The organism is Phenylobacterium sp., from assembly GCF_031425575.1.
Classification (GTDB): Bacteria; Pseudomonadota; Alphaproteobacteria; order Caulobacterales; family Caulobacteraceae; genus Phenylobacterium.
This window is the reverse complement of sequence record NZ_JANPJP010000236.1, coordinates 1-52,028: the sequence shown is the minus strand read 5'-3', so window position 1 is coordinate 52,028 and position 52,028 is coordinate 1. Positions and strand designations below refer to the sequence as shown.

The 52,028-nt window shown below is 68.1% G+C and carries 47 protein-coding genes; 17 read left to right on the top strand and 30 right to left on the bottom strand.

Annotated elements, in window-relative coordinates; genetic code table 11:
• The 5 genes from RMO97_RS13340 to RMO97_RS13320 form a co-directional block, all read right to left on the bottom strand.
• Positions 1-659, bottom strand: a 659-nt coding sequence (locus RMO97_RS13340) for an ABC transporter ATP-binding protein (protein ID WP_310541543.1), incomplete at its 3' end; no start/stop codon positions are given.
• An 11-nt stretch (positions 660-670) separates the two neighbouring features.
• On the bottom strand, positions 671-1,546 hold the full coding sequence (gene ntrB / locus RMO97_RS13335; protein ID WP_310541542.1) for a nitrate ABC transporter permease: 876 nt from the start codon (positions 1,544-1,546) through the stop codon (positions 671-673).
• Between the two features lie 11 nt (positions 1,547-1,557).
• A complete protein-coding gene (locus RMO97_RS13330; protein WP_310541545.1) occupies positions 1,558-2,844 on the bottom strand; it encodes a CmpA/NrtA family ABC transporter substrate-binding protein in 1,287 nt (428 codons plus the stop codon).
• 7 nt (positions 2,845-2,851) lie between these two features.
• Complete coding sequence (locus RMO97_RS13325) at positions 2,852-4,219, bottom strand: alginate export family protein (protein WP_310541541.1); 1,368 nt, start codon at positions 4,217-4,219, stop codon at positions 2,852-2,854.
• A 424-nt stretch (positions 4,220-4,643) separates the two neighbouring features.
• Positions 4,644-5,522, bottom strand: coding sequence for an SDR family NAD(P)-dependent oxidoreductase (locus tag RMO97_RS13320; protein WP_310541540.1), 879 nt, complete (start codon positions 5,520-5,522; stop codon positions 4,644-4,646).
• A 439-nt stretch (positions 5,523-5,961) separates the two neighbouring features.
• Here RMO97_RS13320 and RMO97_RS13315 point away from each other — a divergent pair, with 439 nt between their 5' ends.
• The 4 genes from RMO97_RS13315 to RMO97_RS13300 all read left to right on the top strand — a co-directional run bounded on the left by RMO97_RS13315 (position 5,962) and on the right by RMO97_RS13300 (position 13,637).
• Positions 5,962-8,580 (top strand): TonB-dependent receptor, encoded by a 2,619-nt coding sequence (locus tag RMO97_RS13315; RefSeq protein ID WP_310541539.1) that lies wholly within the window; start codon positions 5,962-5,964, stop codon positions 8,578-8,580.
• A 454-nt stretch (positions 8,581-9,034) separates the two neighbouring features.
• Positions 9,035-10,519, top strand: a complete 1,485-nt coding sequence (locus tag RMO97_RS13310) for an MFS transporter (RefSeq protein WP_310541538.1) — start codon at positions 9,035-9,037, stop codon at positions 10,517-10,519.
• A 73-nt stretch (positions 10,520-10,592) separates the two neighbouring features.
• Complete coding sequence (locus RMO97_RS13305; protein WP_310541537.1) at positions 10,593-12,086, top strand: MFS transporter; 1,494 nt, start codon at positions 10,593-10,595, stop codon at positions 12,084-12,086.
• Positions 12,087-12,194: 108 nt separating this feature from the next.
• Positions 12,195-13,637 carry an MFS transporter gene (locus RMO97_RS13300; RefSeq protein ID WP_310541536.1) on the top strand — a complete coding sequence of 481 codons (1,443 nt, stop codon included), beginning with the start codon at positions 12,195-12,197 and terminating at the stop codon, positions 13,635-13,637.
• Positions 13,638-13,671: 34 nt separating this feature from the next.
• Here the strand turns inward: RMO97_RS13300 and RMO97_RS13295 are convergent, their stop codons facing one another.
• From RMO97_RS13295 to RMO97_RS13275, 5 genes are all read right to left on the bottom strand, one after another.
• On the bottom strand, positions 13,672-14,901 hold the full coding sequence (locus RMO97_RS13295; RefSeq protein WP_310541535.1) for a TetR/AcrR family transcriptional regulator: 1,230 nt from the start codon (positions 14,899-14,901) through the stop codon (positions 13,672-13,674).
• 136 nt (positions 14,902-15,037) lie between these two features.
• Complete coding sequence (locus RMO97_RS13290) at positions 15,038-15,394, bottom strand: YdbL family protein (RefSeq protein ID WP_310541534.1); 357 nt, start codon at positions 15,392-15,394, stop codon at positions 15,038-15,040.
• Positions 15,395-15,406: 12 nt separating this feature from the next.
• Positions 15,407-15,592, bottom strand: coding sequence for a YnbE family lipoprotein (locus RMO97_RS13285; protein ID WP_310541533.1), 186 nt, complete (start codon positions 15,590-15,592; stop codon positions 15,407-15,409).
• Positions 15,593-15,602: 10 nt separating this feature from the next.
• Positions 15,603-18,665 carry a YdbH domain-containing protein gene (locus tag RMO97_RS13280; protein ID WP_310541532.1) on the bottom strand — a complete coding sequence of 1,021 codons (3,063 nt, stop codon included), beginning with the start codon at positions 18,663-18,665 and terminating at the stop codon, positions 15,603-15,605.
• Between the two features lie 94 nt (positions 18,666-18,759).
• Complete coding sequence (locus tag RMO97_RS13275) at positions 18,760-19,536, bottom strand: SDR family oxidoreductase (RefSeq protein WP_310541531.1); 777 nt, start codon at positions 19,534-19,536, stop codon at positions 18,760-18,762.
• A 173-nt stretch (positions 19,537-19,709) separates the two neighbouring features.
• On the opposite strand from RMO97_RS13275, the gene RMO97_RS13270 reads away from it, so the two are divergent.
• From RMO97_RS13270 to RMO97_RS13260, 3 genes are all read left to right on the top strand, one after another.
• The gene (locus RMO97_RS13270) at positions 19,710-21,791 is read left to right on the top strand and encodes a 3-hydroxyacyl-CoA dehydrogenase NAD-binding domain-containing protein (protein WP_310541530.1); all 2,082 of its coding nucleotides are present in this window, start codon (positions 19,710-19,712) and stop codon (positions 21,789-21,791) included.
• A 162-nt stretch (positions 21,792-21,953) separates the two neighbouring features.
• Positions 21,954-23,156 (top strand): acetyl-CoA C-acyltransferase, encoded by a 1,203-nt coding sequence (locus tag RMO97_RS13265; RefSeq protein ID WP_310541529.1) that lies wholly within the window; start codon positions 21,954-21,956, stop codon positions 23,154-23,156.
• A 107-nt stretch (positions 23,157-23,263) separates the two neighbouring features.
• On the top strand, positions 23,264-24,325 hold the full coding sequence (locus tag RMO97_RS13260; RefSeq protein ID WP_310541528.1) for a GDSL-type esterase/lipase family protein: 1,062 nt from the start codon (positions 23,264-23,266) through the stop codon (positions 24,323-24,325).
• On the opposite strand, the gene RMO97_RS13255 is transcribed toward RMO97_RS13260, so the two are convergent.
• From RMO97_RS13255 to ybaK, 10 genes are all read right to left on the bottom strand, one after another.
• On the bottom strand, positions 24,322-24,750 hold the full coding sequence (locus tag RMO97_RS13255) for a D-arabinono-1,4-lactone oxidase (RefSeq protein WP_310541544.1): 429 nt from the start codon (positions 24,748-24,750) through the stop codon (positions 24,322-24,324). The genes RMO97_RS13260 and RMO97_RS13255 overlap by 4 nt on opposite strands.
• On the bottom strand, positions 24,751-25,716 hold the full coding sequence (locus RMO97_RS13250; RefSeq protein ID WP_310541527.1) for an FAD-binding protein: 966 nt from the start codon (positions 25,714-25,716) through the stop codon (positions 24,751-24,753).
• A complete protein-coding gene (locus RMO97_RS13245) occupies positions 25,713-26,060 on the bottom strand; it encodes a c-type cytochrome (protein WP_310541526.1) in 348 nt (115 codons plus the stop codon). The genes RMO97_RS13250 and RMO97_RS13245 overlap by 4 nt, the downstream gene beginning before the upstream one ends.
• 25 nt (positions 26,061-26,085) lie before the next feature.
• Positions 26,086-26,862 carry an alpha/beta hydrolase gene (locus tag RMO97_RS13240; RefSeq protein WP_310541525.1) on the bottom strand — a complete coding sequence of 259 codons (777 nt, stop codon included), beginning with the start codon at positions 26,860-26,862 and terminating at the stop codon, positions 26,086-26,088.
• Positions 26,863-26,873: 11 nt separating this feature from the next.
• Positions 26,874-28,145, bottom strand: a complete 1,272-nt coding sequence (locus tag RMO97_RS13235) for an LLM class flavin-dependent oxidoreductase (protein WP_310541524.1) — start codon at positions 28,143-28,145, stop codon at positions 26,874-26,876.
• A gap of 91 nt (positions 28,146-28,236) precedes the next feature.
• A complete protein-coding gene (locus RMO97_RS13230; protein ID WP_310541523.1) occupies positions 28,237-28,926 on the bottom strand; it encodes an SGNH/GDSL hydrolase family protein in 690 nt (229 codons plus the stop codon).
• Positions 28,927-28,953: 27 nt separating this feature from the next.
• Positions 28,954-29,745 carry a hypothetical protein gene (locus RMO97_RS13225; RefSeq protein ID WP_310541522.1) on the bottom strand — a complete coding sequence of 264 codons (792 nt, stop codon included), beginning with the start codon at positions 29,743-29,745 and terminating at the stop codon, positions 28,954-28,956.
• A 23-nt stretch (positions 29,746-29,768) separates the two neighbouring features.
• On the bottom strand, positions 29,769-31,229 hold the full coding sequence (locus RMO97_RS13220; RefSeq protein ID WP_310541521.1) for an autotransporter outer membrane beta-barrel domain-containing protein: 1,461 nt from the start codon (positions 31,227-31,229) through the stop codon (positions 29,769-29,771).
• Between the two features lie 134 nt (positions 31,230-31,363).
• Positions 31,364-33,064 (bottom strand): LuxR C-terminal-related transcriptional regulator, encoded by a 1,701-nt coding sequence (locus RMO97_RS13215; RefSeq protein ID WP_310541520.1) that lies wholly within the window; start codon positions 33,062-33,064, stop codon positions 31,364-31,366.
• A gap of 65 nt (positions 33,065-33,129) precedes the next feature.
• A complete protein-coding gene (gene ybaK, locus RMO97_RS13210; RefSeq protein ID WP_310541519.1) occupies positions 33,130-33,606 on the bottom strand; it encodes a Cys-tRNA(Pro) deacylase in 477 nt (158 codons plus the stop codon).
• A 50-nt stretch (positions 33,607-33,656) separates the two neighbouring features.
• Here ybaK and RMO97_RS13205 point away from each other — a divergent pair, with 50 nt between their 5' ends.
• On the top strand, positions 33,657-34,298 hold the full coding sequence (locus tag RMO97_RS13205) for a hypothetical protein (protein WP_310541518.1): 642 nt from the start codon (positions 33,657-33,659) through the stop codon (positions 34,296-34,298).
• 59 nt (positions 34,299-34,357) lie between these two features.
• Positions 34,358-35,050: a hypothetical protein gene (locus tag RMO97_RS13200; protein WP_310541517.1), complete on the top strand. Its 693-nt coding sequence runs from the start codon at positions 34,358-34,360 to the stop codon at positions 35,048-35,050.
• A gap of 56 nt (positions 35,051-35,106) precedes the next feature.
• Here the strand turns inward: RMO97_RS13200 and RMO97_RS13195 are convergent, their stop codons facing one another.
• Positions 35,107-37,896, bottom strand: a complete 2,790-nt coding sequence (locus tag RMO97_RS13195; RefSeq protein ID WP_310541516.1) for a PAS domain S-box protein — start codon at positions 37,894-37,896, stop codon at positions 35,107-35,109.
• A gap of 73 nt (positions 37,897-37,969) precedes the next feature.
• The gene (locus RMO97_RS13190) at positions 37,970-38,473 is read right to left on the bottom strand and encodes an RNase H family protein (protein ID WP_310541515.1); all 504 of its coding nucleotides are present in this window, start codon (positions 38,471-38,473) and stop codon (positions 37,970-37,972) included.
• An 81-nt stretch (positions 38,474-38,554) separates the two neighbouring features.
• On the opposite strand from RMO97_RS13190, the gene RMO97_RS13185 reads away from it, so the two are divergent.
• Positions 38,555-38,917 carry a hypothetical protein gene (locus RMO97_RS13185; protein WP_304782692.1) on the top strand — a complete coding sequence of 121 codons (363 nt, stop codon included), beginning with the start codon at positions 38,555-38,557 and terminating at the stop codon, positions 38,915-38,917.
• Positions 38,918-39,032: 115 nt separating this feature from the next.
• Here RMO97_RS13185 and RMO97_RS13180 read toward each other — a convergent pair whose 3' ends face one another.
• Together RMO97_RS13180 and RMO97_RS13175 are read right to left on the bottom strand one after the other, a co-directional pair.
• Complete coding sequence (locus RMO97_RS13180; RefSeq protein ID WP_310541514.1) at positions 39,033-41,234, bottom strand: ATP-binding protein; 2,202 nt, start codon at positions 41,232-41,234, stop codon at positions 39,033-39,035.
• A gap of 109 nt (positions 41,235-41,343) precedes the next feature.
• Positions 41,344-42,264 (bottom strand): LysR family transcriptional regulator, encoded by a 921-nt coding sequence (locus tag RMO97_RS13175; protein WP_310541513.1) that lies wholly within the window; start codon positions 42,262-42,264, stop codon positions 41,344-41,346.
• A 103-nt stretch (positions 42,265-42,367) separates the two neighbouring features.
• On the opposite strand from RMO97_RS13175, the gene RMO97_RS13170 reads away from it, so the two are divergent.
• The 4 genes from RMO97_RS13170 (at position 42,368) to RMO97_RS13155 (ending at position 44,275) form a co-directional block, all read left to right on the top strand.
• Positions 42,368-42,994: an FMN-dependent NADH-azoreductase gene (locus RMO97_RS13170; RefSeq protein ID WP_310541512.1), complete on the top strand. Its 627-nt coding sequence runs from the start codon at positions 42,368-42,370 to the stop codon at positions 42,992-42,994.
• Between the two features lie 91 nt (positions 42,995-43,085).
• Positions 43,086-43,226 carry a hypothetical protein gene (locus RMO97_RS13165; RefSeq protein ID WP_310541511.1) on the top strand — a complete coding sequence of 47 codons (141 nt, stop codon included), beginning with the start codon at positions 43,086-43,088 and terminating at the stop codon, positions 43,224-43,226.
• Positions 43,227-43,354: 128 nt separating this feature from the next.
• A complete protein-coding gene (locus tag RMO97_RS13160; protein ID WP_310541510.1) occupies positions 43,355-44,017 on the top strand; it encodes a ParA family protein in 663 nt (220 codons plus the stop codon).
• Positions 44,018-44,107: 90 nt separating this feature from the next.
• The gene (locus RMO97_RS13155) at positions 44,108-44,275 is read left to right on the top strand and encodes a hypothetical protein (protein ID WP_370690259.1); all 168 of its coding nucleotides are present in this window, start codon (positions 44,108-44,110) and stop codon (positions 44,273-44,275) included.
• Positions 44,276-44,287: 12 nt separating this feature from the next.
• Here RMO97_RS13155 and RMO97_RS13150 read toward each other — a convergent pair whose 3' ends face one another.
• The 5 genes from RMO97_RS13150 to RMO97_RS13130 form a co-directional block, all read right to left on the bottom strand.
• Positions 44,288-44,482, bottom strand: a complete 195-nt coding sequence (locus RMO97_RS13150; RefSeq protein WP_310541509.1) for a hypothetical protein — start codon at positions 44,480-44,482, stop codon at positions 44,288-44,290.
• Positions 44,483-44,526: 44 nt separating this feature from the next.
• Positions 44,527-45,444, bottom strand: coding sequence for a DUF6454 family protein (locus RMO97_RS13145; protein ID WP_310541508.1), 918 nt, complete (start codon positions 45,442-45,444; stop codon positions 44,527-44,529).
• On the bottom strand, positions 45,441-46,715 hold the full coding sequence (locus RMO97_RS13140; protein WP_310541507.1) for a serine hydrolase domain-containing protein: 1,275 nt from the start codon (positions 46,713-46,715) through the stop codon (positions 45,441-45,443). The genes RMO97_RS13145 and RMO97_RS13140 overlap by 4 nt, the downstream gene beginning before the upstream one ends.
• Positions 46,716-46,829: 114 nt before the next feature.
• On the bottom strand, positions 46,830-47,231 hold the full coding sequence (cueR, locus tag RMO97_RS13135; protein ID WP_310541506.1) for a Cu(I)-responsive transcriptional regulator: 402 nt from the start codon (positions 47,229-47,231) through the stop codon (positions 46,830-46,832).
• Between the two features lie 74 nt (positions 47,232-47,305).
• A complete protein-coding gene (locus RMO97_RS13130; RefSeq protein WP_310541505.1) occupies positions 47,306-49,831 on the bottom strand; it encodes a heavy metal translocating P-type ATPase in 2,526 nt (841 codons plus the stop codon).
• 255 nt (positions 49,832-50,086) lie between these two features.
• Between RMO97_RS13130 and RMO97_RS13125 the strand changes: the two genes are divergently transcribed.
• The 3 genes from RMO97_RS13125 (at position 50,087) to copD (ending at position 51,752) form a co-directional block, all read left to right on the top strand.
• Positions 50,087-50,284, top strand: coding sequence for a heavy-metal-associated domain-containing protein (locus tag RMO97_RS13125; RefSeq protein ID WP_310541504.1), 198 nt, complete (start codon positions 50,087-50,089; stop codon positions 50,282-50,284).
• A gap of 165 nt (positions 50,285-50,449) precedes the next feature.
• Positions 50,450-50,821 (top strand): copper homeostasis periplasmic binding protein CopC, encoded by a 372-nt coding sequence (copC, locus tag RMO97_RS13120; protein WP_310541503.1) that lies wholly within the window; start codon positions 50,450-50,452, stop codon positions 50,819-50,821.
• 1 nt (position 50,822) lies between these two features.
• Positions 50,823-51,752: a copper homeostasis membrane protein CopD gene (gene copD, locus RMO97_RS13115; protein ID WP_310541502.1), complete on the top strand. Its 930-nt coding sequence runs from the start codon at positions 50,823-50,825 to the stop codon at positions 51,750-51,752.
• Between the two features lie 4 nt (positions 51,753-51,756).
• Here the strand turns inward: copD and RMO97_RS13110 are convergent.
• A partial coding sequence (locus tag RMO97_RS13110) for a DUF411 domain-containing protein (RefSeq protein WP_310541501.1) occupies positions 51,757-52,028 on the bottom strand: 272 nt, incomplete at its 5' end.

The window sequence follows — 52,028 nt, the reverse complement described above, 5'->3', positions numbered from 1 at the left end:
CCGGCGCGGGGGCCGTTGGTCATCATCACGATGCGGTCTGAGAGCAGCACAGCCTCGTCGACATCGTGGGTGATCATCAGGACAGTGTTCTTCAGCGCCGTCTGAATCTCCATGACACTATCCTGCAGATGGGCGCGGGTCAGGGCGTCCAGGGCGCCGAAGGGTTCGTCCAGCAGCAACACCTTGGGCTGCATGGCCAGGGCCCGGGCGATGCCCACCCGCTGCTTCATGCCGCCGGAGATTTCCGAGGGGCGCTTGTCGCGGGCCGCGGTCATCTTGACCAGGTCGAGGTTATGCAGGGTCCAGTCGCGGCGCTCGGCGGCCGACTTCTTGCCGGCGAACACCTTGTCCACCGCCAGGCGGACGTTCTCCTGCACCGACAGCCAGGGCAGCAGGGAGTGGTTCTGGAACACCACCGCCCGCTCCGGCCCCGGCACCTCAACGGCTTCGCGATCGAGGATCACCGCGCCGGTGGTCACGGGAATCAGGCCGGCCACCACATTGAGCAGGGTGGATTTCCCGCAGCCGGAGTGGCCGATGATGGAGACGAACTCTCCCTGGTCGACCTGCAGGTTGATGTCGCGCAGCACCTCCGAACGGCTCGCGCCCTTCTCAAAGGTTACGCCGACGGCTTCGATGGAGAGATAGGCCTTGGCCATGGTCGGGCTCCTTAGCTCAGCGCGTTGCCGCGCGAGACGAGGCGGCCGGCGAAGGCCACGATGCGGTCGAGGAAGAAGCCGGTGAGACCGACCCAGGCCAGGGCCACGACGATGTCGGAGATGCGGGAGGCGTTGTACTGGTCCCAGATGAAGAACCCGACGCCGACGCCCCCCAGCAGCATCTCCGAGGCGACGATGGCCAGCCAGCTCATACCGACCCCGATGCGCAGGCCGGTGAAGATGTAGGGCGTGGTGGCCGGCAGCAGGATCTTGAAGAAGTACTCCACCGGCGACAGGCGCAGCACCCGGGCGACGTTGACGTAATCGTCGGGAATGTTCCGCACGCCGACGGCGGTGTTGATGATGATCGGCCAGATCGAGGTCACGAAGATCACGAACAGGGCCGAGGGGTTGGCCTCGTGGAAGGCGGCCAGCGAGATCGGCAGCCAGGCCAGGGGCGGCACGGTCCGCAGCACCTGGAAGATCGGATCCAGGCCCCGATGCGCCCAGCGGTTGGCCCCGATCAGCACCCCCAGCAACACCCCGCAGACCGCCGAGATGGAGAAGCCCAGGGCCACCCGCTGCAGGCTGGTGGCGATATGCCAGAAGAGGCCCTTGTCCACCCCGCCGCGGTCATAGAACGGGTCGACGATCAGCTCGCGGGATTCCAGCCAGATGCGCGACGGCGATGGCAGGCCGTCATAGGAGTCGCCGCACACCAACTGCCAGACCGTCATGATGACCAGCAGGGTGAAGGCCGGCGGCAGGACGGCGGCGGCCGTCGCCGAGGCCCGGCGGGTCAGCCCGGCGAAGGGCCGGAGCGACAGGTCGGGAAGGTCCACGGCGACCGGTTGCCTGGCGGTGAATTCAGGCTTGGGAAAACTCATCGGCGCGCCCCCTAGACCAGTTTCTTGATGGGCTGGCTGGCGAGATAGGCGGCCGGGTTGGCGGGGTCGAAGACCTTGCCGTCGAAGAAGCGCTCCACACCGCGGCTGTCGCCGGCCGGGGCCGGTTGGCCGATGGCCGCGGCGGCCGCCCGCCAGATGTCGGAGCGGTTGACCTTGTTCACCAGGGCCTTGGTGTTGGTGGCCTTGGGCAGGACCCCCCAGCGCACGTTCTCGGTGGCGAACCAAAGGTCGTGGGACTTGAAGGGGAAGCTGGCGTTGTCGGCCCAGAACTTCATGGTGTGAGGCGATTTGGCCACCTTGCGGCCGTCGCCATAGTCGATGGTCCCCTGCAACCTGGGCAGGATGTCGCCCATCGGCACGTTGATATACTGGCGGCCCGAGACGATAGAGCACATGGCCGGGCGGTTGCTCATCTTGTCGCACCAGAGCTGGGCCTCCAGCACCGCGGCGGTGAGCGCCTTGGCGGCGCGCGGATAGCGGTCCACCCAATCGGCGCGCATGCCGAGCGCCTTCTCCGGGTGGTTCATCCAGATCTCGCTGGTGGTGGTGGCGGTGTAGCCGATCCTCTGGTTCACAGTCTGGGCGTTCCAGGGCTCGCCGACGCAGAAGGCGTCCTGGGTGCCGGCCTTCAGGTTGGCCACCATCTGCGGGGGCGGGATGACGATGGTGGAGACGTCGGTCTCGGGATTGATGCCGGCCGCCGCCAGCCAGTAGCGGATCCACAGGTCGTGGGTCCCGCCCCGGAAGGTCATGGCGATCTTAGCCGGGTTCTTGGCGGCCTTGAGCTGGGCGAACTTGGCCTTGGTGCCGGCGGCGTTGAGGCCGACCTTCACGGCCTTGAGGTCGTTGCCAACGGAGATGGCCTGACCGTTGGTGTTCAACCGGGCCAGGATGTACATCGGCAGCGGCTTGCCCCCGGTCTGGACGCCCAGGGTGAACTGCAGGGGCATGGGCGACAGGATATGCGCCCCATCGATGCCGCCGCCCCCGGACCCCAGCACCAGGTTGTCGCGGGTGGCCGCCCAGGAAGCCTGTTTCACCACCTCCACATCCGGCAGGCCGTGCTTGGCGAACAGACCGCGTTCCTTGGCGATGATCAGGGGCGAGGCGTCGGTCAGGGCGATGAAGCCCATCCGCGCCTTGGCCACTTCGGGGCCTGCGCCGGCGGCGAAGGCGCCGGAAGGGAAGGCGGCCTTGGCGGCGGCCAGGGTGGCCGCCGCGGCGACGATGGCGTTGCGTCGGGTCAGGCCAGTGTCGGTCTTGTCGGTCATGATCAGGGTCCGCCTAGAGCTTGTATTCGAGGGTGAGCCAGGCCTTGGAGCGCGAGGCCGGGGACGCGAGGGTTCCGGCGGGCACGGTGGCCTCGCGCCGGAAGTCGGCATATTTCAGCGCGATCGACAGCTTGGCTGTGAGGGCGGCGGTGAGCTGCACATCCCACTCCGACCCCAGGTCCGCACCCGTCCGCTGGTCGTCGAAGTCGTGGTAGCGGACGATCAGGTCGGTGTTGAACAGGTAGGTCCGCCGGAAGCGCGGCTTGACGTTGAAGCTGACGTTCTTGTCCTCGATCCCGTCGGCGAAGCTCTTGTTGCCGCCCGGCGAGACGAAGGCGTCCGACCAGCCCTGGAAGGCGTGGACGGTGGCCAGCGGCGTGGTGAAGCCCCGCGCTCCGTTCCCCTCGAGAGACTCGTAGCCGAGCTTTACGGTGTAGATGTCGAAGGTTCCGGCGACGTCTGCGGCCACATAGTCGAGGTCGAAGTCTGCGGTGTTGCCGCGATACTCGCTCTGAACGGCGTAGGTGGCGTTGTAGGCGACCTGGTAGAGGCCGAGCCAGGCCTTGCCTGAGGCCTTGCCCCCCTTGGTGATGGACGAATTGATCGCCGAGTTTCCGAAATCCAGGGCGTAGACGAAGCCCTGCAGGCGCAGAGCCTCGGCCGGCGACCAGGTGACGTTCAGCAGGTGGCTGTCGCTGTCCCAGTCGCGCATCTCGCCCAGGATGCGGTTGATGTGGGTGACATAGGCGTATGTCCCCTTCACCCGGCCCAGGGCGAAGTCGGCCCGGACGCTGTCGAAGGTCTGCTCGTCCTGGCGCCAGCCGACATTGCCGACGAAGCGCTGGTCATCCAGCAGGATGCGCTGGCGGCCGGCGGTGATCTGCAGGGCGCCGTTCGGTGTCCAGGTGAGGTGGGCGCGGTTCAGCTCAGTGACGTCGGGATCGTTGATGATCGGATAGCGGGCCTTGTCGGCGCCGTTCAGGGGCAGGGTCGCGGCGCCCGGCACGTTGACGGCGAAGTGCTCGGGGCCGATCTGCCGGACGTCCTCGAACTCGATCAGGCCCTTGAAGCCCTTGAAGTCGGCGGTCTCCCAGCCGAGGCGGGTACGGACCGTGAAGGCCTGGCCGTCCTCCCGCAGCACCGGGGTCCGGGTTTGATCGACGCCCTCGTACCGGGCGCGCACCTCCAGCAGCAGTCGGCCCGCGGCGATCTGGTCGCTTAGGGTCAGCTCGGGCGCGGGTGGCGGCGCGGGCTCGGCGAGCGCCTCCGCCTCGGGGTCGAGGGCCAGCGCCGGATCAACCTCCTGAGCCTGGGCCAGCCCCGCCCAGAGAAGGGCTGCGACACCTGATCCCAGGGCGAGCCGTGTCTTGGTTCTTTTCATGCCTGCATCCCCCGCGGCCAAAAAAAAACGCCCGGCGAAGCCGCGGCGCGGCCTCTCCGGACGTCGTTGTCCCTTCCATCCGACGATCATCGCCGGCGGCCCTGTCGGGCCTGCGCGGAACCTCGTTGCCCCGCGTGTCGCCCCTAGGGAGAGGCCGGCGGCGCGGCGCGGCAATCGGAAACCGGCGCTATCTGAGACGATAGGCGCCAAGCGACGCCATATTGCACAGCAGCAAAGCAGCCAGGGGCGCCTCGTTGCTCGGAATTCGCGCGTTTTGACTCCTGGGCACGGCGGGAAACACCGTTCTGACGGGGCTCCAGGGCCGCTTTATGCCCCGCGACGGGGCGAGATCGACCCTCTCCCATCGATGAGACGGGTCGCGGAAGCCGGGATTCGACGGGTTTCTCGCTGCACCAGCGAAGGCTCAGCCCTGCTGAGCGTCCTCGGCCTCCGCCGCCTCGAAGGCTGCGCGGCGGGCCTCCATCTGGGCCATCCGCTCGGCGCGCATGGCGGGATCCCAGGCATTGCGAGGGCCCACATGCATGCCGCCGTCCACCAGCATGCTGACACCGGTGACAAAGGCGCTTTCGTCACTGACGAAGAACAGGCAGGCGTTGGCGATGTCTTCCGGGAGGCCCGGCTTGGCGATGGGCTGGGCGTCGGGGGCGGTCTGGGCCATGCCCTGCTTGATCATGGTGGCCATGCCGGCCGGCACCACCGCGCTGGGGGTGAAGATGTTGGTGAGGATCAGGCCAGGACAGATGGCGTTCACGCGCACCCCCTCGCGGGCCAGTTCGGCGGCCGCCACCTTGGTAAGGTGGATGACGCCGGCCTTGGCCACGGAATAGGCGATGGGCCCGGCGCCGGCCTGGGTTCCGGCGATCGAGGCGGTGTTGACGATCGCGCCGCCGCCGCGGGCCTTCATGTGCGGCAGGGCGTAGCGCATGCCCAGCGCCACCGAACGCAGCAGCAGGTTCTGACTGAGGTCCCAAGCCTCGCCGGTCATATCCTCCAGCCGGGCGGGCGAGCCGCCGGCCCCGGCGTTGTTGAACAGGATGTCCAGCCCGCCGAAGGTTTCGGCGCAGGCGGCCATCAGGCTTTCGATCTGGCTCTCCTGCATCACGTCGCAATGGCGATAAGCGACCTGACCCTCGAAGCGGGCCGCGAGCGCGGCGCCGGCGGTGTCGTCGATGTCGCCCACCATGACCCTGGCGCCCTGCGCCACGAAGAGCTCCACCGTCCCCAGGCCGATGCCGGAGCAGCCGCCGGTGATGACGGCGATCTTGTTCTTCAGGCGGTCCATAAGCGTCTCCCCACGGGGCCTGTCCGGCGACCCCTGGCGGGAAGAATGACGTCCCCCCCGGCCGCGCGCAAACCCATTCTTCGAAAAACTTCGGCGCGTGAATGGCTGTCTTCAGGCGGCTTCAGATTCCGGCCAGCTCAGATACCGACGATATATTTCGGGCGGCCAGGTCTCGGATCACAAGCTGAATCGCGGCGCATCCGGAGCCCGGCCCAACTGTACTCAACCCCAGTATTTTCAAGGCTTGCGCGATTGACTCTCCCGTCAGTCTCCGCACCCAAACTTCGAAACAATGCGCGAGTCAGGCGCGCAGACTCCCAAGCATCAGCTCCATTTGGCGTGAACGTCAGAGATTGACGGAACGGAATGCATACCTCAGGTTCGAAAATACGTCGCCATAGCGCCAGGCCGAAGAGCCATACGGGGAAGGATACCTAGGATGAATCGTAGATTCCATTTGCTGGCCGCCAGCGCGCTGGTCAGCGCCGCAGTCGCGGGCGGGGCTCATGCTCAAGGTTCGAGCGACGCGACCATGATCGAGGAACTGGTGATCACCGCCGAGAAACGCGAGCAGAGTCTGCAGGACGTGCCCGTGGCGGTTTCGGCCTTCACCTCCGAGAAGCGTGACCTGATCGGCATCAGCTCGGTGCAGGACATCACCAACTTCACCCCGGGCCTGGCCTATTCCGCAGGCACTGACCGGATCAGCCTGCGGGGCATCGGCCGCCTGACCAACAACCTGGCCTCCGAACCCGGCGTCGCCACCTATGTGGACGGGATCTACACCTCGTCGACCGTCGAAGTGGGCCGCTCGCCGCTGTTCGTCGATCGGGTCGAGATCCTGCGCGGCCCCCAGGGCACGCTCTACGGCCGCAACTCCATCGGCGGGGCGATCAACGCCATCTCCAAACGGCCCACCACCGACTTCTCAGGCGAGATCCGGGGCAGCTACGGCAACTACAACCGCCGGGTCCTTGAAGGCACGGTCTCGGGCCCCATCACCGAGGGCCTGCGTTTCCGGCTGGGCGCCTCGATGACCAAGCAGGACGAGGGCTGGTTCCACAATATCGCCGGCGGTCCCGACGAGGGCGACGTCCGCGACGAGAAGTATTTCGAAGGCCAGATCGAGGGCGACCTCGGCGAGAACGTCGACTTCTGGCTGAAGGTGGCGCGCAGCAGGTACGACAACCGCTCAGCCCCCGGCGGCCGCACCGGCGGCGGCCTGACCCCTCAGGACAGCGCCCTGATCACCCCGGGCAGCCTGTCGCCCGGCGCGGGCTACGGCTTCGCCTTCGGCCAGAACGTCGTGGCGCTTGGCCCGGCGCGCAATTCGGCCTTCGTGACCACCGGCGGCGACTTGAGGGCGTTCAGCACCAATGCTGAAACCTTCAACAAGCTCACCGACTACAGCGACCAGATCCAGACCAACGTCACCTTCCACATGGACGGGGCGGACCTGAAGTACATCGGCGGATTCCAGCACTACAAATACGCCCTGCAGAGCGACTTCGACGGCACCGCGATCCAGTCCTACACGATCCCGCTGAACCCCGGCCTGACCTCGCCCACCACCTGCACGCCCACCTTCGTGGCGCTCAACATCTGCCGTCCGCTGGTGGCGCGGCCCAATGTCGTCAGCCTGTATCAGGAGAACAAGGAGTGGTTCAGCCACGAGCTGAACCTGGCCTCCACCAATGACGGGCCGTTGCAATGGATCCTGGGCGCCTATCTCTACAATGAGAAGTATCGCCAGCCCTTCGACATCACCCTGCCCGACCAGGCCGAACTGGCCACGCCTTCCGGCGCGGCGGCCAATCCGCGGCGGATCATCTACTATACCGACCAATCCATGGAGGCCTGGTCCCGCGCCGCCTTCGGCCAGATCGACTGGCAGTTCACCGACACCCTAAAACTGACGGCGGGCCTGCGCTACACCACCGACAAGAAGAAGGGCGTGGAGTCCGGGCGACTGTTCTGCTTCGGCTGCTCGGCGGCGGTGGATCCTCGCGTCCTCGGCTCCTTCACCCCGGTGCTGGACATCACCACCTCCACCTTCTCTGGCGTACGCCCGGCCGGCGTCACCGATCCGCAGAATGGCGTCATCGGCCCGGCGGTCACCGACCCCGCCACCGGCATCCGACGCCGAGGCCTCTACGACACCTGGGACGCCTGGACCGGGACGCTCGGCCTGCAGTGGCAGCCTGACAGCAACACGCTCGCCTACGCCAAGTACAGCCGCGGCTACAAGGCGGGGGGCTTCAACTCGGGCACCATCACCGCCTTCCCGGAAACCGATTCCGAGAGCGTGGACGCCTATGAGCTGGGGTTGAAGAAGGACTGGACCGGTTCGCTGCAGACCAACATCTCGGCCTTCTACTACGACTATCAGGACGCCCAGGTGCCGGTCAGCACCCAGCCGCCCGTCGGGCCGTCCACCGCCATCTTCTACAACATCCCCAAGTCCCGCAGCATGGGGATCGAGCTGGAGAGCATCTGGCAGCCGGTCCGCAACCTGCAGATCCTGTTCAACTATTCCTTCCTGGACGCCACCATCCGCGACTCCTGCTGCATCACCGACGGCGCTGATCCGGCCGCGGTGGCGCCCGGCGCCAAGCCGGTCAGCAGCCTGGGTCCGGTGGACCCGATCACCGGCGCCCCCACCTCCCGGGGCCAGGACCTCTCGGGCAACCACCTGCCGGTCGCGCCGCGCAACAAGGTCAGCTTCAACACCAACTACACCTGGGAGTTCGAGCCGGGTTCGCTGACCGGCTCGGTGAGCTATGTCTGGCGCGACAAGGTCTTCTCCTCGATCTTCGACCGCTCCTACTACGAGGCTCCGGCCCGCAGCCAGATCGACGCGCGCGTCGCCTGGAAGGACACCGCCGACCGCTACACGGTGATCCTGTACGGCAAGAACCTGACCGACCAGGAGGACTTCGACACCATGAGCGCCACCCGGCAGACGGGTTACGCTCCGGGCGGCGCCTACAATCTCAACCGCACCTATGTCCTGGTTCCGCCGCGCACCTACGGCGTCGAGCTTCAGTACCGCTGGTAGGACCTGGACCGACCTGCAAGCGGGATCTGCTGGGCGCGCCGGCTGGCCGGCGCGCCCTACTTGCTGCGTCCCACATCTTCGCAACAGCGGGGCGTGAACAGGCCGGGAACGGGCCTGGCGAGGGCCGGCATTCGGCCGCAAACCCTTGTTGGGCAAGGCCTGGCATTGTGTCAGGACTGTAAGATCAAAGCCGTTGACGAGGCGGTACGCCTACCGCACGGTTCATTCCAAACGCGATCCGAACGCCGGTTCCTCAATTCAAGGGGCGGCTGGCGTCGGGTCAAAAAAACGGCGACCGTGGGCGTCCTCCACGGCAGGAGGAATACGTGGATCGCGGCCCCCCGATGAGCTTCAGAGTCCTGGCTCATCACCTCGCCGCCCCCCAGGTCTCCAGCTCAGACATTTCCTTCCGCGCGCCGGCGCGGCCCAAGCCATTTCACTCTCGGAGTCATTGATGACCGCGACCTCATTCGTGGGCGAACGCCCCCCTGTGGGATTGCCCACCAAGCTCCTCTACGGACTTGGCTCTGTGGCCAACGCCATCAAGGCGCGGGGTCTCTCGACCTTCCTGTTGATCTTCTACAACCAGGTGGTGGGCCTACCGCCCCAGATGGTCTCCACGGCGATCTTCATCGCCCTGATCTTCGACGCCTTCTGCGACCCCCTGGTAGGCCAGATCTCCGACAATTTCCGGTCGCCCTGGGGCCGCCGCCATCCCTTCATGTATGCGGCCGCCCTACCCGTGAGCGTGGCCTTCTTCCTGATCTGGAACCCACCCTCAGGCTGGAGTCAGGGGGAGCTGTTCGCCTACATGCTGGTCTGCTTGCTGGTGATCCGGCTGTTCGACACCTTCTTCGAACTGCCGTCCTCAGCGCTCGCGCCGGAACTGTCGGAGGACTACAACGGGCGCACCACTCTGATCGCCCTGCGCGGCATGTTCGGGGTCTTTGGCGGCCTGGGCATGACCCTGCTGGTCTACCAAGTGTTCATGAAGGAGAACCCGGATGGCAGCGGCGGCATCACCGAACGCGCCGGCTATTTCGGCTATTCGCTGTTCGCCTCCATCGTCATCTTCTGCGTCATTCTGATCTCCACCACCGGCACATTCAAACAGATCCCCTATTTGCGGCAGCCCCCGGTCCGCAAGATTGGGCTTGGGCAGATGGCGCGAGAGATCGCCAGCACCCTCAACAATCGCTCCTTCCTGGTGGCGACGGCGGCCGGGATGTTCATCGCCATCGCCTTTGGGCTGAAGAACGCCCTGGACATCTATTTCGCCCTCTACTTCTTCCTTCTCACCCAGACCCAGCTTTCGATGCTGACGGCGGTCGGGGTGATCGCCAGCCTCATGGGCGTGGCGCTCGCGCCGCGCGCCGGCGCCTGGCTCGGCAAGAAACACGCCGCCATCCTGATGTTCATCGGCGCCCTGTCCACCAGCGTGATGCCGCTGACCCTGTCCCTGATGCACCTGGCGCCCGCGGCGGGATCTGAGAACATGTTCCGCTTTCTGATGGTCGAGATGTTCTTCAGCACCACCATGGCGACAATCACCGGGGTGCTGCTGTCGTCGATGATCGCCGATGTGGTGGAGGATTCGGAGGTCAAGACGGGTCGCCGCTCCGAGGGCCTGCTGTTCTCTGCCGACAACCTGTTCAAGAAGATCGTCTCGGGCATGGGGGTGCTGATCTCCGGCAGCCTGCTGGCCTACGTGAACTTCCCGACCAACGCCAAGCGCGGGGAAGTCGATCCGGAGATCCTACGGAACCTTGCGATGATCTACCTGCCGACGGCGGTCCTGATGTTCGCCGTCGCCATCCTCTGCCTGTTCGCCTTCAAGATCGACAAGGCGGCCCATGAGTCCAACCTGGAGAAACTGAAGGACGCCGCCGTGCTGGCCGCCCAGTCCGGAGTCGATGGTCGGATAGCCCCGGGAAGCTGAACCCAGAGCCGGACATCCAAGCCGGGCCAATCACCTTGCGGCAGGAACCGCGCCCTCAGCCCAAGAGTCGCCCTTGTCTCAAGACCCACCGCAGGCGCCGAGCGCGCCGAGGCTCAACCTCTCGACCAAGCTCTCCTATGGGGTGGGCTCCATCGCCGTCGGGGTCTCCGTGCTGGGCCTGTCGGCGACCCTGCTGCAGCCCTATCTGAACCGGGTTATCGGCCTGCCCGCCCTCTGGGTCGGGACGGCGATCATGCTGACCCTGATGCTGGACGCGGTGATCGACCCAGCCATCGGCCAGTGGTCGGACAAGCTGCGCACCCGATGGGGCCGTCGGCACCCGTTGATGTACGCCTCGGCGCCCCTGATCGCGGTGGCCTGCATCGCCTTCTGGAACTCGCCGTCCGACTGGCCTGTGACCACCACTGGGGTCTTCGTGATCGGGATGCTGGTGCTGCTGCGGCTCTGCGTCAGCCTCTATGAGATCCCGTCCTCGGCCTTGGCGCCCGAACTCACCAGCGACTACCACCAGCGCACCAGCCTGTTCAGCTACCGGTTCTTCTTCGGGGTCCTGGGCGGCCTGGGGATGAACGTGGTGCTGTACCAGGTCTTCCTGTCGCCGGCCGCGGGCGGCATCCTGAACAAGGCCGGGTACGCCAACTTCGGCATCCTGGCGGCCGGCGTGATGGCGGTCTCCATCCTGGTCTCGGCCATGGGGACACACCGGCACATCAAGGACCTGTACCAGCCCCCAGTCCGCAAGGTTCCGCTGCGCCAGGTGGCCAGGGAGATCGTCGGCACCATCGGCAACCGCTCGCTGATCGTGGTGATGATCTCCGGGCTCTGCTCGGGGGTCTCCACCGGCCTGTCGGGCGCGCTCAGCCAATATTTCTACATCGAGCTCTGGGGGGTCAGCGCGGCCTCGATCTCGTACATCTCCATGGCCGGCGTCCTGGCCTCGGTCGCCGGCGTCATGGTGGCCGGCCCCACCTCCAAGAGGCTGGGCAAGAAGCGGGCGATGCTGATCCTCTTCACCTGCTCGGTCGTGACCTCGGCGATCCCGCTGTCGCTGAAACTCCTGAACCTGGCGCCCACTGACAGCGCCATGGTCCTGACCCTGCTGCTGGTGGACTATTTCATCGCCACGACCCTGGCGATCTCCGGCTTCATCATCATTTCCTCGATGATCGCCGACGTGGTGGAGGACGCCGCGGTGAAGACCGGAGTGCGGTCCGAGGGCCTGCTGCTGGCCGCCAACGGCCTGCTGCCCAAGTTCACCGGCGGCATCGGCGTGTTCCTGTCGGGTGTGCTGCTGACCGTGGTGGCCTTCCCGGCCAGCGCCGCGGCGGGCACGGTCGACCCGGAGATCATGCGCCGCCTGGCGCTGATCTTCCTGCCGATCAACACCGGCATGAGCCTGCTCTCGATCCTGGTCCTGCTGCCCTACAAGATCGACGAGGATCTGCACGCCAGCAACGTCGCCACCCTCGAGGAGGCCGCCGCCGTGGCCGAGCGGGTCCGTATCGCCGAGGCGCGCCCGGTGGTCGACGGCGCCGGCGGCGTCTGATGCAAGACGGCCGGGAGGCGGCGAGCTAAGGTCTTCAGAATAATCAGAAGTCGGGGGGACAACGTGAGCCAAGCCGCATCAGACGCTCAAACCGGACGCCGGCTGAGCATGCCCACAAAGCTGTTCTACGGCTTTGGATCCGTGGCCTTCGGGGTCAAGGACAACGGCTTCTCCTACTTCCTGCTGATCTTCTACAACCAGGTCATGGGCCTGCCGGCCGAGACGGTGGGCCTGGCGATCATGATCGCCCTCATCGTTGACGCCTTCCTCGATCCCATCGTCGGCCAGGCCTCGGACAACTACCGCTCCAAGTGGGGCCGGCGTCACCCGTTCATGTACGCCGCGGCCCTACCCGTGGCGGTCTCGTACCTGCTGCTGTGGAACCCGCCCAAGGCGCTCGATCACCAGGGCCTGTTCTTCTACCTGATCGGCACAGCCATCCTGATCCGCAGCTTCATCACCTGCTATGAGATCCCCTCCTCTGCGCTCGCCGCCGAGCTGACCACTGGCTACGACGAGCGCACCAAGCTGCTCAGCTACCGCTTCCTGTTCGGCTGGATCGGCGGGCTGGCGATGTATTTCGCGGCCCTGAAGATCTTCCTGACCCCCGATGCCGACCACAAGGTCGGCCAGCTCAATGTCGAGGGCTACGCGCACTACGGCCTGGCCGCGGCCCTGACGATGCTGTTCGCCATCCTAGTGTCGGCGCTGGGCACCCATAGCCAGATCCCGTTCCTGCGCGACGCCCCCCAACGCAAGCTCAGCCTGCCGACCCTGGCCCGCGAGATGGTGGGCACTCTCTCCCATCGCTCCTTCCTGCGCATTTTGACCGCCAACCTGTTCGGGGCCATGGCGGGGGGGCTGACCCTGTCCATCAGTCTCTACTTCACGACCTTCTTCTGGGAGTTCAGCTCGGCCCAGATCGCGCTCTTCACTTTCGCCAGCCTGACGGCCGCGGTGTTCGCCTTCGCCGCCGCCCCGGTCTTCTCGCAGAAGTTCGGCAAGAAGCGGTCGGCCATGACCCTGCTGATGATCGGTGTCGTGGTGGGGGTCAGCCCCATCGTCCTGCGCCTGATGGGCCTGTTCCCCGAGAACGGCAGCGCCCTGCTCTTCCCGCTGATCTTCCTGCAGAATGTGATCTCCACCGGGGCCACCATCACCTCCAACATCCTCACCTCCTCGATGATCGCCGACGTGGTGGAGGACTCAGAATTGCAGACCGGCCGCCGGTCGGAGGGGCTGTTCTTCGCGGCTTCGGCCTTCGTCGCCAAGGCCGTCACCGGGATCGGCATCTTCACTTCAGCCATGCTGCTCAAAGCCGCGGCCTTCCCACAGGGCGCAAGACCAGGCGAGGTGGACCCCGCCGTCATCGCCCGTCTGGGGATGATCTATGTGCCGGTGCTGGTGGTGCTCTACGGCCTGTGCGTGATCTTCATGGCAGGCTACCGCATCACGCGCGAGAGCCATGCCGAGTCCCTGCGCAAACTGGCGGCGGCGGCGGACCTGGTGAATGAGGGCGAACCGGCTGGCGGGACCGACAAGCTCAGCTAGGGACTTTGGGTCCCCTTCCGGCTGTCACGCTCCACTAGCGGACGAAGATACCCATCAGCATGGGCCGGGCGAAGACCGAGGGCGCGGCCTTCTGGGTCACGCCCGGCACCCAGAACCCGAGCTCGGCCCCGGCGTTGAGGGTGGCGTTCAGCATCTGGGCGGCGATGAAGGGATCCACCGGGCGGATCGAGCCCTCGGCGATGCCGTCGGAGATCATCGAGGCGAAGCGGTCGGAGACCCGGTTGGAGTGGGCCACCTGCTCATCGCGCATGGCCTCGGGCAGGGCCGAGAGCGCCGAGGTGCGCAGCAGCGGTCCGTATTCGGAGAGCTGATACTCGGCCAGGGCCGCGGCGGCGCTGGAGAGCTTGCTCCACTGATCGCCCGGCAGGCTCATGGCCAGGCGCTGGACGCGGCGCATCACCTCGAAGGTGCGGTCGAAGCAGGCCACCACCAGGTCATCCTTGGCCTCGTGGTGATGGTAGAAGCTGCCCTTGGTGACGTTCAGCTCGGCGGAAATCTTGTCCACCGAGGCGCCCTTGTAACCTCGGCTGTTGATCAGGCGGGTGGCGGCCAGCAGGAAGATTTCGCGGCCCAGCTCGGCGCTGTCGGAGGCGGCCAGCTCGGCGAGCGGCGCCGGCGTCGGGGCCCATTCCGCGCCCTCCACGGCGAGGCCACCAGTCAGGATGTCGAACATCCGGTCGCAGATGCGGTCGTAATCCTCGGGGTCGTATTTCGGCAGCCAGGCGCCGGCCCAGAACAGCTGCTCCAGCAGCATGTGGGTGCGCGCCGTCCGGCGGCCCCGGCCCAGCCACGCCAGGTCCGGGCTGTCGAACAGGCTCCGCACCTTGCGGAACAGCTTCATGAAGGCGTCGAACACCTCGGTGCGGCGCGGGTTGTTCAGGGCCCGGATGTCGGACAACACCGGCAGCGGCGGGGCGGCGCCGACGGCGCCCTGGCGCACCCGGTCGAGATAGAGCTCCAGCAGGCGGCGCAGGCGTTCGGTGGGGGTCTTCTGCGCCAGGGCGGTCTCGGCGGCCTGGGTCAGCCAGTCGATGCCGCGCATCAGGCAGGCGGCGGCCAGGTCGTCCTTGCGCTTGAAATAGTAGGTGACGCTGGTGGTGGACAGGCCGACGGCGGCGGCGGCCACGCCCAGGGTCAGGCCCTTCACCCCCTGGGCGTTGAGGATGACCGTGGAGGCGTCGAGGATGGCTTCGCGCTTCTTCTCGAAGCGATCCGTCGACCGGGCGACGTTGTGTTCCGCCATCTCCCCTCCACCCTCGCGCGGCCGATCCAGGTCGGTCCGCGGAGACCTCTCTCTATCGGACGGGCCCTCGCCGCGCCAAGCGGCAAGTTTCCCTGCACGTCACCCGCGCAACGCGGGATTGGAATGGCGGCGGAGGCTACTTCTGAATCCAGGCGCCAGCCGGGGTCTGGTAGAAGTCCCCCGGGCGGAGCTTGAGCTGGACGACGCTCTGGTAGGCGGCGGCGCCGGCGGCTTCAGGCGTGACACCGTTCTTGGCCGCGGCGCCGCGATAGAGCTGAGCGCGGCCGGCGTTGATTTCGCCCACGGCGGCCTCCACCGCGGGCGCGGCTCCGCCGCCCCTCACGAAGCCCAGATAGCCGTCGTTCTGCTCACCGACGATCCCGGCGGCCTTGGCGGCGTCCACCGTGGCCTTAGCGGTGGCGGCGAGGGCCGGTCCGGCCACGAGGGTCCCGACGACGGCGGCGACGGGGATGAGATAGGTTTGGAAGGTCATGGTCATGGCCCCTTAGAACAGGTCCGGGTTCTGCTTGATCAGCGCCTTGACGTCGTCGTCCAGCCGCAGGCGGACATCGGCGTCGAGCTTGGCGTAGATGGTGATCGGCTTCACATCCACATGCACGGTGGCGCAGGCGCCGAAGCCGAAGCCGACGGCGGCGACGGCGAGGGCGGCGAGGGATCGGGCGGGGTTCATTGGGCGCACCTCATGGGATGGGTTTCGCAGGGCTGGGCTGAACGGCGTCTGAACCGCGAAGCTTCTGGTACTCGGCGAAGTCGCCCAGCAGTTGATCGAGGTTGAGGGTTGAGTCCAGGGTCAGATCGACCTTGGTCCCTGACGGCAGGGGCAGCTTCCGGGTGAGGAAACTGCGGGTGATGATCTCCTGCGGGGTCAGCCAGATCTCCTGGTGGGTCGGCGGGGCGTTCTCGCCCTTGATGTGGAACAGGATGCCGAGGCGGCCCTTGGGCAGGCTGTTGATGGAGGCGTCCAGGCTCTGGAAGGCCAGGTTCTCCATGGCCTGATAGGCGAAGTCGGTGAAGGTGTCGGTGGTGGGCGGCGGGGTCTTGTCCCCCAGCGGCCCCGCGGCCACCGCGCCCTCGGCCGCGACCCCGGTAAGCGCCTCGCGGCGGATGGAGAGGCGGCCGGGACCGATGGCGCGCAACTGCCCGCCCGCGACCCGCACCCCCTCTGGGGTCACCGTGAAGGGGATGGTCCCACTGGCTCTGGCGGTGAGGTCCACCCGGTCGGCGAAGGGCGAGGCCTCCACCAAGTCCGACAGTTGGACGTTGGTGAAATCCACGACGCCCTTCCAGGACTGGCCGCCGGCCAAAGGCAGGCTGAAGGGCTGCAGACGCACCTTGCCGCCGCCCACGGCCAGGTCGAGACCAGCCACATTCACGGCCTCGTCGGCGATGCCGAAGGTGACCCCGGCGTCGGTGAGGCCCGACAGGGCTTCGATCCGCTGCGCCTTCAGGGTCTGGCCCGGAGCGGCCGTGAGCGGCGCGAGACTGGTGAAGGTGATCTGGCCCGCCAGGCCGCTGACCTGGCCTGCCGGACTGCGGAAATCGAGGTACGGGATGTCGAGCACCCCGCCGCTGGTGGCGCCGGCCCTGGTCCAGGCGACCTGGCCCTGGAAGCGGGCCTGGCCCATGGCCGGCGAGGCCACCAGGGCGGCGCGGGGCGAGAGGGCGGCGGGCTGCAGTCCGTCCTCGGCGAAGGTGAGGGTTCCGGTGTCGAAGGTCAGAGCGCCGCCACCGACCGCCCCGTCGTGGCGCAGGACGCCCCGGCCAAGCGGGCGCCCGGCCGTGTCGGTGACACCGATGTCAGCGGACCAGGCCTCGCCGTTGACGCGGGCCTGGGCGGTGGCCCGGACCGGGTTGAAGCGAAGGTCTGAACTGGTGTCCGCCACGGCCCCCGCGCTGAGCGCTAGGTCGCCGGTGAGCCGGCCATTGACGGCGCCCAGGTCGAGCTCGCCCGCACCCTGGCTGACCGCCGCCTGCAGGAAGGGAACTGTCGCCGACAGGGCCTCGGCCCCGGCGCGGATGCGCCAGTCGCCCTTGGCCAGGGTGAACAGGGGCGCGCCGGTCGGGCAGAGCTGGGCCGAAATGGCCTCCACGTCATTGGCGCCCAGGTCAAGGCGGCCGGTGACCGTCGCGCAACGGGCCGCGGCGAAGGCGATGGCGCCATTGGCGACCCGCAGCTCGCCCTGCGCCTGGATCACGCCGTCCCGCACCGGCCCGATGCCGGTCTTGGCCTTGATCGAAGTCTGGGCGGTAAGACCGCCGGGCGCCAGGCGATAGCGATCCACGGCGAGGTCGGCCTGGGGCAGACCGCCTCCGGCCACGGCCAGATGCAGGGCGCCGCCGCCGCCCGCGTAGATGGGGCCAGCGCCCTGCGCCCCGATCGTGGCCAGGCCGCCCGCCGTGGGACGCACAGTCAGGGGCGATGTGAGGGCCAGGCGGAGGCCGCCCTTCCCGGCCATGACGGAGAGACCACGGGTCTCGGCGTCGAAGCTACGGGCGGCGCGCTTCAGGGCGGCGATCTCCGGCGCGTCGCTGGCGGTGGCCGCGCCGAGCCCGGACCAGTCGCCGTGGGTCGCCACCGCGCCGGCCAGGGCCAGATCGCCCCCCGTGGCCGCCAGCACCGCCGAGCCGCGCAGGGCGCCCGACAGCCGGGTCAGGGCGAGCTTGTCGTGGGTCAGGCCCTCGGCGTTGACCCGCGCGGCCAGGCTGGCCGCCACCCGGTCGCCGCCGCGCCGGGTCCAGTTGAGGCCGCCGACATTGGCTGTCATCCGCAGGCCGCGCACCTGGGCGCCGGCGAGGTCGGCGCGAGCCGCCCCCAGGACGGCCGTCCCGTCCCCAGTGACCGCCAAGGTGTCGATCCAGCCGGTCGCCTGGCCGTTGAAGGTCGCCTCCAGGCTGGCGTCCCGCAGCCGGGTCGGGCCATAGGCCAAAGACTGGGCGTTGATCGTCAGGCTCTGGGTCAGGGCGCCGTCGCCGCGCTTGCGCTTGAGGTCGGGATAGGCGGTGCGGGCGGTCAGGCGGACCTTGGCCTCCTGGGCGGTGATCTGGCCGAGCTTCAGGTCGCGCACCGTGGTCTCCAGGACCGATGCCACCTGGTCGCCCACGGTCACCAGGTGCAGCTGGCCCGGGCCCAGCCGCACGGAGCGGTCGGGGCCTTTCAGTGCGGCGGGCGCGAAGGTGGCGTCCAGGCGCAGCAGGCGGCCATTGTCGAGTTGAGCGCTGGCCCGGGCCAGGAGCGGGCCGTAGTCGGTGTCCAGACGCAGGCGGGCGTCCTCCACCACGATCTTGGGCTGGCGGGCGTCGGGGCGCGGCGGGCGTTTTCGCAGGGCGTCGATGAGCGGGTCCAGGGTCCCGAGGCTCAGCCGCCCATCCTTCCAGCGACCCTTGATGACCGGGCGGACCAAGCGAACCGAGGTGACCGTGGCGCCGAAGGGCTTGCCCGCCCACCAGCCGGTGAGGCCGTAGCGGACCTCGGCGACCTGAGCCGTCAGGTCGGGGTGGGCGGCGGGGCCGATGCGCAGGGTCCCGGTGAATCCCCCGGGGCCGAAGGTGGAGAAGGCGACCTGGCTCTCCACCCCGTGCGACCGCAGCCAGCCGGTGAGCGCCTCGCGGGCGATGGCGCGGCGGCCGGCATAGGCGGCGGCCGTGACCAGCGCCACGGCGACCGCGATCAGCACCAGGACGTTGCGCCAGGTTCGCCGCGTCGCCTTGTCGGCGGCCAGGGGAAGGATCTCGGGGTCGGTCAAGGCGCGCCGTTGCTGCGACTGGGGGGCCCAGTCTTAGCGCAAAAACGGCGAAGGCGAGGCCGTTCCCCGCGGCGGCGGGAAACGGCCGGCTTTCTTAAAGGCCGCCGAGGGTGGCGAGCGCCACGCCGCCGTCGACGGCGATGGTTTCGCCCACCACGTAGTCGCCAGCGCGGCTGGCAAGGTAGATGGCGGCCGCCGCCATGTCCTCGTCGCGGCCGATGCGACGCGAGGGGATGCGCTTGGCGATGATGTCGCCTTCGTCGCGAGCCACGCGGTTCATCTCCGAGGCGAAGGCGCCGGGCGCGATGCCGGTGACGTTGATGCTGTCGCTGATCAGGGTCGCGGCCATCCGGCGGGTCAGGTAGATCAGGCCTGACTTGGACGCGTGATAGGAATAGGTCTCCTGCGGATTGAGGCGGATGCCGTCGATCGAGCAGATGTTGATCACCTTGGCCGGCTGTTCGTGGCTGGCGGCGGCCTTGAGCGCGCCGTGCAGAGCCTGGGTCAGGAAGAAGGGCGACTTCAGGTTCAGGTTCATCACCTTGTCCCAGCCGCTCTCCGGGAACTCGTCGAAGGGCGCGCCCCAGGCGGCGCCGGCGTTGTTCACCAGGATGTCGAGCTTGGGTTCATGCTCGGCGAAGCGCTTGGCGAGCGCCTGGCAGCCCTCCACTGTGGAGACATCCTGCGGCAGGGAGATGCAGTTCTCCCCCAGCTCGGCGGCGGTCTCGTCGCAGGCGCCAGGCTTGCGCGAGGAGATGTAGACCTTGGCGCCCTGCTCGATGAAGCCGGCGGCGATCATCTTGCCGATCCCGCGCGAGCCGCCGGTGACGAGGGCCACGCGGCCCTTCAATGAGAACAAATCCAGAGCCATCAGGCGCTTCCCTTTTTGATCGTTGAAGCTTGGTCTTAGACCCGGGTTTCCGTCACGAAAACCCTACGCACATTTGACTCGCGCGCCGCGCGACGGGCCTGTAACAAACGTTTGAATCTCTCCAGCCGCCCAGCCTAGAGGCGGCCCTGAAACGCCAGACCGAGGATGCGCCCATGACCGCCGTCAACGCCGTGACCGACCTCACGCTGGAGGGCGACGTCGCCGTCATCACCCTCAATTCCCCGCCGGTGAACGCGCTGTCGGCCGCCGTGCGCCAGGGGCTGTTCGAGGGCTTCAAGGCCGCCATCGCCGATCCGGCCGCTAAGGCCATCGTGTTGATCTGCGAAGGCCGCACCTTCATCGCCGGCGCCGACATCACCGAGTTCGGCTCGGCCATGGCCGACCCGCAGCTAGCCGACGTGCAGGACATGATGGAGAGCTCCACCAAGCCGGTGGTGGCCGCCATTCACGGCACCGTCCTGGGCGGCGGGCTGGAGATCGCGCTCTGCGCCCACTACCGCGTCGCCGTCCCGTCGGCGAAGTTCGGCCTGCCCGAGGTGAACCTCGGCCTGCTGCCGGGCGCCGGCGGCACCCAGCGCCTGCCCCGGGTGGTCGGTCCCGAACGCGCCCTGGAGATGATGACCAGCGGCCGCCATGTACCGGCCAAGGAAGCCCTCTCCGGCGGCCTGACGGACGAACTGGTGGAGGAAGGCCAACTGAAGGCCGGCGCCCTCGCCTTCGCCGGCAAGGTGGCGGCCGAGGGCCGTCCTCTCACCAAGATCCGCGACCAGAACGCCAAGGTCGAGGCCGCCCGGGGCAAGCCCGAGATCTTCGCCGATTTCCGCAAGGCCAATGCGCGCAAGTTCCGCGGCTTCCTGGCGGCGGAATACAACATCCAGTGCATCGAGGCGGCGGTGAACCTGCCCTTCGACGAGGGCATGAAGGTCGAGCGCAAGCTGTTCAACGAGCTGATGGCCGGCAGTCAATCGGTGGCCCAACGCTACACCTTCTTCGCCGAGCGCGAGGCCCAGAAGATTCCGGGCATCGCCAACGACACCCCGCTGATCCCCATCAAGAAGGTGGGTGTGATCGGCGCCGGCACCATGGGCGGCGGCATCGCCATGAACTTCGCCAACGCCGGCATCCCGGTGGTGATCGTCGAGCAGAAGCAGGAGCCCCTGGACAAGGGCCTCGGCATCATCCGCAAGAACTATGAGCGCACCGCCTCCCGCGGCGGCATCACGGCGGCCCAGGTCGAGGAGCGCTGCGCCCTGATCACCGGTTCGCTGTCGATGGAAGAGAGCTTCGCCGACGTTGACCTGGTGATCGAGGCGGTCTTCGAGCGGATGGATATCAAGAAGGACATCTTCGCCAAGCTGGACGCCATCTGCAAACCCGGCGCGATCCTGGCCACCAACACCTCGGGCCTGAACATCGACGAGATCGCCTCGGTGACCCAGCGTCCCGAGAGCGTCATCGGCCTGCATTTCTTCTCGCCGGCCAATGTCATGAAGCTGCTGGAGATCGTCCGCGCCGACCACACCTCCGACAGCGTCATCGCGACATCGATGAAGCTGGCCAAGCAGATCGGCAAGACCGCCGTCCTGGTGGGGGTCTGCCCCGGCTTCGTCGGCAACCGCATCCTGGGCCAGCGCCAGCGCGAAGCCCAGAAGCTGGTGATGGAAGGGGCCATGCCCTGGGACATCGACCGCGTGCTGTATGACTTCGGCTTCCCCATGGGCCCCTTCGCCATGAGCGACCTGGCCGGCCTCGACATCGGTTGGGTGAAGGAGCGCTCCAAGGGCGAGAGCATCCGCGACGTGCTCTGCGAAGCCGACCGCCGCGGTCAGAAGACCGGCGCCGGCTATTACGACTACGACGAAAACCGCGTCGCCAAGCCAAGCCCCTTCACCGAGAAGGTGATCAACGACTTCATCGTCAAGTCGGGCGCCAACCCGCGCAAGATCAGCGACGAGGAGATCCTGGAACGCTGCATCTTCCCGATGATCAACGAGGGCGTGAAGATCCTTGAGGAGAATAAGGCCATCCGGTCTTCGGACATCGATGTGGTCTGGCAGAACGGCTACGGCTGGCCGGTCTATCGCGGCGGCCCGATGTGGTACGGCGACCAGGTCGGCCCCGACAAGGTGCTGGCCAAGATGCAGGACTTCCAGGCCAAGATGGGCGACGACTTCAAGCCCTCGCCGCTGCTGGAAAAGCTGGTGGCCGACGGCAAGAAGTTCTCCGACCTCTAGACTTTCACCGCTCATCCCGGCGAAAGCCGGGACCCAGCTTCATCAACCGAATTCAGGCAGCCATACAAAGACCGAGCTCTACGATCTGGGCCCCGGCCGTCGCCGGGGTGAGCGGATTGAGGGCCGGTCTCCCACCCTCCTCCGAAACCAAAGGATCTCTTCATGCGTGAAGCCGTCATCGTCTCCACCGCCCGCACGCCGATCGGCAAGGCCTATCGCGGCGCGTTCAACAACACCTCCGGCGCCGAACTGGGCGGCCACGTGATCGCCGAGGCGGTCAAGCGCGCCGGCATCGATCCGGCCACGGTCGACGACGTGGTGATGGGCGCGGCCCTGCAGCAGGGCTCCACCGGCAACAACATCGCCCGCCAGGCGGCCCTGCGCGCCGGCCTGCCCAACACCGTCTCGGGCATGACGCTGGACCGCCAGTGCTCCTCGGGCCTGATGGGCATCGCCACGGCCGCCAAGTACATCCTCAACGACGGCGCCAATGTCGCCATCGGCGGCGGTCTGGAAAGCATCTCTCTGGTTCAGAACGACAAGATGAACCGCTACCGCACCAGCGATGCGTGGCTGAACGAGCACGTTCCGGAAATCCACACCTCGATGATCGAGACCGCCGAGATCGTGGCCGAGCGCTACAACGTCTCGCGCGAAGCGCAGGACGAGTACGCCTACCAGTCCCAGCAGCGCACCGCTCAGGCCCAGGCCGACGGCCGGTTCGACGCCGAGATCGCGCCGCTGACCTCGATCATGATGGTGCAGAACAAGGAGACCGGCGAGTTCTCCGAAAAGGAAGTCCGCCTGACCCAGGACGAGGGCAACCGCCCGCAGACCACGCTCGCCGACCTGCAGAAGCTGGCCCCGGTGTTCAAGGGCGGCCAGATCATCAAGGAAGGCAAGTACGTCACCGCCGGCAACGCCAGCCAGTTGTCGGACGGCGCCGCCGCCGTGGTGCTGATGGAGCGGAAGGAAGCCGAGCGTCTGGGCCTGACCCCGCTGGGCGCTTATCGCGGCATGGCGGTGGCCGGCTGCGGACCGGAAGAAATGGGCATCGGCCCGGTCTTCGCGATCCCCAAGCTGCTGGAACGTAACGGCCTGACCATCGACGACATCGACATGTGGGAGCTGAACGAAGCGTTCGGTTCGCAGGTCGTCTATTGCCGCGACAAGCTCGGCATCGATCCCGCCAAGTACAACATCAGCGGCGGCGCCATCTCCATCGGCCACCCCTACGGCATGACCGGCGCCCGGGCGACCGGCCACATCCTGCACGAGGGCAAGCGCCGCGGTTACAAGTACGGCGTCGTCACCATGTGCGTCGGCGGCGGCATGGGCGCTGCGGGCCTGTTCGAGATCTTCTAGGGTTTCGACCGCTTCTAAGTTCGACGAAGGGCCGTCCGCGAGGGCGGCCCTTTTTCGTTGCTCCACCCGCACCGCCCAGCAAGATGGAGAGAACAACGGAGCGCTCCATGCAAGCCATCCCCCTGCCCATCATCGAAACCCTGCTGGACGGCCAGATCGATATCCGTAGGCGTCCGGGGTCGATCCAGCCGATGCGGCTGCCGGTGGCGGAATTGCCGTTCTATGACGCCTTCACCCAGTGGGTGGGGTCCTGCGCCACGGGGTGCCGGTTGCGGTTCTCCACCGACAGCAACCGCGTGAAGCTGACCGCCACCCAGCATCTGATGGCCCAGCCCAATGACGGCGAGCGGCGGGGCGCCTACGACCTCTATGTGGATGGCGGGTTCTTCGCGCGCGGCTGGGGCGAGGGCGGTGCGGAGATGAATCCGCAGGGCGGTCTGACCGGCGAGGCGGCCCTGGCCATCGCCTTCGACGGGCTCCCGGCCGGAGAGAAGACCGTTGAGCTCTACCTGCCCCAGGCGGCGACGGTGGCCATCACCGGCCTTGAACTGGAGGTTGGCGCGAGCCTGGGGGCGGTCCCGGACAGTCGGCCGCGCATCCTGTTCCACGGCAGCTCCATCACCCACGGCATGGAGGCCGAGGGCGCGACAGCCAACTGGCCCGCCGTGGCCAGCCGGCTGGCCAACCTCGATCACCTCAATCTGGGCTGGGCCGGGTCCTGCCTGCTCAGTGGCCTGGCGGCGCGGATCATCCGCGACCAGCGGGCCGACGCCATCGTCCTGAAGCTGGGGATCAACGTCCACACCGACGGCCAGCTGAAGGAGCGAAATTTCCTCGACGCAGCGCATTCGATGATCTCGATCATCCGCGAGAAGCATCCCACCACGCCGCTGCTGATCGTCTCGCCGATCTGGTCGCCGCCCCGCGAGACCGCCGGCGACGGGCCCAGCCTGCAGCGGATGCGCCAACTTCTGCAGACCGTGGTGGCTGCCCGGGTCAAGACCGGCGACACCGCCATCCGCTATCTCGACGGCCTGGAGCTGTTCGGCCCCGCCGACGCGGCCCTGCTACCCGACGACCTGCACCCCAACACCGAGGGCTACCGGCTGATGGGCGAGCGGTTCTACCGGCTGGCGCTGAGCGGTGACGGGGCGCTTCTCCGCGCCTAGGCCTCGAGCAGTTCGCGCAGGTAGGGGTTCAGCATGCGGCCCTGCGGGTCCAGGCGGCGGCGGACGGACTGGAAGGCCTCCCAGTCGGGATAGAGCCTGGCCAGTTGCGGGGCCTTGAGGCTGTGCAGCTTGCCCCAGTGGGGGCGGCCGCCGTGCTTCAGGAAGATCGGCTGGATAAGGTCGAACAGGAACCGGTAGTCGTCCTTGTAGTAGCAGTGGACGGCCACCGAGCCCCTGGGCCCGCCATTGAACGGCGAGAGCCAGGCGTCGTCGGCGGCGATGCGGCGCGCCTCGATGGGGAAGAAGACGTCCTTGCGGTGCGTCTCTATGGCCGCCATCACCGCCTTCAGCGCCGCCAGCTGGGTCTCCGGCGGCAGGTGGAACTCCATCTCATTGAAGCGCACCGGGCGTTCGGTGGAGAGCAGCTACCAGCCCTCGCCCACCGCCTCTTCCGGCTTGGTGGACCCCAGCAGGGCCTTGGCCGCGGCCTTGCGCAGGGGAGTGGAGAAGCCCAGCAGGTTGCGCAGCTGCTTGAGGGCCTCGAGAAAGGCGTCGTCGCTGGAGGGGGCCGGCGGGGTGGCCGGCAGGTCGGTCTCATCGTGGGTGATATTGGCCGCCAGGTCAGTGAAGGGGACGGCGTAGAATTCGTAGTTCCGGTGCTTGGCCCAGCGGTCCTCGCACCTTGCGATGGTGTCGGCGAGCGGCTCAATCCAGACGTGGCGGTGCAGGCGCCGGTTGGCCGAGGTTTGCAGCCGCACCTGGGTGATGACGCCAAGCGCCCCCATCGAGACCCGCGCGGCGTGGAAGATCTCGGCGTTGTGGGTGGCGTCGCACTCCAGCACCTCGCCCGAGACCGTGGCCAGCCGCAGGGCGGTGATGTCGCCGTGGAGGGCCTTGAGGTTGGTGCCCGTCCCGTGGGTGCCCGTGCCGATGGCGCCGCCCAGGGACTGCTTGTTGATATCGGGCAGGTTGGGCATGGCGCGGCCCTTGGCGGCCAGGGCCGGGCCCAGGGCCCCGAGCCGTGTGCCGGTCCAGACCACGGCCTCGTCGCCCTCCCAACGTTCGATCCCCGCCATCTGGTCCAGGGTCATCAGCGTCCCGGAGGTGGGGACCAGGGCGGTGAAGGAGTGGCCGGCCCCCACCGGGCGGATGGGAGCGGGGGCGGTCCTCAGGGCCTGCGCCAGCTCGACCTCGGACTTCGGCGCGCTGCGGAGGCCGGGATAGGCGCTCTGGGTCCCCGACCAATTGCGCCACAGCATCTTGCCTTGCGGATCGACGCTGGGCGGGGCGGCGGGTTCGGGCTTCTCGCGGATGGCCAGGGCGACACCGCCGCCGCCCACCACCACGACACCGGCGGCCCCCGCCAGCAGGGCCTTGCGGCGGCTGATCATGACGGCTCTCCCTCACGGTCGGCGATGAAGCGGATGAGGGCTTTGAAGTCTTGCGGTGTACAGGCGGCGCACTGGCCGCCGGCGGGCATGGCGCGGTAGCCCTGGACCACGTGATCGAGCAGCACGGCCTCGCCTTGATGCCAGCGCGGAACCCAGGCGCGGGCGTCGTGAGTCAGGGGCGCCCCGGCGGCGGGGTTCACGTGGCAGGCCTTGCAGGAGCTCTCATAGAGCTGGGCCAGGCGCGGGTCGGCGGGGGCGAGGCTGGCATAGTCGGCGGGCGGCCCGGCCGGCTTGGCGCAGGCGGCGAGGCTCACCAGCACGGCAAGCGTCAACAGGTGTTTCAAGCGTCCCTCCCCCAAGGCGCGGCGGTCAGCCCAGCCGACCCACCGCCTCGACCACCTGGGCGGTCTTCTCGAGGATGACCATGTGGCCGGCCTCGGGGATGGAGACCAGCTCGGCGCCCGCGATGCCCTTCTTGAAGCCGTGGGCGTAGAAGGGCGGAACCATGCGGTCGGAGTCGCCCCAGACGACCACGGTCCTGGCCTTGATCCGGTACAGGCGCTGCGACAGGCCGCGCTCCGGGATCGGGAACAGGATGCGGCCGGCCATGCCCAGCTGGCGGGCGTTGGTCACCAGATAGGTCTGCAGGAAGTTGGGGTCCTCGACATTGCGCCCCGCCGTCAGTATGGCCGCGCCGGCCTCAGCATCATGGAACAGGTACTTCGGCATCTCGTAGGGCATCAGCGAAAACATGTCGGCCACTGGGTGGTCGTCGTGCCAGAGACCCGCCGGACAGATCAGCGCCAGGCGGCTGACGTCATTGGGCTGGGTGGCTGCCATCTCCGCGGCGATCATGCCGCCCATGGAGTGGCCCACGAGGATCGGGTCCTTCAGGCCCAGGGCCTCGACGACGTCCCAGCTGTGCTGGGTGAAATCCAGCATGTCGCGGATCTCGCCGCACTCCTCGCTGTCGCCGTAGCCGGGGATCAGCGGGGCGTAGACATGGTGCTTTTCAGAGAGCGCCTTGAGGAACGGGTCTTCGGCTGTGACGCCGCCCGCGCCATGCAGGAAAACGAGGTCAGGCCCGGAGCCGCCTTCGAGATAGCGAACCGGGACGTGGTGGGTCTGGACAGTCTTCAGTTCCATGATCGCCCCCGTCACGCGTAGGTCTTGGCGAGTTCGGCGCTGGTGGGCGCCTCCTTGCGCAGGCTGCCGGAGGTGACGCGATTGGCCAGCGGGCTGGTCCAGAAGCGGTTGTCGTCATCCCAGTCGGGGAACATGTTGCGCAGCTTGGGCATCACCTTCTCGGCGAACAGCTTGGTGGAGTACATGCACTTGTCGGCGGGCATGTTTCCCACGTGCATCAGGCAGAAGATGTTGCCGACGTTCAACCCCTTGATAAGTTCTTCCATCCGTTGACGGACGGTTTCCGGCGAACCGGCGATCACGTGGCCCTGCTCGGTCAGTTCTTTCCAGGTCAGCTGGGTGTAGCCGCCGCGCGGCGGGGCGTATTGCGAAAGCGCCCCGGTCTGGATGGTCTTGATGGTCCGGTACCCCGGCGCGTCGGCGAAGCCGGGATAGACGTGCAGACAGCGATTGTAGAAATAGCTGACGTGTTCGGAATAGAGCCGCTCGGCTTCTTCGTCCGTATCCGCCACCAGGATGGTCTGGGCGAAGCCGGCCCGGTAGGGGCTCTTGTCCACGCCGCGCTCGTCCACCCGCCGCCAGTAGCCGTCCATCAGGGCCTGGGCCCGCAGATAGCCGGAGAAGCTGAGGTACGAGTAGGAATAGGTGTTGTCGATGCAGAAGTCGTAGGTCTCCACCGAGCCGCCGCCGGGGATGTGGACCGGGGGGTGGGGGGCGTCCTGGATCGGGCGGGGCCAGATGTTGACGTGCCGCAGCTTGTTGTAGCGGCCGTTCCAGGCGAAGGGCTCGCGGGTGGTCCAGGCCTTGATGATCAGGTCATGGGCTTCCTGATACTTCTCGCGCGTCAGGGACGGGATCTGGCCGTAGCAGTAGTTGGTGTCCATCGACGTCCCCACCGGGAACCCCGCCACCAGACGCCCGCCCGAGATACAGTCCAGCATGGCGAACTCCTCGGCCACGCGGATCGGCGGATTATAGAGGGCGATGGAGTTGCCGAGGACGACGATGGCCGCGTCCTTTGTGCGGCGCGCCAGACCGGCGGCGATGATGTTGGGGCTGGGCATGATGCCGTAGCCGTTCTGGTGGTGCTCGTTCACCCCGACGCCGTCGAACCCCAGGGTGTCGGCATATTCCAGCAGGTCCATATAGGTGTTGTAGACCTCGTGGCTCTTGGCCGGATCGAACAACTTCTGGTCGATATCGACCCATACTGACCGGTTCTTCTCCCGGAAATCGTCCGGCAGATAGGGCCACGGCATCAGGTTGAACCAGGTGAACTTCATGGGCTCGTTCCTCCGCGCCGCCTCTGTCGGGCGGTCATGTGAACGACGATAACCCCATGAGGCCCGGCGCCTAGTCCCCGTTTTCGATCGGTCAGCCCTTACAGGCCCGTCCGGTCTTGGCCTCGTGCTCCACCACCTGGCGGACGACCTGCGTCCACAGGACATAGCCGGCCGGAGTCATGTGCAGGCCGTCGGCGACGAAGATGTCCTTGGGCGCGCCGGCCTCGAGCATGGCCGGGACCACGTCGACATAGTCGAGGTCGGGACGCTGGTCGGCCAGGGCCTTGATGGCGGCGTTCACCTGGCTTTGACTGGCAAGCTGGTCCCAGCGGGCCTTCGAGGGCTTGAGCGAGATGAAGTAGACCTTAGTGGCGCCCAGGGTCTTGTCCTTGCGGTCCAGGAAGGCCTGGAAGTCGGCCACCACCTGGTCGGGGGTGCGGCCGGCATTGAGGTCGTTCTCGCCGGCGTAGAAGAAGATGGCGCGGGGCCGGTAGGGCGTAACGACCTGGTCGAAATAGAGGGTGACGTCGGCGATTTGCGAGCCGCCGAAGCCGCGGTTGATGACGGGATGGGGGGCCATGTCCTGGTCCAGGGTCTTCCAGAAGCGGACGCTGGAGGAGCCGGTGAACAGGAAGCCGCAGGGCTTGGTCGGGGTCGTCTTGTCCAGTTCAGCGAAGCGGGCGATCTCGGGCGAGAACCGCGTCTCCGGCGGCGCGGCGGTGGCGGTGAGCGACAGCAGCGCGAGCGCCATGAGCGCACGGCGCGTGAACGACCTGGACATAGGCGAACTCCCTAATTTCGGGAGAGACTACTGAGCGGGCTCGGCCAGCGCCAGCAGGCGGTCAGTGCGTTTCGCCCAACAGCAGGTGTGCGTCTCGCGCCAGACAAGGACTGTTCCGCCAAGCCGGCGCGCGGCGGCCTCCCCCAGGGCCGGCGGCACGACCTGGTCGAAACGGCCGAGCACGTGGACCTGCACGACCCGGGGGTCGATGACGGCGGCGGCGGGATCAAGGGAGCCGGCCAACCGGCTCACGCCGTGCCAGTCGGCCCAGGCGGCGAGATCAAGCGGGGCGGCCAGGGTGACGAGGACGGCGACATCGGTGCGCCGGGCGGCCACCAGGGCGGCCATGGTCCCGCCGCCGGACCAGCCCACCAGCCGCAGGCGCGTGGCGCCGGAGCGGCGCTTCAGGTCATCGATGGCGAGGCTGGAGGCGGCGACCGCGCCCTCTGAATAGCGGCCGGTCGTCCAGTCGGACGACGTGCAGGCCGGGTCCTTCACATACTGGCAGGGACGTCCCAGCCAGGTCACCGGCCCCTGCGGCCAGGCCTGGGCGATACGAAACCCCAGAGGGTCCCTGGGCGTCGGGTCGGCGGACGGCTGGCCCTTGCGGTCATGGGCGTTTCCGTCGCCCTCGATCACCACGGTGAGTAGGTCGCCGGTGGGGGAAGCATCCTTCGAGGCGGCCGCAAGGATTCGGGTCCCCGCAACCACCTCGAAGGACCTCCAACCCTTGCCGGCGGGGCTGGCGCCGGCAGGGGCCGTCAGCAGGGAGACCAGCGCCAGGCCGAGGGCCGGAACAGACGCCAGTCTCCACCGCATCAGGGCTCTCTCCTCAGAGTCCTTTAGAAGGCCCGGCGCAGGGTGAGGCCGAAGCTGGTCTCCCCCTCGTTCTTCTTGCCGACCAGGGTCTGGATGTTGAAGGCCAGGGCCAGGTCGTCGGAGAGCGGGGCCGCGAAGCCCGCGCCGAGGTAGCCGTATTCCTTGTCCACGCCGGCCGGACCATCGGTCTGGCTGTTGAAGCTGGCGCTGACATAGGGAAGCCAGTTGGAGCCGGTGTAGATCAGCGCCGTCCCGGCCTGGGCGATGGTCAGGTCGGTGGAGTTACCGCCGATCGGGCGGCCGGCGTTGTCCAGATAGGCGTCGGTGTCGGAGGTCGAGGCGATGAGCCCCAGGCTGGGGGTCAGGACCCAGTCGGCGCCGAGGTCGACAGTCGTGCCGATGCTGACCGAACCGAACAGCTGGTTGCGGTCGGTCTCACCGAAGGTGCGCAGGGCGCCGGCGGTGCGGCCGTATTCGACCTTGTCGTTGGAGTAGCCCACCGTGCCGGTGATCTGGAAGGCGGGACCCGCCGACCAGGAGGCGTAGCCGCCGACGGTCCAGCCCTTGGTCTGGTAGTCGACCGCCGTGCCGTCCAACTGCATGGAGCCGTAGCCGACATAGGCGCCGAGCACGGTGCTGTCGAAGATCACGTCGCCGCCGATGGCGGCTGAGCCGCCCCAACCGTCCTGGGCCGAACCCGGGCGGCTGTCGTCGACATAGGACCCCGAGGCGTTGACCCAGAGGCCGGTCTGCGGCTCGAAGGCGCCGGCGTTAAGGCCCTTATAGACGCGGCCGTTGCGGGTCTGGGGACCGAGGCTGGAGGTCAGGCCGGCCAGGGACAGGCCCTGCAGGCGCTGGGCGACGAAGTTCTGCATGCTGGTGGCGTTCACCCGCGTGCCCACCAGGGCCAGAAACAGCTGGTCGGCCTCGACCTGGGTGATCAGGGCCTTTTCCGGCAGGGTCACGGTGACGATCGTGCCGTTGGAAGTCACGACAGTGGTGGTCCCCGGGGTCGCCGGCGTAGTGGGCGTGGTGGGGGTGGTCGGAGTGGTCGGTGTGGGAGTGGTCGGCGCGGGTGTGGTTGGCGCGGGCGTCGTCGGCGCGGGAGTCGTCGGCGTGGTGGGCGGGGTGGTGGCTGGGGCCTGGCCGAAAGCCACCGCACAGGCGCCCGATCCGCTGACCGCCTGGGTCACGGTGTTGACCACGCAGTTGAAGGCCTCGGTGGTCCCGCCGGTGGCGATAGTCCCGGTGTAGGAGATGCTGGTGGCGCTGGGCACCACGCTGGTGAACTTCACCGTCGCCGGGTTGGCCGCATAGGGGCCGCCCGAGATGCTGATGGTGATGTTGTTCAGGCCCGCGATCGTGGTGACGATGGTGGTGCCGTCGGGCAGGGTGATGGTGCTGCCGGCCTGGGCGGAGGCCGAGCCGGCCCCGAAGCCGAGGGCCAGCAGGAAGGCCGCGAAGGCGGCCGCGAGAAAGCGCATGTGGAGTATCCCCAAACTGGTGTGACTTACCGTCACGCTCCCTCGACCACGGGTGGTGGGGGCCCCGCATGATCCATCCGGACTATGCGGCGCGGTTTGTCGTGGGACTGTCCTTTTGGGGCCTCAGGACCGGGTCAGGTCCGCGCCAGCCAGGCCAGGGCCTCGGCCCAATGCTTGTAGGCCAGAAACCGGCCGATGCCCGGGAACACCCGCACCGTCTCGACATGGTCTCCCAGCCAGGCCTGGACCTCCTCCACCCCATTCATGGGATCCTGGTCGCCGTGCCAGAGGGTAATGGGGCTGGCGAGGTCGGAGAGATCGGGCCCTCCTGGCCTGGCCGCACAGCGGATGGAGTCAGCGGCGCCCCGGGCGCTGACCGCCACCGACTCGCGCGTGTAGTCGATGATGAAGTCCAGCAGCTCGGGGTGAGCCTTCAGATAGGCGGCGTCCCCCGGGGCGGAGGCCGCGGCGCGGGCGTAGCGCTCGAACTGCGCGCGGCTGAGGCTCAGCCGCATCATCTCGAAGATCATGTCCGACAGCCAGGGGTTGCGGTAGATGCGCCGCCAGAACAGGGTCAGCGTATGGCCGCGGTCGCGCTCCCGCTCCGCCTGCAGTCCAGGCGGACGCCCCGAGGCCAGCAGGATGCGGGAGACTGAATCCCCTAGCTGCACGGCCGCCTCCATGGCGTAGGCCGCCCCATCGGTGTTGGTGATGATCTGCAGGCCGTCGATCCCGAGGTGCCGGACGAGGGCCACGGAGTCGGCGGCGACAGTGGTGAAGCTGAAGTTCGGATGCGGGTCCGAGCGCCCTGATCCCGCACGCTCAGTGGCGATGAGCCGCAGACCCATGTCGCGCGCCAGGGTGTTGGTCCCACGCGGCAGCAGGCTGGAGGCGAGGTCCTGGGTGATCACCAGCACCGGACGTCCGGCCGGGTCGCCATAGTCGCGCCAGCCCAGGCGGCGGCCGTCGGTGAGCTTGAAGAGCTGGACCGGCGGCGCGGTCTCGGCGGCCCCGCGCTCGGTGGCGATGATGGCCCCGCCCACCCTGCGGGCCCCTCCACCTGGATCTTCGAAGGCCTGGGCCAGGGCGCCCAGCTGGGTGAGCGCACGCACCAGTTCGCTCTGCCGGTTCAGGCCCATCTTCTCGAACACCGCGCGCAACTGGTTGCGAACGGTGTTGAGGCTGACCGCCATGTCGTCAGCGGCCTCCTTGAGGCTGAGGCCGTCCTTCAGCCGCGCGGCCAGGCGGGTCTCGGCCGGGGTCAGGCCGAAGCTTTCGCGAACGCTGGCCCACAGGCGGTCGGTCGTCTCCAGCGCCGGGAAGACAATGGCGATGTCCCCCTCCCCGCGCGGCGAGGGCTGGGGCAGGGTGGCGACCAGGCCCGGCGGCAGGGCCGCGGCCGGGGTGACATAGGCGAAGTGCGGCCCTTCATCCTCCTCGTCGAGAAACTTGACGATCACCTGGCGGCCCCGTGTCTCGCGCAGGCGTTTGCGGGCCTGGGTCAGGGCCTCGTGGTTGGAGGGGTTGAGGAAGGAGAGGCCGCGGGCCTCGATCCGCCCCAGCCGGTGCTGGAACAGGCTCTCGCCAGCCCGGTTGCAGGCCACGGCCCCGCCGGCGCCGGAGACCACGATGACGCCGACATCTGCGCGCTCGCCCCCGCCCGCCGCGGCGCGAGCCAGGCTGGTCATGCCCTCCGTGGCGGGGCGCGCCTCGCCGTCCTGGGCCGGCACGTCCAGGGCCTCGATCACCTCTTCCCAGCGCTCGGGGTCGGCGGCGACGGCGTACATCGTCTCGATCACAAGGGCGATATTGGCCTTGGACTGGGCGGCGGACATTCGGGCCTTTGGGGGATGGGACCGGGAAGATCAGCTTACACGGCGGAGGCCGAACGCAAGCGTCCCTATTCCGAGATGATCGACGCCACCTTTGCGTTCAGGACCGCGACGAGGTCGGCGGGGGCCAGTTCCGCCTGCAATCCCCGCTGGCCGCCATTGATGAAGACTCGGTCCTGCAGGAGGGCGGCCTCGTCCACCACCGTCGGGACCAGCCGCTTCTGGCCGAAGGGGCTGACCCCGCCGACCCGGTAGCCGGTGAGCCGCTCGGCGTCGGCGGGTTTCATCATCGCGGCGGTCTTGCCGCCGAACACCGCGGCCAGTTTCTTCATCGAGACCTCCTGGTCCGAGGCCAGCACCGCGCAGACGGGCTTGCCCTCCACCTGGGCCATCAGGGTCTTAAGCACCCGGGCCGGATCGGCCCCCAGGCTCTCGGCGGCCTGCAATCCCACGCGGCCCGCGTCGGGGTCATAGTCATAGGTGTGCAGGGTGAAGGCGACCCCGGCCTTGCCGAGCGCCTGGGTCGCGGAAGTTGTCTTGGCCATGGTGCGCAAGCTAGCTGGACGGGGCGGGCTTGAGAATGCGAGACGAGGCCATGCGCATGCTTCTCGTCCTGCTGATCGCCCTTTCGGCTTTGCCTGCGACCGCAAAGGAGGTCCCCGACAGGTACGGGGATTTCATGGGAGTTTTGAACCAGGTTCACGGGCTCAACAGCGAGCTGCTCAGCCGCGATAGCGCGACGGCGACCCTTCAGAATTGGTGCGACGCCCACGGACCGGGCGGCGGCGTCCGGATCATGGCGCGGCGGATCAGTGGCGCCGATAAGCCGGCCGGCAGGGCCGAGCGGCGCGACCTGAAGGTGGGGCGCAAGGCGGTGGTGGCCTATCGCCGGGTCGAGCTGGTCTGCGGCGACAAGGTGCTGTCGGAGGCCGACAACTGGTATCTGCCCGGGCGCCTCACCCCGGAAATGAACGCCGCCCTGACCGGGACCCAAACGCCGTTTGGGGTGGTGGTGAAACAGCTCAACTTCCGGCGACGGACCTTGTCATCAGAGCCGTTGCCTGGCTGGATGGCGCAGGTTGGACGGGGCAGTTCCGCCGCGCCGACCAGACCCGGCTTCCTAGTCCTCCCGCACGAAATCCTGCGCCACAGAGCGGTGCTGACCACACCGGACGGCGTACCCTTCAGCCTCGTTGTGGAGTCCTATACCGACGCGCTCATCGTCAGCCCGCCCTAAACCTTCCAAGGCCACGCTTGTTGGCCTAGGGTGGTGGTCCACAACGGGGAGTGGCGACCATGAAGGCGGTGGTTTTGAGTGTTCTCGCGGCGGCGATCCTGGCGGGCGGGGCGCCGGCCCTGGCCCAGGTCTCGATCCCCAACACCGAGAAGCTGAACGTGCAGCCCAAGCGGGTGAAGGGCCTGCTGCTGGGCATCGGCTACGAGATGGGGGAGTACTCCGGCCAGGTGAAGGCCGTGAGCCAGCAGACCCGGGCGCTGGGCATGTTCTCCAGCGACCTGGCCAAGACCACCTTCACGATCGCCTCGCCGCGCCTGACGACGCCGATGACCGTGAGCTGCGAGGGCGGCCAGAACCGGCTCGGCTTCAGCTGGATCGACTTCAAGCGCAATGATCTGGCCTATGTCTGCAACTTCGCGGGCGGGCCGCCGGACGCCTCCTTCGCCCTGGTGCTGAGCGACGGCAAGTTCATGGAGAAGCTGTACCAGCCGCAGCGGGCCGCGGAGATCCGCTATGGCGGCGTCACCCTGCGCGCCAAGACCAAGAAGCTCGCCGGCTCCATGCCGCTGGCCTCCACCAGCTCGCTTTCCTACGTGCTCCTGAAGGGGGACCAGGAGGTGGGCGCGGTGTCCCGCACCACGCTCAAGGGGACGGTCTATCTGCCGGTCCAGGGCTCGCCCGATCGCGATGCGGCCGCCGCCATGGCGCTGGCCCTGTTCTTCTTCAACGATCCCGGCACGCAGTCGCGCTGACTTAGCTGGAGCGTGATGCGGGCGGAAAACCGGTTCCCACTTTTCGTCATCCCGCTCTAGCGTTCTATCATCTCGCGGATCTTGGCGGCGAGCTGGTCCAGGGCGAAGGGCTTGGTGATCATCTCCATCTCGGGGTCGAGGAAGCCCGAGCGGACAGCGGCGTTCTCGGCGTAGCCGGTGACGAACAGCACCTTCAGGCCAGGGCGATGCTGGCGGCCGATCTCGGCCACCTGCCGGCCGTTCAGGCCCGGCAGGCCGACATCGGAGACCATCAGGTCGATCCGCTGGTCTGACTCCAGGATCGGCAGGGCGGCCGGCCCATCGTGGGCCTCGATGGCGGCGTAGCCGAGCTCCGACAGCACCTCCACCACCAGCAGGCGCACGGCGGGGTCATCCTCCACCACCAGCACGGTCTCGCCGGCCCCGCGCGCCAGGTCCAGGCGGGCCTGGTTGGCCGCGTCGACAGGCGCCTCGCCGGTGAAGCGCGGCAGGTAGAGCCGCACCGTCGAGCCCTGGCCCACCTGGCTGTAGATGCGGGCGTGGCCGCCGGACTGCCGGGCGAAGCCGTAGATCATCGACAGGCCAAGGCCGGTTCCCTGGCCGATGGGCTTGGTGGTGAAGAAGGGATCGAAGGCCTTGGCGATCACCTCGGGCGTCATGCCGACACCGGTGTCGGTGACCGACAGCACCGTGTAGTCGCCGGGCTTCAGGTCCTCGTGGCGCGAGGTGTAGCTGAGGTCGAGGTGGGTGTTGGCGGTCTCGATGGTGAGCCTGCCGCCGCCGGGCATGGCGTCGCGGGCGTTGATGGCCAGGTTGAGGACCGCGTTCTCCAGCTGGCCTGAATCCCCGAAGGCCAGCCAGGCGTCGGGGTCGAGCGCGATGGCCAGCTCCACCTGCTCCCCAAGCGTCCGGCGGAGCAGATCGCCCATGGAGTCCACCAGGCCGTTGACGTCGACGGCCTTGGGATCCAGCGACTGTCGCCGCGCGAAGGCCAGCAGACGGTGGGTCAGGGCCGCGGCGCGGCCGGCCGAGGTGGTGGCGGCCTCCATGAACCGGCCGAGGTCGGACAGGCGGCCGTCGTCGATGCGCCTCTGGATCATGTCCAGGGAGCCGATGATGCCCGTGAGAAGATTGTTGAAGTCATGGGCGATGCCGCCGGTGAGCTGGCCGACGGCCTCCATCTTCTGGGCCTGGCGCAAGGCCTCCTCGGTCTCGCGCAGGCGGGCCTGGGCCTCCTTGTCGGCGGTGATGTCGCGGGCCACGCAATAGATCAGCCCCGCGTCGGCGACCGCGGTCCAGGACAGCCAGCGATAGCCGCCGTCCCTGTGCTGGAAGCGGTTCTCGAAGCGAAGGGTTGGTTCGCCCCCGGCGATGTTGGCCACCTCCGCCCGGCTGCGGTCGCGGTCCTCGGGATGCTGCAGCCACTCGGTGGTGCGGCCGGCGAGGTCGGCCTCCGACCATCCAAGGATCGTGATCCAGGCGGGGTTGGCGCTGAGCACCAGGCCCGCACTGTCGGTGACCAGCAGCAGGTCGCGGCTGACGTTCCAGATGCGGTCGCGCTCGCGGGTGCGGGTCTCGACCTCCTCCTCCAGGGCCTGCTGGTGGCTGGCCTGGACCTCCCGGGCCTCGACGATCTCCTCCACCTCGGCGGCAGCCCCGACCCAGCGGGTGATGACGCCGGCGTCGTCGCGCACCGGCAGGCCGCGCACGAGGAACCAGTGGTAGGCCCCGTCATGGCGGCGCAGACGGAACTCGACGTTGTAGGGATCGCCGGTGGCGACGCAGGTGGTCCAGATCCCGGCCACCCGCGCCACATCGGCGGGATGGATGGCGTTCAGCCAGCCGTCAGCCACGGTCTGGTCCAGGCTGAGACCCGAATAGGCCAGCCACTGCTGGGTCGCATAGTTGAGAGCTCCGTCGGGAAGGGCGCTCCAGGCGAACCCCGGCATGGTCTCGGTCAGGGTGCGGAACTGCTCCTCGCTTTCGCGCAGGGCAGCCTCGGCGAGCTTCCTGTCGGTGATGTCGAAGCTGACGCCGATATAGCGGGGCGGACGGTCGCCCTCGGCGGGCAGCACCTCCCCACGCCGGCCCAGCCAACGGACCTCGCCGGTGTCGGGACGAGTGATGCGGTACTCGGAATATTCCAGGGGATTGCCGCCGCCCGCCAGGCGCGCGGGGCCGGTGACACCGCGGTCATCAGAGGTCACGAGGCTGACCAGCAGGTCCTGGGTGACCTCAACCTCGGGACCCAAACCCCAGATCCGGCGGTATTCATCGGAGACGTCGAGGCGGCCCGTCTCGGGATACCACTCGAAGGCGCCCACCCGGCCGGCTCGCTGGGCGATCTGCAGGCGCTCGTCGGCCCGCACCCGCTCGGTGATGTCGAAGACAATGGCCAGGACGCCCGCGGGCTGGCCGCTCTCGTCCAGCACCGGGCTGTAGTCGAGATCGAGGAAGACCTCCTCCGGCGCGCCGTGGCGATGCAGCACCAGGCTGGTCTTGCGGTAGGCTAGCGTGCCGCCGGCCAAGCCGACCCTCATGACATTGGCGTTGAAGTCGGCGACCTCTGGCCAGCCCTCCAGCACCCTGGAGCCCAGCAGGGCGGGATGGCGGCCGCCGGCGAAGACCGAATAGCCGTCGTTATAGATCATCACCCCCTCGGGGCCCCAGAGCATGACAATGGGAACGGGGGACTGCAGCAGGATGTCTGTGGCGGTCTTCAGGCTCTGCGGCCAGGTCGATATGGGACCCAGGCTGGTGGCGCCCCAGTCGAACGCGCGGATCAGGGCTCCGGTCTCGCCGCCGCCCCTTGGCCACTCCGTCCCGGGAAGATCGCGCGAGCTCATGCGCGGCGCCTGCTCAGCCACAATGGAAGTTCCCCTGAAGGGTCCTCAACGCCCAAGCTCGGCAATGGCTGCGTCAGGCGCCTGGGAATTTCGCCATATTGGGCTTGGGAATCGCCCAGGTGAAAGCCCCTGACGCCTTGCACTTCTCGCGGGCGAAATCCGACCAGGCGGCGACGAAACCCTCGGGGCGCCTGTCGGAGGGCGTGGGGCTGACCCGGACGAAGGTGACCGGGCGCGCCTGGGTGATGGCGGCGATCTGCCGCCAGAGGTCCTGCTCGGCCACCGGGTCGCCCTTGGCGTCGACCCAGCCGCCGGTCCGCCAGGCGCCGATCTGCCCCGCGCCGGCCATCAGCACGGCGCTGTCGGAATGCAGGGTGAGCGGCGTCGGCGCGGGGATGTCGGCGAGGTCGGACAGGGCGCGGAGCACGGCGGTCAGCTCCATGCGCGGCGTCGTCGCCTGGCGCTCGCCGCCGGCCACGCCGCGGGCCTCCCCGTTCCAGAGCCGGACATAGGCCCAGCCGCCGAAGCCCCGGCTGTCGGTGCAGACGCCGTCGGTCCAGATACGCAAAGGGTTCATGGCGAGCCTCTTCGGCGAGACGGCCGGCCCTAGCAAGCCCTAAGCCTTGCGGCGCTCGCGCAAAGGGCTCATCTCCCTGCCATGTTGAAAGAAGAAATCGGCGACCGCGCCAGTGAGATCATCTGGCGCGGCCGCCAGTGGATCGTCACCAATTTCGGCCTCGAGACCCTGGGCGACCCCTTCCCCTACGAGGTCGCCGCCACCCGCCTGACCGAAGGCTGGCAGGGCGCCGACGAGAGCCTGCTGGCCTGGCCCATGGAGCTGGCCGCCAAGACCTGGGTCGACTATCGCGACTTCGTCACCGCCTATCTGGTGGCCCTGGGGGTGCACCAGGAGGCCTATTCCCCGGTGGACGTGGCCACCATCAAGGCCTCGCTCAACGAGGGCCGCGCCATGTGGGAAGCCACCAAGGCCGAGATGCTCGGCGAGTTCGACGACGACTGAAATACATCCGCTCACCCCGGCGAAGGCCGGGGCCCAGATCCAGCGCCTGACTTCAGGATCCAATCCGAGGCCATGACCTACGACCTGGGTCCCGGCCTTCGCCGGGATGAGCGGGTTAAGCCGAGAGTGCCTCGGCCGCCTCACCCTCACCGGCCACCAGGCGGGCGATCTCGGCCAGGAGTTGCAGGGGCGAGAAGGGCTTGGGCACGAAGCCGTTCATGCCGGCGGCGTGGTAGCGCTGCTGGTGGTGGGTCATGACGTCGGCGGTCAGGGCGATCACCGGGGTCTGGGCCGCGGCCCCGCCAAGCGCGCGGATGCGGCGGGTGGCCTCCAGGCCGTCGATGCCCGGCATGTTCACGTCCATCAGGATCAGGTCATAGTCGTCGGCGATCACCGCCTCCACGGCCGCCTCGCCGCAGTCAGCTTCATGTGCCTCGGCGCCCAGAGCCTCCAGGGATTTCACCCCCACCAGGCGGTTGACGCGATTGTCGTCCACGACGAGCACCCGCAGACCTTCCAGCGGGGCGTCGCCGAAGGCGTTCACGGCGCTGGAGGGTGGCGCCTCGGCTACCGGGGCCGCGACCTCGAACCAGAAGGTGGAGCCCACGCCCTCGACACTGTCGAAGTCCATGTCGCCGCCCATCATGCGTGCGAGGCTGCGGGAGATGGCCAGGCCCAGCCCCGTGCCGCCGAACCGGCGCGTGGTGCCGACATCGGCCTGCTGGAAGCGGTCGAACAGGGAGGCGCGGGCCGAGGCCGGAATGCCGATGCCGGTGTCCTGAACCTCGCAGCGCAGGCGACGGGGCTCTCCGTCGACATAGGTGAGCCGTACCGAGACGCCGCCCTCCCCCGTGAACTTCACGGCGTTGCCGATGACATTGAACAGGCACTGGCGCAGGCGGACCGGGTCTATCGCGGCGTGGCCAAGCCCCTCGGCCGAGACCCGCAGATAGACACCCTTGTCCTCGGCCTGGGGCCGGATCAGGGCCGCGACGCTGTCGGCCAGGGCGGCCGGATCAACCGGAACCGATGACAGGTCGAGCTTGCCGGCTTCCATCTTGCTGAAGTCCAGCACGTCATTGATCAGTTGGGCCAGCATCTGGCTGCAGGCCACGGCCTCCTGCAGCAGGCCCGCGCCTTCCGGCGTCAGCGGCTCGCGCTCCAGCAGGTGCAGGATGCCCACCACCCCGTTCATCGGGGTGCGGATCTCATGGCTGACTGAGGCCAGGAAGTCGGACTTGGCGGCGGTGGCGGCCTCGGCCACCTGGGTCGCCTCGGCCAGGGCGAGTTCCTGGCGCTTCTGGTCGTCGATATCGATGATCAGGCCGACGCAGCGCTTCAGAGCGCCACCGGCGTCATGCTCGACCTCGAGGTAGAACCGCACCCAGATCACGCCGGCGCTGCGCATCAGGCGCACGTCCACCGGGGCGATCTGGTCCTGGCGCTCGGCGCGCATGTTCAGGTCGCGGGCCCTGGCCCGGTCGTCGGGGTGGAACATGCCGAAGGGATTGGCCTTGGCTCCGCTCAGAAGATCCTGACCCACCAAGTCGCGCAGCTCGGGGGAAAGCCAGAAGGACCCGGTGGCGTAGTCGAATTCGAACACCCCGGCGTTGGCGGCGTTCAGGGCCAGTTTCAGCCGCTGGGTGCTGGCGGTGGCCGCGTCGCGGGCCTCCGCCTGGGGGGAGATGTTCTGGCTGATGCCGTACATCTCGTAGCGGCCGCTCGGGGTCTGCTTGCCGGCGCGATAGAGCACCCGCAGATGCTTCCAGCCGCCATTGGCGGTGCGGTAGCGCATCTCCGCCTCGGCCTGGCCGCCGAAGCGGGTCAAACGCTCACGGATTTCGCGGTCCTTGGCCAGGTCGTCCTCATGCTGGACCTGTTCGAGGACTTCGGAGGGCACGCCCTGCGTGGACTCCGCCCACCCCAAGGCCAGTTCGCTGGAGAAGAAGTAGATGGCCCGGTCCGGATCGTAGAGCCAGGTCCCCACCTCGGCGTCGGCCATCAGCTGATCGCGCATGCTTGAGGCGTTAAGGGCGGCGTCCAGCATCCTGTGCTCGGCGGTGACCTCGGTCAGCAGCACGAGGCCGCCGGCGCTCTGGTCGGTGCGCACCCAGCAGACCTCACCACAGGTTTCCAGCCGGTAGGCGTTGGCTGTGGGACGGGACTCGGTGGCCACGGCGTCCAGCAGGTCGCCCAGGTGACGGCAGATCAGGTCATTGGCCGGCGCGCCCAGCAGTCGGGCGAAGTCGCGATTGGCGGCGATGATCTGTCCGCCGGCGTCCAGCAAGGCGGCGGCCACCGGGAGGCCATTGATCATCGCGTGGGACGCCGAGGGAACGGAAGGGTGGGGAGCGAACATTTGGTCAGGGTGTCAAATCCGGCTTAACGAGCCGTTCCAGCCCGGCCTGCCGAATTTCGCCCTGGCTCTATTGCGCCGCCTTCCGATGCGCGTAGCAGGCGTCCCAGTAGGGTTCGCCGCCGAACCGCTCCACCAGCAGTTCGGTCAGGGCCCGGACCTTCCCCGCCACGTGACCGGCCGGCGGCGGGCGCACGACATAGAGCCCGGCCTCCGGCATCGGATAGTCTCGCATGACCGGGACAATAGTCCCGCGCTCCAGGGCCGGGCCGGCGATGAAGGTGGGCAGCATGGCCAGGCCAAGGCCCGCCTCGACCGCCGAGAGCAGGGCCTGGCCGTTGTCGGCCCGGAAGCGCGCGTGCGGCTGGAAGGTCACCACCCGCCGCCCGTCACGGAACGGCCAGGCCTCATTGCCCTGGGTGATGGTGTCGTGGCCGGCCAGGTCGGCCAACGTCCGCGGCTCGCCCCGCCTGGCCAAGTAGTCCGGGCTGGCCACCAGGGCGCCGTGGATCGGGGCGATCTTGCGAGCGATCAGGCTGGAGTCGGTGAGGTTTCCCAGGCGCACGGCCACGTCGAACCGCTCGCCGATCAGGTCGACGAAGCGATCGGAATAGGCGGCGTCGACCTGCAGCCGAGGATGGCGCACCGCCAACTCGGCCAGCACCGGGGCCAGGTGGGTCATGCCAAAGGACAGGGGCGCGGCCACCCGCAGGGAGCCGACGATCTCGTCCCCCTGCTGGGCCACGGCGTCGCGGGCGGCCTCCAGGTCGCTGAGGATCTGGTCGGCGCGGGTCTTGAACTCCAGCCCCGCCTCGGTGACCGCCACCCCGCGCGTGGTCCGGCTGAGCAATTGCGCGCCCAGCTCGGCTTCCAGCCGCGCCACCCGGCGGCTGACCATGGACTTCGACAGGCCCAGGCCCTGGCCGGCCCGGCCAAAGCCCCCCGCGTCGGCCACGGCCAAGAAGGCGGCGATATCCTCAAGATCGAACATGTTCCTGTTTCCGCAACAGTCTGGAGCCAAACAGCCCACTATTGTTGCGAGTTTGGAACCACCAGCTTGGGCGGGTCAATCACTCAGCGCCCCGGAGGGCGGCATGTCCCAAGTTCTCGTTCTCAATTCCAGCCTCAGCGGCGAGGCCTCGGTCTCGCGTCTGCTGGTGGCCGAAACCCTGGCCCTGCTGGTCGCCCGCGACCCCGGCGCCAAGGTGGTGATCCGCGACCTGGCCCAAACCGAAATTCCCCACCTCAATCCATTGACCGTGGCCGGGGTGCGCGCCACGGCGACCACCGTGGCCGAGACCCGGGCGCGAGACCTCTCCGATACCCTGATCGCCGAGCTGCGCGCCGCCGACACCATCGTCATCGGCGCCCCGATGTACAATTTCTCGATTCCCACGACCCTGCGCACCTGGTTCGACCACGTGCTGCGGGCTGGCGAAACCTTCAGCTATTCCGAGGCCGGTCCCAAGGGCCTGCTGGAGGGCAAGCGGGTGATCGTGGTTGAGAGCCGCGGCGGCCTCTACAGCGAGGGTCCCGCCCAGGCGCTCGATTTCCAGGAACCCTATCTGCGACAGCTGCTGGGCTTCATCGGCCTGACCGACGTGACCTTCGTGCACGCCGAGAAGATCGGCTTTGGGCCCGAGGCCCGCGACGCCGCCATCGACGGCGCGAAGGCGCGGCTGGCCGAGATCATCGGCCGCGACCTCTCCCAGGCCGCCTGAGGCTCCGGCGCCTTCCCATCGGGGGAGGCGCCGCCGAATTGTCCGACGGTGGCGGCCAGGGTGTGGGATAGTCCGCAAAAGGACGGCCGCCATGAAAACCTATCCCAGCACCCGCACCCAGACCCAGGGGGCGCCCGCGGGCCTGAATGACCCTCGTTCCACCGGCCGCGCGCCGACCACCAAGCCGCAGACCAAGACCGCCATGCTGCTCCCCCACGGCCAGCGCCGCTGAACCCGCCCCCCGGCGCCTGCGAGACGGACGCCGGCGCGCGCCCGGCGGCCTGACAACGAAGGTTTACATTCTGCGGCCCGCGAACCTGTTATCCCGCATCCGGTAAGGCGCGGGGGCGGGCCAGGACCATGAAGACGATCGCTGTGCTGTCCCACAAGGGTGGGTCAGGAAAGACGACGGTGGCGGTGAACCTGGCCATCGCCTGGCGGGCGCTGGGCGCGCGCACCATCTTGGCCGACGCCGATCCGGTCCGCTGCGCCTCCGACAGCCTGCGCAAGCGCCCCGACCACGGATCACTGGTGGTGGAGACCTCGGCGGCCAAGTTCGACGCGCTGGCCTATGTCAGCGGCAAGGGGGGCTGCGACGTGCTGATCATCGACACCCCCGGCGGCCCCGACAACGGCATGATCGAGGCCATGAAGGTGGCCGACCTCTGTATCGCGGTCTCCCGCCCGACCTATCTGGACGTCGCCGCCACCCTGCGGACCGTCGAGGTGGTGCGGCGGCTGGGACGCCAGGGGGTGGTGCTGTTCAACCAGTGCCCGCCCCGCCGCAACGGGGTGGAGTCCGCCGTGGTCAGCGGCACCATGGACATCCTGAGGCGCGGCGGGCTGGAGGTCTGTCCGCTGGCCTTGCAGACCCGGGCCGCCTACCAACGGTCTATCGCCCAGGGGCAGGGGGTCGGGGAATACGAGGCCGGCGGCAAGGCCGATGCGGAGATCGCGGGCCTGCTGGCCTATGTCCAGGCCAAGACCGAGGGCGAGGGCCGCGAGCGGGCGGCCAACGACTAAGCACCGCGCGATCTCCAGCCCGTTCGCGCCGATTTCTCGTCCGCCGCCCCGCGTGTCAGGCTAGGGTCGAGGCTCCGGAGGACGATGACCATGGCCGACCAAGACCCGCCCGCCGAAACCCCGATCCAGCGCGCCCTGCGCCTGAAGAAGGAGGCCCTTGACGCCAAGCCGAAGGATCCCCGCGGGGGCCGCTTCCAGCGCGAACGCGCGGCGGCCGCCAGGTCGTCGTCGAAGTCCAAGCCTTGGATGGCGCGCTAAAGCCTCAGCTCTCTAGGCGTCGTCCCCAGCCTCCACCACGCCCCGCAGGTGGGCGAGGAATTCATCGCGTTCGGCCTGGGTGAAGGCCTGTCCCAGTTCCTGGGTGGCCTCGGCGAGGCTGTACTTGCCGTCGCTGAAGCGCAACAGGACGCTCTCGATATAGCGGTCGAGGAGGACGCGGTCGGGGCCGGTGAGGTTGTGGGTCATGCCGTCACCCTGCGCCCACGCGCGCCGATGCGCCATGCGCTGGATCAATTGGCCGGGGTCGGCGCCTCGTAGGCGAAGAGGGTCGAGCGGTCGTCGTCGGGCATGAACCAGGCCCTGACACCGGTGGCGGTGGTCTCCACATAGGTCGGGTTCTGGGTCATGGGCCGGCCCGAGGGCGACCAGAGCGGCACCGGCGTCTGCCAGACCGGGCGGTGGTCCTTGACGATCTCCAGCCCGCCGAGGGACAGGATCCCGCCCTTGGGGGTGAGGTAGGCGGCGAGGCCGGAGCACAGCATCGCCCCGCCACCCAGGCCGTGGCAGTCCTGGTAGTCGATATAGCTGGTGGGGTTGCGCGCCACCCTGGGCGCCCCGGCCTTGCCGCCTGGGGTCAGCTTCCAGGTGTAGAACCGCCGCCCGCCCCAGGAGACGCCCTGCAGCAGGCGGGTCTTGCGGTCGTAGCTCACCGCCCCGATGTGGTCGGCGACCCGCAACACCTCGGTGGCCTTCAGAGTCTTCGGATCGACGCGGTAGACGATGGCGGCGCTGTCGGGGCGGTATTCGGCCAGGCTGACCCACAGGTTCTCGCCGTCGAAGTCGATGCCGCCCGGATGATAGGCGTCCCCCTCCCCCAGCACGACCTGGGCCAGCAGGGCGCCTTCGGCCGACATCCGGAACAGGTGGCCGACGCCGGCGCCGGGACTGCGTCCGCCGGTGGCGCCGGCCAGGCGGGCGGGAGCCTGATTGACCTCAACCGAGGAGACGAAGAACTCGCTCCCGACCTTCACCATCCCCTGGGGATGGAAGGTGGGGAACTGGACCGGCACGGCGGCGGTCTGGGTCCAGACGGTGGCGCGGTCCAGCTGGACCAGGCGATCGGCCAGGGTCGGCGCGGGGGCGGCCCCCAGCAGGCCGATCATGGCCGGGAGCAGCAGGCCGAGCCGCCGCAGGGCGCCCGACCTCATCGGCTTCGCCTGCGCAGCCGCCACCCGACGATCCCGGCGCCCAGCAGGATCACCCCCCATCCGATGGCCAGGATGATCAGGGTCTGCTTGACCTCCATCAGCACCGTCAGGGCGTCGACATGGCCCGTGCGCCAGAACACCCATTCGCCGGCCAGCCGGGTCGCCAGCAGATCATCGCCGGTCTCCAGCACCACGACCCCGTCGCCGCTGGCCGGATCGAAGCGCGCGGCGGTGTTGATGGCCGGGAAGTTGTTGCCGTCATGACCGACGATGAAGTCGTCGGCGTTGTTGGGCGCGTAGAGCACCAGGCCCAGGCCCCAGATGTCGGCGCCGTACTGGGCGGCGTGGGGGCGGCGCATCTCCGCCAGGGTCGCTGGCCGGAGCACGCCCCGCCCCGCCGGAGCGCCCTCCGCGCCCGGTCGCTGGGCGGCGATGAGGCGGGTCAGGTCGGCGGTCGAGGTGTAGAGCGAGGCGGCGCCCGTGGCCGTGAACCGGTAGTGGATCGCCTTGGTCCCGCCCGGGCCATAGATCTCCGCGACATTGGCGGGCCAGGGCTCGGGCAGCAGGAAGGTGGACCGGGTCATGCCCAGGGGGTCCAGCACCGCGCGCCGCATATAGACGGCGAAGGGCTCGCCCGTGACGTCCTCGATCAGCAGCTGCAGCAGGGTGTAGCCGCCCCCGGAATACTTCCACCCGGACCCGGGCGGGAGCCCCACCTTGACCGCACCCTCGGCCTGCGGCGAGGCGTCGGCGGCGCGGGTGAGGGAGGCCACCAGGGGCTGAACCGGCTGGCCGGGCGCGAACCCTCCATAGCCGAGGCCATCGGTGAGGCCCGCCGTGTGGCTGAGCAGGCGACGCACCGTCACCTGGCGATTGTCGAATTCGCTCGCGGGCAGTTTCCAACGCTTGAGATAGGTGTCCACCGGGGCGTCCAGATCGATGCGGCCGGCGTCCACCAGGGTCATCACCCCGACCGCGGTGATCCATTTGCTGAGCGAGGCCACCTGGAACAGGGTGTCACGGTCCACGGGCGCGCCCTTGGAGGCGAAACGCTCGTGCACGGGCCGCCCGGCCTCGATGAGGGTGAAGGCCAGGTTGCCCGTGGACTCCGCGGCGATCATTCGGTCGGCGGCCGCGGCGAAGGCGGCGGTGTCACCCTGCGGCGCCAGCGGCCTCCGCCACCAGCCCTCCAGGGTCCCGGCGCCGACGAGCGCGGTCCAGACCGCCAGCACCCCAAGGGTGGCGACCCCAAGCAGGATCCAACGGCGCATCGGCGTGACCTCCCCCAAGCTCGACCCTTGTTACCCGACTTGTGGGGCGGCGTCAGGGGGGGGCTGGCCTGGCCAGCCATGCCTGTGATCACCGCCAGCAGCTAGGGAACGGCGCTAAGCCGCGACACGGTCCTTGCCCCCCAGCCCTTCGATGATCGGGCAATCCGGGCGCTTGTCGCCGTGGCAGTTGCGCACCAGGACCCGCAGCGTGTCGCGGAGTTCTGTCAGCTCGGCGAGCTTGCGGTCGATCTCTGTCAGCTTGGCCTTGGCGATCGCCTTCACATCCGCGCTCTCCCGATCCTTGTCGCTGTAGAGCGACAGGAGCTGCCGGCATTCCTCGACGGAAAAGCCGAGGCTGCGAGAGCGCTGGAGGAAGCGCAGGCGATGCACGTCAGACATCGAGTAGTCCCGATAGCCATTGTCCGCACGGTCGGCCTGCAGCAGGCCGATGTCCTCGTAGTAGCGGATCGTCTTGGCCGACAGGCCCGATTTTTCCGCTGCGTTTCCAATGTTCATGAGGCGATTTCCGATCCGAGTTCGGACAGCATAAAGGTTCTAGTTCATGGAAGGTCAAGGGCGAGCCGAGGGGATTAGCCGCCGGCGGCCACGATGGGCCCGGCGGCGGCGCGCACAGGCGCCTTGAAGCGCTTCAGCCGCATGGCGTTGCCCAGCACAAAGACACTCGAGAGGGCCATGGCGCCGGCCGCCAGCATCGGTGACAGCAGCGTGCCGCTGATAGGATAGAGGACGCCCGCAGCCACCGGAATCAGGCTGGCGTTGTAGGCGAAGGCCCAGAACAGGTTTTGCCGGATGTTGGCGATGGTCGCCTTCGACAAGGCGATCGCGTTGCTCACCCCCAGCAAGTCGCCGGACATCAGCACCACGTCAGCGCTCTCGATGGCCACGTCCGTGCCGGTGCCGATGGCGACGCCGACATCGGCCTCGGCCAGGGCCGGAGCATCGTTGATGCCGTCGCCGACGAAGGTCACGGCGCGGCCGCCGGCGCGCAGGCGCTTGATGGCCTCGACCTTGCCGTCCGGCAGCACCTCGGCGACCACCTCGTCGATGCCGAGTTGGGCGGCGATGGCCTCCGCCGTGCGACGGTTGTCGCCGGTGATCATCGCCACCTTGAGGCCCATGGCATGCAGGGCGCGGATGGCCTGCGGCGTCGTCGGCTTGATCGGGTCAGAGACGGCGATCACGGCGGCCAGCTTGCCGTCGATGGCGGCATAGAGCGGGGTCTTGGCCATCTCGCCCATGCGGACAGCGGTTTCGGCGAACGGCCGCACGTCGATACCCAGCTGGGCCATGTGGCGGTCTGCGCCGACAGCGATTCGATAGCCGCGGACCATGGCGTTGACGCCATAGCCGGGCACAGCTTCGAAGGCGCTGACCTCGTCGAGGGCGAGCCCTTCGGCCTGGGCCGCGGCGACGATGGCCCCCGCCACAGGGTGTTCGGACTGTCCCTCGACGGCGGCGACCAGCGATAGGACCTCAGCGCGTTCAAAGCCTTCAACGACTTCCAGATCGGTCATCACCGGCTTGCCGGCCGTGAGCGTGCCGGTCTTGTCCAGCGCAACCACCTGGACAGACTTCAGCGACTGCAGAGCTCCGCCGTTGCGGAACAGAACGCCCAGTTCGGCGGCGCGGCCGGTGCCGACCATGATCGAAGTCGGCGTGGCGAGCCCCATGGCGCACGGGCAGGCGATGATCAGCACCGCCACCGCATTGACCAGCGCGAAGGCGACGCCCGGCTGCGGTCCGAAGACCAGCCAGACGGCGAAGGTCAGGGCGGCCGCGACCATGACCGCGGGCACGAACCAGGCGGTGACCTTATCGACCAGGGCCTGGATCGGCAGCTTGGAGCCCTGCGCGGTCTCGACCATGCGGATGATCTGGGCGAGCAGCGTGTCCGCCCCGACCTTCGTGGCCCGATAGGTGAAGCTTCCGGTCTTGTTGATCGTGCCCCCGATCACCTCAGCCCCCGCCTCCTTGATGACCGGGATCGGCTCGCCGGAGATCATGGCTTCGTCGACGAACGACGAGCCGGACAACACCACCCCGTCGACGGGAACCTTGTCCCCCGGGCGCACCTGGATGACATCGCCGGCGGCGACGTCCTCAAGCGCCACGTCGACGAATTCGCTGTTGCGTTCCACCCGGGCCGACTTGGCCTGCAGGCCCACCAGCCGCTTGATCGCCTCGCTGGTGCGCCCCTTGGCCTTGGCCTCGAGGACGCGGCCCAACAGGATCAGGGTGATGATCACCGCCGAGGCTTCGAAATAGACGTTGGCCGTCCCGGACGGCAGCACCGCTGGCGAGAAGACGGCGACCACCGAATAGGCCCAGGCGGCCGTTGAGCCGAGCACCACCAGCGAGTTCATGTCGGGCGCCAGGCGCGCCAGGGCCGGCACGCCCTTCCTGTAGAAGCGCAGGCCCGGACCGAACTGCACGATCGTCGCCAATACGAAGAAGGCGATATAGAGCGGTCGCTGGCCCAGGGTCATCGCCAGCCAATGATGTAGCGCCGGGATGGCGTGCGCGCCCATCTCGAGCACGAAGATCGGCAGGGTCAGCGCCCCGGCGATCCCGAGGTCGCGCTTGAGGTGGGCCATCTCGCGGTCGCGGGCTTCCTCCCGGCTGTCGGTGGCCGCGGCGGCGCCGGCGGCGGCGCGACGAGGCTCATAGCCCGCCTTGCGAATGGCCGCGTCGATGGCCGCCCGGGGGGCGTCGCCGGCCATGGTCTCGATCGTGGCGCGTTCGGTGGCGAGGTTGACCGAGGCCTTGAGCACGCCGGGGACTGCGGCGATGGCGAGCTCGACCCGGCGCACGCACGAGGCGCAGGTCATGCCCTCGATCTCGACTTCCGAGGTTTCAACGGGAACCTCATAGCCCGCCCCCTTGATCGCGGCGATCACACCGGCGGCGTCAGGTCTGACACCGACGTCGAAGGTGACGTCGGCGGCTTCGGTCGCGAGGTTCACGGTCGCGGCGGCCACGCCAGGCGCCTTGGCGATGGCGAGCTCGACACGGCGCACGCAGGACGCGCAGGTCATGCCGGCGATCGGGAAGTGTTGTCTGACCGAGACGGTGGTCAGGTTGGAGGGAGCGTTCATGGAACTGGTCCTCTGAGTATCGTTCGACCAGAGGTCTAAGGCTTCCAGTCACGGGAGGGTCAAGGTGCTGCCTACGATTTTTCCAACTCGCACCAAATCATTGAAATACCGACCAATCTACACGTCGTTGTCGCCGGACCGGTCCGCGCGGATGGGCAGCATCAGTTCAACAAAATCGCCACTTGACCTTCCAGCAAGAGGAAGCCCGACAGTGGTCCTGCCGCACTTCGTCGGCCTGCATATGAGGAGTTTGGAATGTTGAAGCTGAAGGTCCCCGACATGACTTGCGGCCATTGCGCGAGCGTTGTTTCTGAGGCGGTGCATAGCGTGGATGCCAACGCCAAGGTCGACATTGATCTGGGGACGAAAGCGGTGTCGATCACCACCTCGAGTGACCCGGCCGAGGTCACCCGGGCGCTGGCCGCCGCCGGCTATCCAGCGCTGCTGGACTAACCAGCAACACGACAACGCCGTTAAGTCACCTGACGAACCCAGCCGGCAGCAAACGCCGCGCGGTGATCGATGGTCGTTCACCCCTGGTGCAGGTGCGCACGGCTAGTTTGAGAGTTCGGCAGTCCAGGCTGCGTACATTTCACAGAAACTCGTTGGGAGTCCCACATGAAGAACCGCTTGTTCAGCCTTGCCGTCCTTGCCGGCGCAAGCGCCTTCCTGGCCACCAGCCCCGCCTGGGCTCATGCTCATCTGGTGAGCTCCGATCCGGCGGCCAGCGCCACCGTCGCCTCCGCCCCGAAGAAGATCACCCTGAAGTTCAGTGAAAAGCTGGTGCCTGCCTTCTCCAAATTCGAAGTCACCATGCCTGAGCATGGCGGCATGAAGGTCGCTGTGAAAACCGCGGTCTCTGCCGACGGCAAGAGCATCACTGGGACGCCCCAGGCGAGCCTCGGCAAGGGCGCCTACAAGGTCGTCTGGACTGCCGCCTCGGTCGATGGCCACAAGATGAACGGCGAAGTGGCCTTCAAGGTCGACTGAAATGCTTGAGTCTGCGGTCGTCGCCCTGAGGCTTTTGCAGTACGCGGCCGCAATGGTCCTCATGGGATCATCGCTCTTTTTCATCTACGCGCTCCCCTCCTCTGGCGACGGGTCGGCTGCTCAATCCAGATGGACGCGCCCGCTGCTCATCAGTGCCGGGTTGGTCTTGGCTCTGGCTGCGATCCTCGGGCTCGCCGCTCAGTCCAGTGTTCTGGCAGGCTCTGTCAGCGAAGGCCTGAAGGTCGAGACGTTGAAGGCTGTGGTGTCTGGCATGGACCTGGGCAAAGCGGCCATCGTCCGGGCGGTCGCAGCGCTACTGGCTGTCGTCTGCCTACTGGCTTTCAGGCCCGGCCAGCGGTCATGGACCGTCGTCGCCGTCCTGGGCGGCGTCGCCACGGCCAGCCTGGCCTGGATGGGACACGGCGCGGCCACCGAAGGGCCGCTGGGACTGCTGCACCTGGGAAGCGACATTCTGCATGCGCTCGCTGCGGCCTTCTGGATCGGCGCCCTCACGGCCTTCTTCGGTCTACTGGCCGCCCCACCGGCGGCCCCCGCTGCGCATCAGGCCCTATACCGCGCTCTGCACGGATTTTCTGGAATTGGCTCGGCCTTGGTCGCCGTGCTGGTGGTCACCGGGGTGATCAACAGCTGGATCCTGGTGGGGCCCGATCACGTGTCGGCGCTCTGGACGACGGCTTACGGACGGCTCCTGAGCCTGAAGTTCATCCTGTTTATCGCCATGTTGGGTCTCGCGGCGGCGAACCGCTTTCGACATGCCCCGGCTCTTGGCCGGGCCCTGGGCGACAACACGTCTCCGGAATCTGCCCTCGGCGAGCTTCGGCGGAGCGTGGTTCTCGAGACGGCGCTCGGAGTTGGAGTCCTAGCCACCGTCGCCTGGCTGGGCGCCCTGGCGCCGCCGATGGCGATGTAGCGACCTATTGATGCCGGGCGAAAATCCGGGTCTTCCCCCCAGCAAGCAGCAGCAGCGTATTGTAGGGTTCCTTGCGCCCGTCAGGCGTTTCCATACCCGGCGAGCCAAGCGGCATGCCGGGAACGGTCAGGCCAAGCGCCTTGGGACGCTCCTTCAAGAGGCGCGCTATATCGGCCGGCGGTACATGCCCGACGGTGACGTAGCCGCCAATGGTGGCGAGATGGCACGAGGAAAGTTCGAAGGGTACGCCATGCTTCTTGCCGATCGGACTGACAT

Coding starts and splice junctions, on each gene's coding strand:
- ntrB (WP_310541542.1), bottom strand. CDS start 1,546: ATGAGTTTTCCCAAGCCTGAATTCACCGCCAGGCAACCGGTCGCCGTG.
- RMO97_RS13325 (WP_310541541.1), bottom strand. CDS start 4,219: ATGAAAAGAACCAAGACACGGCTCGCCCTGGGATCAGGTGTCGCAGCC.
- RMO97_RS13320 (WP_310541540.1), bottom strand. CDS start 5,522: ATGGACCGCCTGAAGAACAAGATCGCCGTCATCACCGGCGGCTGCTCC.
- RMO97_RS13315 (WP_310541539.1), top strand. CDS start 5,962: ATGAATCGTAGATTCCATTTGCTGGCCGCCAGCGCGCTGGTCAGCGCC.
- RMO97_RS13310 (WP_310541538.1), top strand. CDS start 9,035: ATGACCGCGACCTCATTCGTGGGCGAACGCCCCCCTGTGGGATTGCCC.
- RMO97_RS13300 (WP_310541536.1), top strand. CDS start 12,195: ATGCCCACAAAGCTGTTCTACGGCTTTGGATCCGTGGCCTTCGGGGTC.
- RMO97_RS13295 (WP_310541535.1), bottom strand. CDS start 14,901: ATGGCGGAACACAACGTCGCCCGGTCGACGGATCGCTTCGAGAAGAAG.
- RMO97_RS13290 (WP_310541534.1), bottom strand. CDS start 15,394: ATGACCTTCCAAACCTATCTCATCCCCGTCGCCGCCGTCGTCGGGACC.
- RMO97_RS13285 (WP_310541533.1), bottom strand. CDS start 15,592: ATGAACCCCGCCCGATCCCTCGCCGCCCTCGCCGTCGCCGCCGTCGGC.
- RMO97_RS13275 (WP_310541531.1), bottom strand. CDS start 19,536: ATGGCTCTGGATTTGTTCTCATTGAAGGGCCGCGTGGCCCTCGTCACC.
- RMO97_RS13270 (WP_310541530.1), top strand. CDS start 19,710: ATGACCGCCGTCAACGCCGTGACCGACCTCACGCTGGAGGGCGACGTC.
- RMO97_RS13265 (WP_310541529.1), top strand. CDS start 21,954: ATGCGTGAAGCCGTCATCGTCTCCACCGCCCGCACGCCGATCGGCAAG.
- RMO97_RS13260 (WP_310541528.1), top strand. CDS start 23,264: ATGCAAGCCATCCCCCTGCCCATCATCGAAACCCTGCTGGACGGCCAG.
- RMO97_RS13250 (WP_310541527.1), bottom strand. CDS start 25,716: ATGATCAGCCGCCGCAAGGCCCTGCTGGCGGGGGCCGCCGGTGTCGTG.
- RMO97_RS13240 (WP_310541525.1), bottom strand. CDS start 26,862: ATGGAACTGAAGACTGTCCAGACCCACCACGTCCCGGTTCGCTATCTC.
- RMO97_RS13235 (WP_310541524.1), bottom strand. CDS start 28,145: ATGAAGTTCACCTGGTTCAACCTGATGCCGTGGCCCTATCTGCCGGAC.
- RMO97_RS13230 (WP_310541523.1), bottom strand. CDS start 28,926: ATGTCCAGGTCGTTCACGCGCCGTGCGCTCATGGCGCTCGCGCTGCTG.
- RMO97_RS13225 (WP_310541522.1), bottom strand. CDS start 29,745: ATGCGGTGGAGACTGGCGTCTGTTCCGGCCCTCGGCCTGGCGCTGGTC.
- RMO97_RS13220 (WP_310541521.1), bottom strand. CDS start 31,229: ATGCGCTTTCTCGCGGCCGCCTTCGCGGCCTTCCTGCTGGCCCTCGGC.
- RMO97_RS13215 (WP_310541520.1), bottom strand. CDS start 33,064: ATGTCCGCCGCCCAGTCCAAGGCCAATATCGCCCTTGTGATCGAGACG.
- ybaK (WP_310541519.1), bottom strand. CDS start 33,606: ATGGCCAAGACAACTTCCGCGACCCAGGCGCTCGGCAAGGCCGGGGTC.
- RMO97_RS13205 (WP_310541518.1), top strand. CDS start 33,657: ATGCGCATGCTTCTCGTCCTGCTGATCGCCCTTTCGGCTTTGCCTGCG.
- RMO97_RS13200 (WP_310541517.1), top strand. CDS start 34,358: ATGAAGGCGGTGGTTTTGAGTGTTCTCGCGGCGGCGATCCTGGCGGGC.
- RMO97_RS13195 (WP_310541516.1), bottom strand. CDS start 37,896: ATGAGCTCGCGCGATCTTCCCGGGACGGAGTGGCCAAGGGGCGGCGGC.
- RMO97_RS13190 (WP_310541515.1), bottom strand. CDS start 38,473: ATGAACCCTTTGCGTATCTGGACCGACGGCGTCTGCACCGACAGCCGG.
- RMO97_RS13185 (WP_304782692.1), top strand. CDS start 38,555: ATGTTGAAAGAAGAAATCGGCGACCGCGCCAGTGAGATCATCTGGCGC.
- RMO97_RS13180 (WP_310541514.1), bottom strand. CDS start 41,234: ATGATCAATGGCCTCCCGGTGGCCGCCGCCTTGCTGGACGCCGGCGGA.
- RMO97_RS13175 (WP_310541513.1), bottom strand. CDS start 42,264: ATGTTCGATCTTGAGGATATCGCCGCCTTCTTGGCCGTGGCCGACGCG.
- RMO97_RS13170 (WP_310541512.1), top strand. CDS start 42,368: ATGTCCCAAGTTCTCGTTCTCAATTCCAGCCTCAGCGGCGAGGCCTCG.
- RMO97_RS13165 (WP_310541511.1), top strand. CDS start 43,086: ATGAAAACCTATCCCAGCACCCGCACCCAGACCCAGGGGGCGCCCGCG.
- RMO97_RS13160 (WP_310541510.1), top strand. CDS start 43,355: ATGAAGACGATCGCTGTGCTGTCCCACAAGGGTGGGTCAGGAAAGACG.
- RMO97_RS13155 (WP_370690259.1), top strand. CDS start 44,108: ATGGCCGACCAAGACCCGCCCGCCGAAACCCCGATCCAGCGCGCCCTG.
- RMO97_RS13150 (WP_310541509.1), bottom strand. CDS start 44,482: ATGACCCACAACCTCACCGGCCCCGACCGCGTCCTCCTCGACCGCTAT.
- RMO97_RS13145 (WP_310541508.1), bottom strand. CDS start 45,444: ATGAGGTCGGGCGCCCTGCGGCGGCTCGGCCTGCTGCTCCCGGCCATG.
- RMO97_RS13140 (WP_310541507.1), bottom strand. CDS start 46,715: ATGCGCCGTTGGATCCTGCTTGGGGTCGCCACCCTTGGGGTGCTGGCG.
- cueR (WP_310541506.1), bottom strand. CDS start 47,231: ATGAACATTGGAAACGCAGCGGAAAAATCGGGCCTGTCGGCCAAGACG.
- RMO97_RS13130 (WP_310541505.1), bottom strand. CDS start 49,831: ATGAACGCTCCCTCCAACCTGACCACCGTCTCGGTCAGACAACACTTC.
- RMO97_RS13125 (WP_310541504.1), top strand. CDS start 50,087: ATGTTGAAGCTGAAGGTCCCCGACATGACTTGCGGCCATTGCGCGAGC.
- copC (WP_310541503.1), top strand. CDS start 50,450: ATGAAGAACCGCTTGTTCAGCCTTGCCGTCCTTGCCGGCGCAAGCGCC.
- copD (WP_310541502.1), top strand. CDS start 50,823: ATGCTTGAGTCTGCGGTCGTCGCCCTGAGGCTTTTGCAGTACGCGGCC.